49 protein-coding genes (2 of these 49 cut by a window edge) are annotated in these 57,671 nt (G+C 70.8%); 31 read left to right on the plus strand and 18 right to left on the minus strand.

Annotated features, from left to right (window positions below):
- The 4 genes from araA to DEI96_RS13775 all read right to left on the minus strand — a co-directional run.
- Positions 1-333, minus strand: partial view of an L-arabinose isomerase gene (gene araA / locus DEI96_RS13760; RefSeq protein WP_111022063.1) — the start only. Its footprint begins 1,209 nt before the window's first position; 333 of the gene's 1,542 nt are visible here — the first part of the coding sequence; its start codon is at positions 331-333; the stop codon falls past the left edge of the window.
- A complete protein-coding gene (locus DEI96_RS13765) occupies positions 330-1,040 on the minus strand; it encodes an L-ribulose-5-phosphate 4-epimerase (RefSeq protein ID WP_111022062.1) in 711 nt (236 codons plus the stop codon). Before DEI96_RS13765 ends, araA begins: the two co-directional genes overlap by 4 nt.
- Positions 1,037-2,740, minus strand: coding sequence for a xylulokinase (locus DEI96_RS13770; protein WP_111022061.1), 1,704 nt, complete (start codon positions 2,738-2,740; stop codon positions 1,037-1,039). Before DEI96_RS13770 ends, DEI96_RS13765 begins: the two co-directional genes overlap by 4 nt.
- Before the next feature lie 823 nt (positions 2,741-3,563).
- A complete protein-coding gene (locus DEI96_RS13775) occupies positions 3,564-4,562 on the minus strand; it encodes a LacI family DNA-binding transcriptional regulator (protein WP_111023493.1) in 999 nt (332 codons plus the stop codon).
- Between the two features lie 164 nt (positions 4,563-4,726).
- On the opposite strand from DEI96_RS13775, the gene DEI96_RS13780 reads away from it, so the two are divergent.
- The 4 genes from DEI96_RS13780 (at position 4,727) to DEI96_RS13795 (ending at position 10,068) form a co-directional block, all read left to right on the plus strand.
- Positions 4,727-6,742: a glycoside hydrolase family 127 protein gene (locus DEI96_RS13780; RefSeq protein WP_111023496.1), complete on the plus strand. Its 2,016-nt coding sequence runs from the start codon at positions 4,727-4,729 to the stop codon at positions 6,740-6,742.
- On the plus strand, positions 6,739-8,055 hold the full coding sequence (locus tag DEI96_RS13785; RefSeq protein ID WP_258372832.1) for an ABC transporter substrate-binding protein: 1,317 nt from the start codon (positions 6,739-6,741) through the stop codon (positions 8,053-8,055). The genes DEI96_RS13780 and DEI96_RS13785 overlap by 4 nt, the downstream gene beginning before the upstream one ends.
- An 86-nt stretch (positions 8,056-8,141) precedes the next feature.
- Positions 8,142-9,110 (plus strand): carbohydrate ABC transporter permease, encoded by a 969-nt coding sequence (locus tag DEI96_RS13790; protein WP_111023502.1) that lies wholly within the window; start codon positions 8,142-8,144, stop codon positions 9,108-9,110.
- A 4-nt stretch (positions 9,111-9,114) separates the two neighbouring features.
- Positions 9,115-10,068 (plus strand): carbohydrate ABC transporter permease, encoded by a 954-nt coding sequence (locus DEI96_RS13795; protein ID WP_111023505.1) that lies wholly within the window; start codon positions 9,115-9,117, stop codon positions 10,066-10,068.
- Between the two features lie 165 nt (positions 10,069-10,233).
- Here DEI96_RS13795 and DEI96_RS13800 read toward each other — a convergent pair whose 3' ends face one another.
- Complete coding sequence (locus DEI96_RS13800; protein WP_111023508.1) at positions 10,234-11,283, minus strand: LacI family DNA-binding transcriptional regulator; 1,050 nt, start codon at positions 11,281-11,283, stop codon at positions 10,234-10,236.
- Positions 11,284-11,462: 179 nt separating this feature from the next.
- Between DEI96_RS13800 and chvE the strand changes: the two genes are divergently transcribed.
- The 3 genes from chvE to mmsB all read left to right on the plus strand — a co-directional run bounded on the left by chvE (position 11,463) and on the right by mmsB (position 15,414).
- Positions 11,463-12,590, plus strand: coding sequence for a multiple monosaccharide ABC transporter substrate-binding protein (chvE, locus tag DEI96_RS13805; RefSeq protein ID WP_027466162.1), 1,128 nt, complete (start codon positions 11,463-11,465; stop codon positions 12,588-12,590).
- A 102-nt stretch (positions 12,591-12,692) separates the two neighbouring features.
- Positions 12,693-14,246, plus strand: a complete 1,554-nt coding sequence (gene mmsA, locus DEI96_RS13810) for a multiple monosaccharide ABC transporter ATP-binding protein (protein ID WP_111023511.1) — start codon at positions 12,693-12,695, stop codon at positions 14,244-14,246.
- A complete protein-coding gene (gene mmsB / locus DEI96_RS13815; protein ID WP_027466160.1) occupies positions 14,233-15,414 on the plus strand; it encodes a multiple monosaccharide ABC transporter permease in 1,182 nt (393 codons plus the stop codon). Before mmsA ends, mmsB begins: the two co-directional genes overlap by 14 nt.
- 128 nt (positions 15,415-15,542) lie before the next feature.
- Here the strand turns inward: mmsB and DEI96_RS13820 are convergent, their stop codons facing one another.
- Positions 15,543-16,883, minus strand: coding sequence for an alpha-amylase family protein (locus DEI96_RS13820; RefSeq protein WP_220039122.1), 1,341 nt, complete (start codon positions 16,881-16,883; stop codon positions 15,543-15,545).
- Between the two features lie 81 nt (positions 16,884-16,964).
- On the opposite strand from DEI96_RS13820, the gene DEI96_RS13825 reads away from it, so the two are divergent.
- A complete protein-coding gene (locus tag DEI96_RS13825; protein ID WP_111023514.1) occupies positions 16,965-17,363 on the plus strand; it encodes a DUF3253 domain-containing protein in 399 nt (132 codons plus the stop codon).
- Between the two features lie 37 nt (positions 17,364-17,400).
- The gene (locus tag DEI96_RS13830) at positions 17,401-18,501 is read left to right on the plus strand and encodes an SDR family oxidoreductase (RefSeq protein ID WP_111023517.1); all 1,101 of its coding nucleotides are present in this window, start codon (positions 17,401-17,403) and stop codon (positions 18,499-18,501) included.
- A gap of 15 nt (positions 18,502-18,516) precedes the next feature.
- Here DEI96_RS13830 and DEI96_RS13835 read toward each other — a convergent pair whose 3' ends face one another.
- Positions 18,517-19,590: a spore photoproduct lyase family protein gene (locus DEI96_RS13835; protein WP_111023520.1), complete on the minus strand. Its 1,074-nt coding sequence runs from the start codon at positions 19,588-19,590 to the stop codon at positions 18,517-18,519.
- Between the two features lie 44 nt (positions 19,591-19,634).
- Here DEI96_RS13835 and DEI96_RS13840 point away from each other — a divergent pair, with 44 nt between their 5' ends.
- Positions 19,635-19,940, plus strand: coding sequence for a biopolymer transporter Tol (locus tag DEI96_RS13840; protein WP_111023523.1), 306 nt, complete (start codon positions 19,635-19,637; stop codon positions 19,938-19,940).
- Between the two features lie 115 nt (positions 19,941-20,055).
- On the opposite strand, the gene DEI96_RS13845 is transcribed toward DEI96_RS13840, so the two are convergent.
- The 4 genes from DEI96_RS13845 to DEI96_RS13860 form a co-directional block, all read right to left on the minus strand.
- Positions 20,056-21,885, minus strand: coding sequence for a glycoside hydrolase family 35 protein (locus DEI96_RS13845; protein WP_111023526.1), 1,830 nt, complete (start codon positions 21,883-21,885; stop codon positions 20,056-20,058).
- Positions 21,886-21,989: 104 nt separating this feature from the next.
- Entirely contained in the window at positions 21,990-23,324 is a 1,335-nt protein-coding gene (locus DEI96_RS13850; RefSeq protein ID WP_181242986.1) for an ABC transporter substrate-binding protein, read from the minus strand.
- 98 nt (positions 23,325-23,422) lie between these two features.
- Positions 23,423-24,394 (minus strand): carbohydrate ABC transporter permease, encoded by a 972-nt coding sequence (locus DEI96_RS13855; protein WP_209049394.1) that lies wholly within the window; start codon positions 24,392-24,394, stop codon positions 23,423-23,425.
- Positions 24,391-25,335 (minus strand): carbohydrate ABC transporter permease, encoded by a 945-nt coding sequence (locus DEI96_RS13860; protein WP_111023529.1) that lies wholly within the window; start codon positions 25,333-25,335, stop codon positions 24,391-24,393. Before DEI96_RS13860 ends, DEI96_RS13855 begins: the two co-directional genes overlap by 4 nt.
- Before the next feature lie 196 nt (positions 25,336-25,531).
- Between DEI96_RS13860 and DEI96_RS13865 the strand changes: the two genes are divergently transcribed.
- The gene (locus tag DEI96_RS13865) at positions 25,532-26,557 is read left to right on the plus strand and encodes a LacI family DNA-binding transcriptional regulator (RefSeq protein ID WP_035808788.1); all 1,026 of its coding nucleotides are present in this window, start codon (positions 25,532-25,534) and stop codon (positions 26,555-26,557) included.
- A 322-nt stretch (positions 26,558-26,879) separates the two neighbouring features.
- Here the strand turns inward: DEI96_RS13865 and arfA are convergent, their stop codons facing one another.
- A complete protein-coding gene (gene arfA, locus DEI96_RS13870) occupies positions 26,880-28,385 on the minus strand; it encodes an arabinosylfuranosidase ArfA (RefSeq protein ID WP_111023532.1) in 1,506 nt (501 codons plus the stop codon).
- Between the two features lie 295 nt (positions 28,386-28,680).
- Here arfA and DEI96_RS13875 point away from each other — a divergent pair, with 295 nt between their 5' ends.
- The 3 genes from DEI96_RS13875 (at position 28,681) to DEI96_RS13885 (ending at position 32,005) form a co-directional block, all read left to right on the plus strand.
- Positions 28,681-30,036 (plus strand): extracellular solute-binding protein, encoded by a 1,356-nt coding sequence (locus DEI96_RS13875; protein WP_111023535.1) that lies wholly within the window; start codon positions 28,681-28,683, stop codon positions 30,034-30,036.
- Positions 30,037-30,120: 84 nt separating this feature from the next.
- Positions 30,121-31,092, plus strand: coding sequence for a carbohydrate ABC transporter permease (locus DEI96_RS13880; protein ID WP_111023538.1), 972 nt, complete (start codon positions 30,121-30,123; stop codon positions 31,090-31,092).
- Between the two features lies 1 nt (position 31,093).
- Complete coding sequence (locus DEI96_RS13885; RefSeq protein WP_027466145.1) at positions 31,094-32,005, plus strand: carbohydrate ABC transporter permease; 912 nt, start codon at positions 31,094-31,096, stop codon at positions 32,003-32,005.
- Positions 32,006-32,616: 611 nt separating this feature from the next.
- Here DEI96_RS13885 and DEI96_RS13890 read toward each other — a convergent pair.
- On the minus strand, positions 32,617-33,447 hold the full coding sequence (locus DEI96_RS13890) for a siderophore-interacting protein (protein WP_111023541.1): 831 nt from the start codon (positions 33,445-33,447) through the stop codon (positions 32,617-32,619).
- 28 nt (positions 33,448-33,475) lie between these two features.
- On the opposite strand from DEI96_RS13890, the gene DEI96_RS13895 reads away from it, so the two are divergent.
- Genes DEI96_RS13895 through DEI96_RS13910 form a run of 4 tightly spaced genes read left to right on the plus strand, consistent with a single transcriptional unit; the run spans position 33,476 to position 37,684 of the window.
- Complete coding sequence (locus tag DEI96_RS13895) at positions 33,476-34,579, plus strand: FecCD family ABC transporter permease (RefSeq protein ID WP_241660429.1); 1,104 nt, start codon at positions 33,476-33,478, stop codon at positions 34,577-34,579.
- On the plus strand, positions 34,576-35,733 hold the full coding sequence (locus tag DEI96_RS13900; protein ID WP_259532266.1) for a FecCD family ABC transporter permease: 1,158 nt from the start codon (positions 34,576-34,578) through the stop codon (positions 35,731-35,733). Before DEI96_RS13895 ends, DEI96_RS13900 begins: the two co-directional genes overlap by 4 nt.
- Entirely contained in the window at positions 35,730-36,653 is a 924-nt protein-coding gene (locus DEI96_RS13905) for an ABC transporter ATP-binding protein (protein ID WP_111023544.1), read from the plus strand. The genes DEI96_RS13900 and DEI96_RS13905 overlap by 4 nt, the downstream gene beginning before the upstream one ends.
- Before the next feature lie 11 nt (positions 36,654-36,664).
- Positions 36,665-37,684 carry an ABC transporter substrate-binding protein gene (locus tag DEI96_RS13910; RefSeq protein WP_111023547.1) on the plus strand — a complete coding sequence of 340 codons (1,020 nt, stop codon included), beginning with the start codon at positions 36,665-36,667 and terminating at the stop codon, positions 37,682-37,684.
- An 81-nt stretch (positions 37,685-37,765) separates the two neighbouring features.
- Here the strand turns inward: DEI96_RS13910 and DEI96_RS13915 are convergent, their stop codons facing one another.
- Positions 37,766-39,820 carry a transglycosylase domain-containing protein gene (locus tag DEI96_RS13915; protein ID WP_258372834.1) on the minus strand — a complete coding sequence of 685 codons (2,055 nt, stop codon included), beginning with the start codon at positions 39,818-39,820 and terminating at the stop codon, positions 37,766-37,768.
- 158 nt (positions 39,821-39,978) lie between these two features.
- Here DEI96_RS13915 and DEI96_RS13920 point away from each other — a divergent pair, with 158 nt between their 5' ends.
- The 3 genes from DEI96_RS13920 (at position 39,979) to DEI96_RS13930 (ending at position 41,108) form a co-directional block, all read left to right on the plus strand.
- The gene (locus DEI96_RS13920; protein ID WP_111023550.1) at positions 39,979-40,215 is read left to right on the plus strand and encodes a hypothetical protein; all 237 of its coding nucleotides are present in this window, start codon (positions 39,979-39,981) and stop codon (positions 40,213-40,215) included.
- A 76-nt stretch (positions 40,216-40,291) separates the two neighbouring features.
- Positions 40,292-40,861, plus strand: a complete 570-nt coding sequence (locus DEI96_RS13925; protein WP_209131409.1) for a GNAT family N-acetyltransferase — start codon at positions 40,292-40,294, stop codon at positions 40,859-40,861.
- A gap of 55 nt (positions 40,862-40,916) precedes the next feature.
- Entirely contained in the window at positions 40,917-41,108 is a 192-nt protein-coding gene (locus DEI96_RS13930; RefSeq protein ID WP_111023553.1) for a hypothetical protein, read from the plus strand.
- A gap of 30 nt (positions 41,109-41,138) precedes the next feature.
- Here the strand turns inward: DEI96_RS13930 and DEI96_RS13935 are convergent, their stop codons facing one another.
- Positions 41,139-41,633 (minus strand): MarR family winged helix-turn-helix transcriptional regulator, encoded by a 495-nt coding sequence (locus DEI96_RS13935; protein ID WP_111023707.1) that lies wholly within the window; start codon positions 41,631-41,633, stop codon positions 41,139-41,141.
- Positions 41,634-41,736: 103 nt separating this feature from the next.
- Here DEI96_RS13935 and DEI96_RS13940 point away from each other — a divergent pair, with 103 nt between their 5' ends.
- A complete protein-coding gene (locus DEI96_RS13940) occupies positions 41,737-42,669 on the plus strand; it encodes an NADP-dependent oxidoreductase (protein ID WP_111023556.1) in 933 nt (310 codons plus the stop codon).
- Positions 42,670-42,725: 56 nt separating this feature from the next.
- On the plus strand, positions 42,726-43,715 hold the full coding sequence (locus tag DEI96_RS13945; protein ID WP_111023558.1) for an alpha/beta hydrolase: 990 nt from the start codon (positions 42,726-42,728) through the stop codon (positions 43,713-43,715).
- A 38-nt stretch (positions 43,716-43,753) separates the two neighbouring features.
- Here the strand turns inward: DEI96_RS13945 and bla are convergent, their stop codons facing one another.
- Complete coding sequence (gene bla / locus DEI96_RS13950; protein WP_111023560.1) at positions 43,754-44,704, minus strand: class A beta-lactamase; 951 nt, start codon at positions 44,702-44,704, stop codon at positions 43,754-43,756.
- Between the two features lie 60 nt (positions 44,705-44,764).
- Between bla and DEI96_RS13955 the strand changes: the two genes are divergently transcribed.
- A complete protein-coding gene (locus DEI96_RS13955; protein ID WP_111023562.1) occupies positions 44,765-45,322 on the plus strand; it encodes a GNAT family N-acetyltransferase in 558 nt (185 codons plus the stop codon).
- A gap of 160 nt (positions 45,323-45,482) precedes the next feature.
- On the opposite strand, the gene DEI96_RS13960 is transcribed toward DEI96_RS13955, so the two are convergent.
- The gene (locus DEI96_RS13960) at positions 45,483-46,964 is read right to left on the minus strand and encodes a mannitol dehydrogenase family protein (protein WP_111023565.1); all 1,482 of its coding nucleotides are present in this window, start codon (positions 46,962-46,964) and stop codon (positions 45,483-45,485) included.
- Positions 46,965-47,125: 161 nt separating this feature from the next.
- Between DEI96_RS13960 and DEI96_RS13965 the strand changes: the two genes are divergently transcribed.
- The 5 genes from DEI96_RS13965 (at position 47,126) to DEI96_RS13985 (ending at position 52,504) form a co-directional block, all read left to right on the plus strand.
- A complete protein-coding gene (locus tag DEI96_RS13965) occupies positions 47,126-47,764 on the plus strand; it encodes a TetR/AcrR family transcriptional regulator (protein ID WP_027466131.1) in 639 nt (212 codons plus the stop codon).
- A gap of 86 nt (positions 47,765-47,850) precedes the next feature.
- Positions 47,851-50,502 (plus strand): MMPL family transporter, encoded by a 2,652-nt coding sequence (locus DEI96_RS13970; protein ID WP_111023567.1) that lies wholly within the window; start codon positions 47,851-47,853, stop codon positions 50,500-50,502.
- Between the two features lie 135 nt (positions 50,503-50,637).
- A complete protein-coding gene (locus tag DEI96_RS13975; protein WP_111023570.1) occupies positions 50,638-51,081 on the plus strand; it encodes a MarR family winged helix-turn-helix transcriptional regulator in 444 nt (147 codons plus the stop codon).
- Between the two features lie 51 nt (positions 51,082-51,132).
- Positions 51,133-51,345, plus strand: coding sequence for a hypothetical protein (locus tag DEI96_RS13980; protein WP_027466129.1), 213 nt, complete (start codon positions 51,133-51,135; stop codon positions 51,343-51,345).
- A 37-nt stretch (positions 51,346-51,382) separates the two neighbouring features.
- Positions 51,383-52,504: an alkene reductase gene (locus DEI96_RS13985; protein WP_110865182.1), complete on the plus strand. Its 1,122-nt coding sequence runs from the start codon at positions 51,383-51,385 to the stop codon at positions 52,502-52,504.
- A gap of 93 nt (positions 52,505-52,597) precedes the next feature.
- Here the strand turns inward: DEI96_RS13985 and DEI96_RS13990 are convergent, their stop codons facing one another.
- Positions 52,598-53,680, minus strand: coding sequence for a hypothetical protein (locus tag DEI96_RS13990; RefSeq protein ID WP_111023573.1), 1,083 nt, complete (start codon positions 53,678-53,680; stop codon positions 52,598-52,600).
- Between the two features lie 81 nt (positions 53,681-53,761).
- On the opposite strand from DEI96_RS13990, the gene DEI96_RS13995 reads away from it, so the two are divergent.
- Together DEI96_RS13995 and DEI96_RS14000 are read left to right on the plus strand one after the other, a co-directional pair.
- The gene (locus DEI96_RS13995) at positions 53,762-55,876 is read left to right on the plus strand and encodes an acyltransferase family protein (protein ID WP_111023576.1); all 2,115 of its coding nucleotides are present in this window, start codon (positions 53,762-53,764) and stop codon (positions 55,874-55,876) included.
- Between the two features lie 171 nt (positions 55,877-56,047).
- Positions 56,048-57,671: the 5' portion of a glycoside hydrolase domain-containing protein gene (locus DEI96_RS14000; protein ID WP_111023579.1), read on the plus strand. Its footprint extends 47 nt past the window's final position; only the first 1,624 of its 1,671 coding nucleotides appear in the window; it begins with the start codon at positions 56,048-56,050; its stop codon lies beyond the right edge, outside the window.

The raw sequence follows: 57,671 nt of genomic DNA on the forward strand, positions 1-57,671 counted from the left end.
GTGCAGCAGCGGCTTGGTCAGCGCCTGCAGGCCGCCGATCCACATCTTGGCCGGGCTGAACGTGTGCATCCACGTGGTGACGCCGATGACCTTGTCGTCGGCGCTCGCCTCGATGAGCGCCCGGCGGATGCCGTCGGCGTCCTTGAGCACGGGCTTCCAGACCAGCTTCACCGGCAGGTGGCCGGCGAGCTCCGCGTGGACGGCCTTGCTCTGCTCCTCGACCTGGCGCAGGGTCTCCTCGCCGTACAGCCCCTGGGAGCCGGTGAGGAACCAGACCTCGTAGCTGTCGAGCGTGGCCTGGGGGTCGACGTGCGTCGCGGTGTCCTGCGTCATCGCATGGCTCCTTCGGGGTTCTGTCCGTAGACGTTCTGGTAGCGATCGAAGAGTCGATCGATGTCTGCTTCGGGGATCGGGACGACCTCGCCGCCCTGCTTCGCGATGTGGACGGTCCGTGCCACGTCCTCGCACATCACGGCCGCCTTGACGGCGTCCTTCGCGTCCTTGCCGATCGTGAAGACGCCGTGGTTCTGCATCAGGACCGCACGGCTGCGGTGGCCGCTCAGGGTGTCGACGATCCCGTGGCCGATCGAGTCGTCGCCGATGATCGCGAACGGGCCGACCGGGATGGGGCCGCCGAACTCGTCCGCCATCGCCGTGATCACGCACGGGATCGCCTCGGCGCGGGCGGCCCAGGCGGTCGCGTACGTCGAGTGGGTGTGCACGACACCGCCGACCTCGGGCATGTTCCGGTACACGTAGGCGTGCGCGGCGGTGTCGCTGGAGGGGCCGTGCTCGTTGCCCCAGCCCTCGGCCGGCACGCCGTCGAGGGTGCAGACGACCTGGTTCTCGGGCGTCAGGTCGTCGCTCGACACCCCGCTCGGCTTGATGACGAACAGGTCCGTGCCGGGCACGCGCTCGGAGACGTTGCCGCCGGTCCAGATCACGAGGCCGTAGCGGACGAGTTCGCCGTGCAGGCGCGCGACGCGCTCCCGCGTCGTCGCCACCGCATGGCGTGTGGTCTCGTCGATCGCGTCCGTCATCGGGTCACTTCCTCTGTCTGGAGGCGCGGGTCGGCGCCGTCGGTCTCTTCGGTCGGTCCTGTGGTCGCGCTGGGCCGGGTCGCCGCCGCGGCGACGTCCTGCACGGGCAGTGCGGCCCGGTAGCGGTCCAGGTACGTCTGGAACCCGGCGACATCTGCCGGCTCGGGTTCGGCCACGTGCACGGCGTCCCCGCCGAACACGGTGTCGGACAGGTAGTCGGCGAGCTGCTGGTCGGTGTGTTCGAGGTAGGCGGCCAGCACCGCGATCCCCCACGCGCCGCCTTCGCCCGCGGTCTCCTCGAGCGCGATCGGCACGCGCAACGCCGCCGCGAGGAGCCGCTGCGGGCTGCCGGGCGTGCGGAAGAGCCCGCCGTGCGCGGTCATCCGGTCCACCTGCACCTGTTCGCCGTGCAGCACGTCCATGCCGATGGCCAGGGTCGCGAACGCGCCGTGCACCTCGGAGCGCACCAGGTTGCCGAGCGTGAAGCGAGCGCCGGGGGTGCGGAGCAGCAGGGGCCGGCCGTCCTCGACGTGGGTGACGGGTTCGCCGGCCAGGTAGTTGAAGGAGAGGAGCCCGCCGGCATCCGGGTCGGTGTCGTCGGCGACTGCCTCGGCGAGCAGGGTGGCGTAGACGTCGTCGATGCCGATCGGCGTCGCGCCGGTCCGGTCGCTCGAGGCCTCGGCGAAGCGTCCGAACACCCGGGCCCAGCTCGCGATCTCGCTCGCGCCGTTGTTGCAGTGCACCATCGCCACGGCGTCGCCGGCCGGGGTGGTGACGACGTCGAGTTCCTCGTGCGCGGTGGTCAGCGGCTGCTCGAGCACGACCATCGCGAAGATGCTCGTGCCGACGCTGACGTTGCCGGTGCGCGGTGCGACGGCGTTCGTCGCGACCATGCCGGTGCCGGCGTCGCCCTCGGGCGGGCAGAGCGGTGCGCCGGGTTCGAGCGTGCTGGTCGGGTCGAGCCAGGCCGCACCCTCGGGGGTCAGCTCACCGGCTTCGGCACCGGCGACGAGGACCTCGGGCAGCAGGGACCGCAGGTCCGGCACGCCGATCAGGTCCTGCGCGGTGGCGAGCATGGCGTGGTCGAAGTCCTTCGCGCCCGGGTCGCCGGGGCCGCTGTCGACGGGGCCGCCCTCGATCGGGAACATGCCGCTCGCGTCGCCGACGCCAAGGACGTTCCGGCCGGTCAGGCGACGGTGCACGTAGCCGGCCAGGGTCGTGACGCCGGCGATCTCGGCCACGTGCGGCTCGTCGTCGAGGACCGCCTGGTACAGGTGCGCGATCGACCACCGCAGGGGGATGTTGAACCCGAGGGCCTCGCTGAGGCGTTCGGCCGCGGGGCCGGTCGAGGTGTTGCGCCAGGTGCGGAACGGCACGAGCAGCTCGCCCGCGGCGTCGAACGCCAGGTAGCCGTGCATCATCGCGCTCACGCCGACCGCCCGGTAGGTCGTCGGGGTCACGCCGTACTGCGCCTCGACGTCGGCCACGAGGGCGGCGTACGCGGCTTGGAGTCCGGTCTCGACGGCCTCGAGCGAGTAGGTCCAGCGGCCGTCGACGTACTCGTTCTCCCACTCGTGGGAACCGGCCGCGATGGGCACGAGGTCCTCGTCCACCAGGCAGGCCTTGATGCGGGTGGAACCGAGTTCGATCCCGAGTGTGGTGCGCCCGTCCACGATCCGCTGTCGGCGGTCGTCACCCATGTGTTCCTCCAGAACCTCGTCGTCCTCAGTGAGCGCTCACATCCTGGCACGTGAGCGCTCACTCGTGCAACGCCGCGGCGCGCCGCCGGTCCGCCCGTCCCGCCAGCGGTCGAGACACCCCGCTCAGTTCCCCCGAACGGTCACGAACCGTCGTCCGGCGCGCCCGTAGCCGACGGCTCCTGACCACTCGACGCCCCACGCGCGACGGGTCGTGACCGCGCGACGAACGACGGCGACGACGACGTGCGACCACCGCAGTCCCACCCCCGCGCAAGTCCTGACCACCGGCCGCTCCGCACCCGCGCAAGTCCCGACCCCTCGCCACCCCGCACCCGCGCACGTCCCGACCACCGGCCACCCCGCACCCGCGCACGTCCCGACCACCGGCCACCCCGCACCCGCGCACGTCCCGACCACCCGCCACCCCACACCCGCGCACGTCCCGACCGCCCGCCGCCCCCCACCCGCGAACGCCGATCCTCCGCACCACGACACCCCCGAACCGCTACACCCCGAACGGCGGCGCTCGGGACGGTCACGACACCCCGCTGCCTCCCCACCGCGCGGTCACGAACTGTCGACTGGAGCTGCGCCGAGCGACGAGTCGTGACCGCTCGACCACGGCGGACGGGGTGTTGTGACCGCTCGACCACGAGCACCAGCACCAGCACCGCCGAGGTCGCACGACACGCCGCAACCGGTCCGCCGAGGTCGCACGAACTGCCGCCCGACGGCACGACGCGCGGCAGTTCGCGCGACCTCGCAAGCCCCGAACCCCGAGCCCCGAGCCCCGAGCCCCGAGCCCCGACCGCCGAACCGCGCCCTACGCGCCGACGGTGCTCTCGCGGATGACGAGCGACGGGGTCACGGCCGCGGACGACGCCGTCCCGCCGTCGATCAGGGCGAGGAGCGCCTGCCCCGCGACGCGTCCGAGCTCCTCGAGCCGCAGGTCCACGGTGGTCAGCGGCGGCCTGGAGGCGAGCGCCATCACGTCCCAGTCGTCGAACCCCGTGACCGCGACGTCTCCGGGCACCGAACGCCCGAGTTCCCGCAGCCGGTCACACACGCCCCGGGCGATCTGGTCGCTGCCGCAGACGATCGCGTCGACGTCGGGCGACTCCCGAGCCAACACGTCCACGGCCTGCCGCCCCCAGCGCTCCGACCACTCGCCGTACAGCGGGTCGGTGACCAGGTGCGACCCGAGGACCGACGAGGCACCGGCCACCCGTCGTGCCGCGGACCGGTGCCGTGCCGGCCCCGTCACGATCGCGACCCGCTGCCGCCCGAGCGAGCGCACGTGCGAAGCGACGAGTGCCGACCCGGCGGCGTCGTCGAGGGTGACCGACACGTCGGCGTCGTCGGTCGAGGGTGTGAAGGCGTAGACGACCGGGATCGACACGTCGATCGGGGCTCGGGCGTCGGCGGAACGACCCGTCACGATGATGCCGTCGACGCCGCGGGCCGCCAGGGAGCGCAGGTAGTGGGCCTCGCGGACGTGGTCGTCGCGGGTGTCGCACAGCAGCACGGCCATCCGCCCGGCGGACAGGGCGTCCTCGGCACCGAGCAGCACCGGGATCGAGAACCGTCCGAACGAGTCGGTGGTGATCATGCCGACGGTGTAGGTCCGCCCCGACGACAGCGCACGGGCCCGGGCATCGCCGACGAACCCGAGCTTCTCGGCGGCTTCCTTCACCCGCAGCCGGGTGGCGTCCCGCAGCTGCCCGGTGCCGTTCAGCGCCTTCGATGCGGTGCCGATCGACACCCCGGCGAGCGCCGCCACGTCGGTGATCCGGATCGGCTGTCCGGTGCGTTCGAGCGTCACGGCAACCACCTTTCCGACGACCAGGACGTGCCGATGACCTTACACAAAACCGCCGGAATGCTCTTGCGCGGCGTGCGCCCGGTGTCGTAGCGTCCACCGCAGAAACCGTTTTCCGGATGGCCAGCTCCATCCGCACGGTGCCAGTCACATCGCAAGGAGGCGACATGACCACCACGCTCGCGACCGATCGCGGCGCGCACACCGCGACCCCGGTCCTCCCGACCACCGACGCACGCCTGACGCTCCGGCCGCTGCCGACCGGCGACGCCCGGATCACCGGCGGCTTCTGGGGGCTCCGCCAGGAGCGCAACGGCCGCGACGCCGTCCGCAGCGGCTACCAGCAGCTCGAGACGGCCGGCAACTTCCGCAACCTCCGCATCGCCGCGGGACTCGAGGAGGGCGAGGCCGTCGGCCCGATCTTCATGGACTCCGACGTGACGAAGTGGCTCGAGGCCGTGGCCTGGGAGTACGGCCGCGCCCCCGCCGAGGACCTGCTCGACCTGCAGCGCGAGGTCACGGCGCTGTACGCCCGGGCACAGGCCGACGACGGGTACCTGGACTCCGTGCAGCAGGTCCGCGGCAAGGGTGAGCGGTACACGGACCTCAAGTGGAGCCACGAGATGTACTGCGCCGGGCACCTGTACCAGGCGGCCGTGGCCCAGCACCGTGCGACGGGCGACACCGGGCTGCTCGACGTCGCGATCAAGAACGCCGACCACCTGGTCCGCACGTTCGGCGACGGCACCGCACCGGACGGCACGCCGAAGACGCGCGACGTCGACGGCCACCCCGTCGTCGAGATGGGCCTGGTCGAGCTGTACCGCGAGACCGGCAACCGTGACTACCTCGACCTGGCGCACTGGTTCGTCGACGCCCGCGGGCACGGCATCATCGAGCGCGCCGGCGGCGAGCCGACGTACTTCTCCGACCGGGTGCCGAGCCGGCAGGCCACGACCGTCGAGGGCCACGCCGTGCGCGCCGTGTACCTGGCGGCGGGCGCCGTGGACGTCGCGATCGAGACCGGGGACACCGAGCTCCTCGCCGCGAGCGAGACGCAGTTCGCGGACATGATGGCGACGAAGGCCTTCATCACCGGCGGACTCGGGGCGCGCTGGGACTGGGAGGCGTTCGGCGACCCGTACGAGCTGCCGACCGACCGCGGCTACGCCGAGACCTGCGCGGCCATCGGCGGGGTGCAGTGGGCCTGGCGGCTGCTGCTCGCCACCGGCAAGCCCGTGTACGCCGACGCGATCGAGCGTCTGCTGTACAACGCGTTCCTCGCCGGGGTGAGCCTGGCCGGCACCGAGTACTTCTACGTGAACCCGCTGCAGCAGCGCGACCACGCCCACCAGGACGAGAACCGCTCCCCCGCCCACGGGCGCCGCGGCTGGTTCGACTGCGCCTGCTGCCCGCCGAACATCATGCGCACCTTCGCGAGCCTCGACGGCTACCTGGCGACCGCGACCGACGGCGGGCTGCAGGTCCACCAGTACGCCACCGCCGACCTCGGTCCGGTGCGGGTCGAGACCGACTACCCGCACGAGGGCCGCGTCCGCGTCACGGTCACCGAGGACGGCCCGCTCGCCCTGGGCCTGCGGATCCCGGCCTGGTCGGACACCACGACCGTCACGGGTCCGGACGGGTCCGCGAACCCTGCGGCGGGCACGCTGCACGTCGTCGACCGCGAGTGGTCGGCGGGCGACACGGTCGAGCTCGTCTTCGACACGACGCCGCACCGCTACGTCGCGGACGCCCGCATCGACGCCGCCCGCGGGCAGGTCGCGATCGAGCGCGGCCCGCTCGTGTACGCGGTCGAGCAGGCGGACCAGCAGGGCTTCACGGTCGACGACCTGACGGTCGACGCGGACGCGCCGATCACCGAGGAGCGCCGCGACGACCTGCTCGACGGCGTCGTCACGCTGCGGATCCCGGGGCACGCCCCGGCCGAGCACGTGCAGCCGGCCTGGCCGTACCAGCGGCTGGACGCGACCCGGTCTGGAGGCGCGGATCACGCCGGAGACGCGACCGACGTCGACGACGTGGCCGGTCCGCAGGGCGTCACCACGGGCCTCCAGGCTGGTCACGACGGCCGCGACGTCACCGCGACCGCCGTCCCGTACTACGCGTGGGCCAACCGGGGAGCCGCGCCGATGCGCGTCTGGCTCCCGCTGGCGCGGTGACCGGCGTGGACCGCCGAGCGTTCCTCGTCGGCGGCGTCGCCGGCGGGGCCGCCCTCGCCCTGGCCGGGTGCTCCGGCACCCTGCCGAAGGTCGTCGCGAAGCCCGCGAGCTTCGGGAAGAACGCGACCGGCACCGTGCAGGTGTGGTGCCGGTCGGCGACCCAGGCCGGCCTGACGTCGGCCGTCGCCGGGTTCAACAAGGCGAACCCGGCGCTGCAGGTCCAGCTGACGCCCGTGCCGGACGCGCAGTACGTGACCAAGCTCGCGACCGCGATCCGCGGGGGTGAGCCACCGGACGTCGTGGACATCGACGACATCAACTCGCAGCTGTTCATCTTCCGCGAGGCGTTCGCCGACCTGACCGACGTCGTCAAGAGCCTGGACTACTTCGACGCGATCTCACCCGGGCACCTGCGCCTGCTCGAGTACCGCGACCGGTACTACGGCCTGCCCTACCTGGCCGACAACTCGCAGCTGTTCGTGAACACCGAGCTGTTCGAGCGTGCGGGCCTCGACGTCGAGGAGTCGACGAAGGACCTGTCCACGCTGCTCGACGCGGCGAAGGCCATCCGGAAGCTCGACGAAGACGTGTACGGCTGGTCGATCTCCGGCAACGCCGCGGGCATCATCGGCTTCGTCACGCAGCCGCACGTCTGGGCGACCGGGGTCGACATGATGACCGGCGAGGTGGGGTCCCAGCGGGCGAACATCACCGGCAACGAGGCCCTCGAACGCATGCTCGAGTTCTACCGGCAGCTGTGGAAGGACGGCGTGCTGTCGAAGGCGACGTACTCCGACGCCGGCACCACGTGGGGTGCCGACTTCCGGGCCGGCAGGGTGGGGATCTTCCCGACCTCGTACGGGGCGACCGTGCCCGCGGCCACCAAGGCGATGCGGGCGAAGATGCAGACGGTGCTCATCCCGTCGTGGGACGGCCAGCGGTCGTTCTTCGACGGCGGCGACAACATGTGCATCCCGAACGGGGCGGCGAACCCGTCCGGTGGGTGGGCGTTCATGCAGTACGCGAACGGCCTCCAGCAGCAGCAGGCGCTGCCGGACGGCGGGTACTTCCCGACGCGGTCCGACGCCGCCACCCCGGAGTACCGCAAGCGGTTCCCACTGGCGTACGGGCCGCTCGACGCCATCGAGAAGGGCTACGCACCGCAGACGCTGGCGTACAACCTGCTCAACAACCAGCCGTCGTCGCCGTACTTCGCGATGTTCCGCGAGGCCGTGTTCGGGTCGGGGAGCGCTGCCGCCATGCGGACGGCGCAGTCCGACTACCAGCGGATCCTCGACCAGGTCCAGGCCTGAGCCGGCCTGCCTGTCTTCTCGCTCGTCTCGCTCGTCTCGCTCGTCTCGCTCGTCTCGCTCTTGTTGATGCACAGAGAGGTGCACGCATGTCGACCATCTCCACCCGGCGCCCCGCCGGCCGGACCGGCCCGGGCCGTCCCACCGTGGGCCGCGGCCCGGGGCGCGGCGGCGCCGTCCGGACCCGCAACTCGCTCACCCACCCGCCGCGCACCGGCGCCGTCCTCGTCGCCCCGGCGATCCTGTTCGTCGCCGTCTTCGTGCTCGTCCCGCTCGTGTTCGCGCTCTACATCTCGTTCACGAACTGGCCCCTGATCGGCCCGTACCGGTTCATCGGGCTGCAGAACTACCTGACGCTGTTCCAGGACCCGACGTTCGTGCACGCGATCGGCTACACGCTGCTGTACACGGCCATCGTGACCCTGCCGATCCTGGCGCTCGGGTACTTCCTCGCCGTGCTCGTCCGCGCACGCCGCCGGGGCAGCACGATCCTGCGGACGGTGTTCTTCCTGCCGTACGTGGTCGGGCTGACGACGCTCTCGTTCATGCTCGTGCTCGAGGCGCAGCCGAACTCCGGGGCCGTCAACATGGTGCTCCGCTGGCTCGGGATCACCGACGGCAGCACCGCGTGGCTCGTGAACGGTCCGCTGGCGACGCTGCTCATCTGCGTGCTCGTGGTCTGGGCGGTCTCGGGGCTGACCATGGTGCTGCTCATGTCGGCGATGCAGGGCGTCCCCGACGAGGTCTACGAGTCGGCGCAGCTCGAGGGGGCGTCCTGGTGGCAGACCGAACGCCTCATCACGTTCCCGATGATCCGCTCCACCGTCGCACTGAGCGTCATCATCTCGGTGATCGGGTCGCTGCTGGCGTTCAACCAGTTCTACATCCTGACCCAGGGCGGGCCGGGCACCGAGACCACCACGATCGTGAACGCGATCTACAACCGCGGGTTCGTGAACCTGCAGCTCGGGGCAGCGACCGCCCAGTCGATCGCCCTCGTCGTGGTGATCGCCGCCGTGACGGTGTTCCAGTTCTGGGCACTGCGAGAGAAGGACTGACGCCATGAGCACCACGACCTCCCGTGCGGCCCTCTCGGCGCCGGACCTGTCCACCAGGACCCTGACCACCACGGGCGACGGGCGACGTCGGCGCCACCAGCAGGGCAGCGTCCAGCACCCCCGCGACACCACCGTGAAGCGCACCCTGTACGCGATCGCCGGCATCGGTTCGGCGCTCGTGTTCGGCGTCCCGCTCTTCTGGTCGATCCTGCGGGCGTTCCAGTCCGAGGCCGTCATCACGCAGGCCCCCGACCCGGCGACGTTCTTCCAGCTCGGGTGGCAGAACTTCGCCGCCGTGTTCGCCTCGTCGTCGCACCTGCTCACCGGCGTCGTGAACTCGCTCATCGTGTCGATCGCCACGGCGGTGCTGACCGCGGTGATCGCGACGATGGCCGGCTACGGCTTCGCCCGCTTCCGGTTCCGGGGCGCCGGGCTCGTGTTCGGCCTGGTGCTGCTGACGATGATGGTGCCGTTCCAGGCCATCCTCACGCCGCTGTACCTCGAGATGAACGCCATGGGGCTGACGAACTCGCTGCTCGGACTCGTGCTGTTCTACACGACCGTGAACCTGCCGTTCGGGGTGTTCGTGATGCGGAACGCGTTCGAGTCGATCCCCACCGAGCTCGAGGACTCGGCGTTCGTCGACGGGGCCTCGCGCTTCCGGGTCGTCGTGTCGGTGCTCCGCCCGCTGCTCCTGCCCGGGGCGGCGACCGCCGCGCTCTACGCGTTCCTGGCGTCGTGGACGGAGTTCCTCGGAGCCCTGACGTTCCTGACGAAGGACTCGCTGTACACGCTGCCGGTCGCGCTGCTCAACCTGCAGACCGGGGCGTACGGGCAGGTGTCGTACGGCAACCTCGTCGCCGGGTCGGTGGTGGCGATGATCCCGTGCATCGCGCTGTACGTCGGGTTGCAACGGTTCTACGTCGCCGGGCTGTCGTCCGGGGCGTTGAAGGGCTGACGGTCGGGTCAGCTCGCCGGCGGCGCCCCTCGCACCGTGCGAGGGGTGCCGCCGGTGTGGTGCGAGGTTGCGTACTCCGTGCGGGGCGCAGGGGCTCGCACCGAGTACGGAACCTCGCACCACGCCGAGCGCGCGGTGCCAGACCTCGCACGGTGCGAGGGGGCGCTACGTGCTGCGCCGCACCACCAGCTCGGGCGCGAGCAGCGTCTCGTCGCGGGGCTCCCCCTCGACCAGGGCCCGCACGGTGTCGAGCACCCGCTCCCCCATCGCCCGGAAGTCCTGCCGCACGGTGGTCAGCGGCGGCGTGAAGTGCGCGGCCTCGGGGACGTCGTCGAACCCCACGACCGCGATGTCGTCGGGGACCCGCAGCCCCTCGTCGGCGAAGGCGTGCAGCACCCCGAGCGCCATCTGGTCGTTGCCCGCGAAGACGGCGTCGACCGTCCCCACGTCGATGCGCCGGGCGGCCGCGAAGCCGCTCGCCGGGGTCCAGTCGCCCTCGAGCACGACCGGTTCGAGTCCGGCGTCCTGCATGATCCGCACGTAGGTGGCGCGACGCACCTCGGACTCCTGGGACACGTGCGGTCCGGCGATGTGCACGATCCGGCGGTGTCCGCGGTCGAACAGGTGCTGCATGACGAGCGAGGTGCCGGCCGCCTGGTCGATGGCGACGGCGGCGACGCTCGGCGCGACCGGGGTCCGGACGGCGTCGCGCTGCACGGCGTTCGACACCACGACGGGCACCGTGACCGGCACGGTGAGCGAGGCGAGGGCGTCGAGCACCCGGTTGTCGGCGGCGACCAGCACGATCGCGGCGACGTCCTGCGCCAGCAGCGTGGTGAGCGCCCCGGACAGGTCGGACGGCCGCGGTTCCTCGGGCAGTGTCGACAGCAGCACGTGGTACCCGGCGGAGCGGGCGGCCCGTTCGAAGCCGATCGAGGTGCTCGACGGGCCGTACAGCGCGTCGCCGGCGGTGATGATGCCGAGCGCCTTGCTCCGCCCACCGGCGAGCGCCCGGGCGGCGGCACGGGGCCGGTACCCGAGCTCGGTGACGGCGTCGGTGACCTGCGTCCGGAACTGCTCGCGGACGGTCGGGTCGCCGTTGATCACGCGGGAGACGGTCTGGTGGGACACGCCGGCGCGTTCGGCGACGTCGAAGATCGTCGGGGCCTTCCGGCGCTTGCCGCCCCTGCCCTCGGGGGCGGTCGTGGTGCTCACGCGCCAACCGTACCGCTCGGTCCGGTCGCCGCGGCAAGATCACGAAACGGCGGTGTTGAGTTGACACCCCGTCACGGAACCCACAAGATGTGAGCGCTCACACGAGCGCATCCCACGGGGCACAGCAGCCCCGGCACCCGACCGCGTCGAGGACGACGCGAAGGAACAGAGGTACTTCGATGATGAAGCGCAGGATCATCGCGGGCGTCGCAGCCGTCGGCATCGCGATCTCGCTGGCCGCTTGCTCGGCCGGCGGCCGTGCGTCCACCGATGGTGGCGGCAGCGGCGACAACAAGGGCGCCCTCGTCGGCGTCGCCATGCCCACCAAGGTCTCCGAGCGGTGGATCAAGGACGGCAACGCCGTCAAGAGCGACCTCGAGAAGGCCGGCTACAAGGTCGACCTCGAGTACGGCGACAACAAGGTCCAGCAGCAGGCCCAGCAGGTCAGCAACATGATCACCAAGGGCGCGAAGGTCCTGATCATCGCGTCGATCGACGGTGGCGCGCTCTCCGACCAGCTCGACGCCGCCGCCAAGGCCGGCATCAAGGTGATCTCGTACGACCGCCTGCTCACGGGCAACAAGAACGTCGACTACTACGTGTCCTTCGACAACGAGAAGGTCGGCGTCGACCAGGCGAACAGCCTGCTCACCGGCCTGGGTGTGCTCGACGCGGACGGCAAGAAGACCGGCGAGAAGGGCCCCTTCAACATCGAGGTCTTCGCCGGCTCGCTCGACGACAACAACGCCGGGTTCTTCTTCAACGGCGCCATGAAGACGCTCAAGCCGTACCTCGAGGACGGCACGCTGAAGATCCAGTCCGGCCAGGACCAGCTGTCCCAGGCCGCGACGCAGCAGTGGGACCCGGCCACGGCCAAGGCCCGCATGCAGAACCTGATCGCGAAGTCCTACTCGGGCGGCACCACGCTCGACGGCGTGCTCTCGCCGTACGACGGCATCTCGATCGGCATCATCTCGGCGCTCCAGGGCGCCGGGTACGGCACGAGCGACCGTCCGCTCCCGACGGTCACGGGCCAGGACGCCGAGGCAGCCTCGGTCAAGTCGATCATCGCCGGCCAGCAGTACTCGACGATCTACAAGGACACGCGCAAGCTCGCCAAGCAGTCCGTCACCATGGCCGAGGACCTGCTCACCGGCAAGAAGCCCGAGGTCAACGACACGAAGAGCTACGACAACAAGGTCAAGGTCGTCCCGACCTTCCTGTTCCAGCCGACGGTCGTCACGAAGGACAACTACAAGGAAGTCCTCGTGGACTCCGGGTACTACACCGAAGCCGACCTGAAGTAGTCAGGCCCATCTCACGGACCGGAGGCGCGGTGCCAGCCCGCACCGCGCCTCCAGTCCGTCTCCACCAGCGCGCGCACGCGCGCACGACGGAAAGGCGTCCACATGGCGGACACCATCCTCGAGATGCGGGACATCACCAAGACGTTCCCCGGCGTCAAGGCCCTGCAGGGTGTCTCGATCGAGGTCGAGCGCGGCCAGGTCCACGCGATCTGCGGCGAGAACGGCGCGGGCAAGTCGACGCTCATGAAGGTGCTGTCGGGTGTCTACCCGGCCGGCTCCTTCGACGGCGAGATCCTGCTCGACGGCGAACCCGTGCGGTTCGCGAACATCAACGACTCCGAGGCTGCGGGCGTCGTCATCATCCACCAGGAGCTGGCGCTCAGCCCCTTCCTGTCGATCGCCGAGAACATCTTCCTCGGCAACGAGCAGTCCAAGGGCGGCTTCATCGACTGGAACAAGACGAACCTGACGGCCGCCGAGCTGCTGGGGCGCGTCGGGCTGAAGGACAACCCCGTCACCAAGGTCGTCGACCTCGGTGTCGGCAAGCAGCAGCTCGTCGAGATCGCGAAGGCGCTCTCGAAGGAGGTGAAGCTCCTCATCCTCGACGAGCCCACCGCCGCGCTGAACGACGACGACTCCGCGCACCTGCTCGAGCTCATCCGCTCGCTGCAGGCCGAAGGCATGACGGCGATCATCATCAGCCACAAGCTCAACGAGATCAAGGCGATCGCGGACAAGGTCACGATCATCCGCGACGGCAAGACCATCGAGACGCTCGACATGCGGGCCGACGACGTGTCCGAGGACCGGATCATCCGCGGGATGGTCGGCCGTGACCTGTCGAACCGGTACCCCGAGCGCGAGAACCCCGTCATCGGCGAGGAACTGCTGCGGATCGAGGACTGGACCGTCCACCACCAGCTCGACTCGTCGCGCGAGATCATCCACCAGGCCAACCTCAACGTCCGCGCCGGCGAGGTCGTCGGCATCGCCGGGCTGATGGGCGCCGGCCGCACGGAACTCGCGATGAGCGTCTTCGGCCAGTCCTACGGCACCGGCATCAGCGGCACCGTCTACAAGCGCGGCACCCCGATCAAGACGCACACCGTCTCGCAGGCGATCGACAACGGCATCGCCTACGTCACCGAGGACCGTAAGCGCTACGGCCTGAACCTGATCGACGACATCAAGCGGAACATCTCCGGGTCGGCGCTCGGCAAGCTCGCCAACTGGGGTTTCGTGAACTCCTCGGAGGAGACCACCGTCGCGACCCAGTTCCTCAAGAGCCTCAACATCAAGGCGCCGAACGTCGACGTCGTGACCGGGAAGCTCTCCGGCGGGAACCAGCAGAAGGTCGTCCTGTCGAAGTGGATGTACGCCGACCCCGACGTGCTCATCCTCGACGAGCCCACCCGCGGCATCGACGTCGGCGCGAAGTACGAGATCTACACGATCATCAACCAGCTCGCCGACCAGGGGAAGGCGGTCATCGTGATCTCCTCCGAGCTCCCCGAACTGCTCGGCATCTGCGACCGCATCTACACCCTCTCCGAGGGCACCATCACGGCCGACGTCCCGCGCGCCGAGGCGACGCCCGAGGTCCTCATGCAGTACATGACCCAGGAACGGGAGACCCCTGTCAATGAACGCGCTTAAGTCCGCCGTCGGCTACCTCACCGGGCAGCTCCGACAGATCGGCCTGTTCATCGCGCTGATCGTCATCGTCATCTTCTTCCAGGTGACCACGAACGGCATCACGCTGGCCCCGATCAACGTCTCGAACCTGATCGTCCAGAACAGCTACATCCTCATCCTGGCCATCGGCATGGTCATGGTCATCATCGCCGGACACATCGACCTGTCGGTCGGCTCGGTGGTCGCCTTCACCGGTGCCATGGCCGGCGTGATGATCACGCAGTGGAACATCCCGTGGCCGATCGCGGTCGTGCTCTGCCTGGTGGTCGGTGCGCTCGTCGGTGCCTGGCAGGGCTTCTGGATCGCGTACTTCGGGATCCCGGCGTTCATCGTGACGCTGGCGGGCATGCTCGCGTTCCGCGGCGCGGCCCAGATCGTCCTGCAGAACCAGCAGATCTCGCCGTTCCCCGCCGGCTTCCGCTCGCTCGGCTCCGGCTTCCTGCCGTCCTTCGGCACCACCGGGTACGAGCCGCTCACGATGATCCTCGGCTTCGCCGCCGCGGCCGTCATGGTGATCGCGGCGTTCCGCGGACGCATCACGCGGCGCAAGTACCAGCTCGAGAGCGAGCCGTTCGCCTGGTTCATCGTGAAGACGGCGTTCGGCGCCGTGCTCGTGATCTACGTGGCGCTCCTGCTCGCCAGCTACAACGGCACCCCGATCGTGCTCGTCGTGCTCGGCGCCCTCGTGGTGATCTACTCGGTCGTCATGCGGAGCGCGGTGTTCGGCCGCCACATCTACGCGATCGGTGGCAACGCCCTGGCCGCGCAGCTGTCGGGTGTGAAGACGAAGCGCGTCACGTTCCTGCTCTTCGTCAACATGGGTGTCATCTCGGCCCTGGCGGGTGTGGTCTTCACCGGCCAGCTCAACCTGGCGGCGCCGGGCGCGGGCAACGGCTTCGAGCTCGACGCCATCGCCGCCGTCTTCATCGGTGGCGCGGCCGTCACCGGCGGCATCGGCACCGTGCCGGGAGCCATCGTCGGCGGTCTGATCATCGGCCTGCTGAACAACGGCATGTCGATCCTCGGTGTCGGCACCGAGTTCCAGTCCCTGATCAAGGGTCTGGTGCTGCTCGCCGCCGTCGCGTTCGACGTGTTCAACAAGCGCCGGGCGGCGTCCGCGCGCAAGTAGCGTTGTTCGCTCGTTCGCGCGTGCGCGCGTTCGCGCGTTCTCGTGTTCGCGTTCGCGTTCGCGCGTTCGCTTGTTCGCTTGGTGAGCAGAAACGGTCGGGTCCTCGATGGGGACCCGACCGTTTCTGCTCACGAACGCGACAGGACGGCCCAACCCCCGGCCGGGAGGCGCAGGGTCCAGTCCCCGAGATCGGCCCCGCCCGCCTCGACCTGCGTCGCGTCGGCCACGGGCACCTCGACGGGATCGTCCGACAGGTTCAGGGCGGTCACCACGGCGGCGTCCGCCGTCGCGGTCCGCAGCACCACGGCGGTGTTGGTCAGGTGCACGACGTCGGTGTGCGCGCGGTGCAGCCACGGGTTCCGGCGACGCAGGGCGATGAGCGCCTCGTGCGCGTGGGTCAGGTCCGTCGGCTCCGGCACCTCGGCCGGGAACTCCGGGCGGACCGCGTCGTCGCCGCCCTCGCGTTCCTCCTTCACCCCGGTCCAGCCGTACTCGTCGCCCGCGTAGACCACGGGGGTCCCCGCCACCGTGAACAGCACCGCGGCGGCGTGCCCGGCGAACCGCTCCCCCACCGCGCTCGCGATCCGGGTGACGTCGTGGTTGCCGACGAACGTCGTCGGGGCGAAGGTGGCCAGCAGCGCGTCGTGCCGCTCGATCGCGTGCGCGAGCTCGTGGCCGTTGCGGTCCGCGATGCCGTGCCAGATCCCCTGCCACAGCTCGTACTGGGTCAGCGAGTCCATCGTCGAGTCGCGTGCGATCGCCGCCGCGTCGCCGTGGATCACCTCGCCGCTGAACCAGGCGTCCGGGAACCGCTCCCGCACCCGCGGCAGCACCCTCGCCCAGAACGCCGGCGGCACCGCGTACGCCGCGTCGAGCCGCCAACCGTCGACGCCGCGGGCCAGCCAGTGCGTCATCACCTCCACCACGAGGTCCTCGGTGGCACGGCTGTCGTGGTCGAGCGCGACGAGGATGTCGTGGCCCTCGAACAGTCCGACGGGCACGGGCTGCCCCGGCTGCCACCCCGACCAGTCGATGGCGAACAGGTCGGCGGTCGGCGCCTCCGGGCCCTGGTCCGACAACGCACGCAACGCCGGGTGCTCACGGCCGACGTGGTTGAACACCCCGTCCAGCAGCACCCGCACGCCCCGCTCGTGCGCCGCGGCGACCAGGGCGTCGAAGTCGGCATCGTCGCCCAGGCGCGGGTCGATGCGGAAGTGGTCGACCGTGTCGTACCCGTGGGTCGAGCTCGCGAACACCGGGCCGAGCAACAGGCCGTTCAGACCGAGGTCGACGACGTGGTCGAGCCAGCCAATCAGGCGGTCGAGGCGGTGTTCGAGCGGACGCTCCCCCACCGGTGACGCGGGGCGGACCTCGGCGCCGACGAAGCCGAGCGGGTAGACGTGCCACCACATCACGTGCTGGACCCAGGCCGGCTCGGACGGACGGGCGGGGGCGGTGTCGGGATTCACTGCTCCGATGCTGCCAGGCGCACCTGGACCGTGCGCGTGGTGGCTGTGGACCGCCCTGCCGAGCAGGACGAGGATGGGGCCATGGGACGGGCGATCAGGACGGAAGCCGATGCGTCGGCATCGGAGTCGGCACACGCCGAACGGACCTGCGCCTCGTGCGGGCGACGGATGCCGTCCTCGGCGGCGCCGGAGGCGAAGTGGTGTTCGGCAGCCTGCCGCCGACACGGGCTCGACGACACCGACCGGGCCCTCGAGCAGCGCATCGACGAACTGCTCGCGGCACGGGCACGGACCTCGAGCATCTGCCCGTCCGAGGTTGCACGATCACTCGACCCGGACGACTGGCGGCCGCTGATGGAGCCCGCGCGTCGAGCCGCCCGGCGCATGGTCGCGCGCGGCGAGGTCGAGATCACCCAGGGCGGGTCCGTCGTCGACCCGTCGACCGCCAAGGGCCCGATCCGCATCCGCCGTCCGCGGTGAGGGAACATGTGTCGTCCAACGTCGGTTGCATCGAAGGATGACTGCAACCGGATCGACCGAACAGACCTCTGCCCGCCGCGAAGCCCTGGTCGTCGGAGCCAGTGGCATCACCGGTTCCGCCCTGGTGCGCCACCTGCTCGACCTGGGCTGGGACGTGACGGCGCTCTCCCGCCGACCGCTCGCTGAACAGGGCGTCCGGACCGTCGCGGCCGACCTGCGCGACCCCGAGAGCCTGGCGGCCGCACTCGCCGACGAGCACCCGACCCACGTCTTCTTCACCGCCTGGCAGCGGCAGGACACCGAGGCGGAGAACATCCGCGTGAACGGCGGCATGGTCCGCGACCTGCTCGCGGCGCTGTCGCACGCTCCGCTCGAGCACGTCGCCCTGGTCACCGGCCTGAAGCACTACCTCGGCCCGTTCGAGGCGTACGCCGCGGGCGAGATGCCCGACACCCCCTTCCACGAGGAGGAACCGCGCCTCGACACCCCGAACTTCTACTACGCGCAGGAGGACGAGCTCTTCGCCGCTGCCGAACGCCAGGGGTTCACCTGGTCCGTGCACCGCTCGCACACCGTGATCGGGCACGCGGTCGGCAACGCCATGAACATGGGCCTCACACTCGCCGTGCAGGCCACGCTGGCGAAGGAACTCGACCTGGACTTCGTGTTCCCGGGCAGCGAGGCACAGTGGAACGGCCTGACCGACATGACCGACGCCGGCATCCTCGCGGAGCACATGGTGTGGGCCTCGACGTCACCCGAGGGTGCAGACGAGCCGTTCAACATCGTCAACGGTGACGTCTTCCGGTGGCGCTGGATGTGGCCGCGCCTGGCCGCGCACCTCGGTGTCGACCCCGCGCGCGTCGTGGGCTACGAGGACGCTCCGCGACCGCTCGAGGAGCAGATGGCGCCGTACGAGTCCGAGTGGGCCGGCATCGCCGAGCGCCACGGTCTCGCCGAGGCCGACATCACCCGGCTCGCCTCGTGGTGGCACACCGACGCCGACCTCGGTCGTGCGATGGAGGTCGTCACCGACATGGGGAAGAGCCGCGACGCCGGGTTCAGGGCGTTCCGGCGGACCGAGCAGGCCTTCGCGGACCTGTTCGCCCGGTACCGGGCCGACCGCCTCATCCCCTGATCGGTCCGGGGCCGGTCAGAAGGCGTACCGGATCCGGCAGGACGGCAGGTGCTCGGCCACGAGTTCGCGGAAGCGCTCGACGAGCTGCCCCTTCATGCCGGACCGGTAGCGCACGTTCACGGCACCGTTCTGGGACACCTTCTGCTCCTGCAGGTCCGGACGCCACAGCAGGTCTTCGGCCTTGGGGTGCCACCCGAGGTTGACCTCGTGCAGGGGCTGGTTGTGGGTCAGGAAGATCACCTCGGCAGCGAGCTGCGCCTTGGCGGCCGGGGACAGCACGTCGTCGACCTGCCGGAGCAGCTCGGCCCAGTCCGACTCCCACGTCGGCGTGAGGATGACCGGCGAGAAGTTCAGGTGGACCTCGTAGCCGGCGTCGACGAAGTCGTTCACCGCGGCGATCCGCTCGGCGATCGGGCTCGTACGGATGTCGGTGATCTTCGCGGTCTCGTGCGGCATCAGCGAGAAGCGGATCCGGGTCCGGCCCATCGGGTCCCAGTCGAGCAGGTCGCGGTTGACGTACTTCGTGGCGAACGAGGCCTTGGCCGTCGGGGTCATCCGGAACAGGTCGCAGAGGTCGCGGACGTTGTCGCCGATCATCGCGTCGACCGAGCAGTCGCTGTTCTCGCCGATGTCGTAGACCCAGGACTCCGGGTCGCACTGGTTCGGTTCGGTCTTCGGCCCCTGCTTGGCGATGTTCCGCGCCACGTGCTTGGTGATCTGATCGATGTTCGCGAACACCGTCACGGGGTTGCTGTAGCCCTTGCGCCGCGGCACGTAGCAGTAGGCGCACGCCATCGCGCAGCCGTTCGCGGTGGACGGTGCGATGAAGTCGGCGGAGCGACCGTTCGGCCGGGTCACCAACGACTTCTTCACGCCGAGCACGAGCGCCTCGGTCTTGATCCGCACCCAGCGCTGGACGTTCCGTTCGTCGCCGTGCACCTCGGGGATGTTCCAGTGCGACTCGACCGGGACGATCTCGGCGTCCGGCCAGCGCCCGACGATCTCCTGCCCGCGCTGCAGTTCGAGCGCGGCCGGCTCGGCGTAGATGCGTCGGACGTCGAGCATCGGGCGGACGCGTTCGTGGCTCATCGGCTCCTGTCTACCCGGCACCACCGACGGTGCAGACTCGGACCATGACCGCCGAACCCGACGACCACTTCTTCGTCGTGGACGGCCGACGCTGGCGCCGCACCGACCCCGCCCTGCCCGAGGAGCTCGCCGCCGCACTCCGCTCCCACCTTGGGCGCGGGCGCAACGCCGTGAAGACCGCGAAGCGCGCGGGCGACGACGAGGCCCTGGCGGCGGCACGGCACCGGAACGGCCTGGTCAAGCACGGCCTGGGCGAACGCGGCCCCGAGTGGTGGACCCGCCCCGAGGCCGACCGGATCGCCGATGCAGAGCGCGCCCTCGCCGACCTGGACGCCCTCGACCGCGACTGATCCTTCCCATGACGCCCGCCATGGACAGCGGAATCGGGCGTACCTGGTCGAAACGTCCGACCAGGGACGCCCGATTCGACCAGGGACGCCCGATTCGACCAGGCCGCGCGCCCGACTAGGCCTCGGTGTGACCCAGGTCGGGCTGGACGAGCAGGCACGCGGTGCGGGACGCGGCGGCGTGCAGCTCGAGCACGACGAGCTCGTTGCGACCCTGGCGCAGGACCGGGCCGGGGATCGCCAGGGTCCGCTGCGGGCCTCGCGACCAGTACCGACCGAGGCAGAACCCGTTGACCCAGGCGACACCCTTCCGGAACCCGTCGAGCGACAGGTACCGGTCGTCCACGGTGTCGAGGTCGAACGAGCCAGCTGCGAACGTCGGCCCGGCGAGCACCTCGGTGCCGGTCGGAGCGACCTCGGACAGCGCGGTCACGGCGGCCGGCGCGATGGGGTCGAGGGCGAGCGGCGACGCCGTCCAACGGGCCACCGGGACGCCGTCGATCGAGACACCCCCGATCAGGCCCTTCGGCTCACCGATGCGGACGCCGTAGTCGACGCGGCCCTGGTCCTCGACGAGGAGCTCGAGCGTGCCGGTCACCGGCGGCAGGGTGATGGCGCGGTCGTGGTGCTCGCGCTCCAGGACCCCGACGACGACACCGTCGGCCGACACGATCGCACGGTCGCGCACCTCGGTGCCGACGGTCAGCACCCCTCCGGTGGGCAGGTCGACCTCGGCGCGGTAGGCGACGAAGCCGCTCGCGGCTCCGAGGGCGTCGAAGGTCGGCGGCTCGTCGTGCGCGGACCACGTCGTGAGCGTGGGCAGCAGGGAACGGAGCGACGCGACGCGGTCCAGACGGACGGCGAGGTCCGTGGCGGGGGTGATCCGGGCCTCCAGGCCGTCGCCGGACGCGGCCACGGGACCGAGTCGACCCGATCCACCCGGCTCCATCGTCGCGGGCAGCGGCGGGACGGGCGCGTAGCGCGCGATCACCGCGCGGAAGGCGTGGAACTTCTCGGTCGGCCGACCGGCCTCGTCGAGCGGGGCGTCGTAGTCGTACGACGTCGCGATCGGGCGGTAGACGCCCTTGTCGTTCGCGCCGTTCGTGAAGCCGAAGTTGGTGCCGCCGTGGAACATGTAGATGTTCACCGAGCCGCCGGCGGCGAGCAGGACGTCCAGGTCCTCGGCGCTGGCGGCCGCCGGCGTGGTGTGGTGGTGCTCGCCCCAGCTGTCGAACCAGCCGTCCCAGAACTCCGAGCACATCAGGGGCCCGGTGGGCTGGGCCTGCCGCAGGCGCTCGAGGCGGGCGGCGGAACGGGAGCCGAACGAACCGGTCTTGTGCAGCGAGGGCAGGGAGCCGTCCTCGAGCATCGTGCCCATCGGCTGGTCGACGCTCGTGAAGGGGACGGTCAGCCCGATGTCGCGGTGCATCTGCTCGAGTGCGCGCAGGTACTCGGGGTCGGAGCCGTAGGCGCCGTACTCGTTCTCGACCTGCACCAGGACGATGGGCCCGCCCTGGTCGATCTGCCGCGGGACCAGCACGGGGGCCAGCTGCTGCAGGTACGTCTCGACCGCCGCGAGGAAGCCGGGCTCGTTGCGCCGGACGCCCACGGAGCCGTCCGCGAACAACCAGTACGGCAGACCGCCGTTCGTCCACTCGGCACAGATGTAGGGGCCGGGGCGGACGATGGCGTACATGCCCTCGGCGGCGACGAGGTCGAGGAAGCGGCCGAGGTCCAGGCCACCCGACAGGTCGAACACCCCGGGCGACGGCGCGTGCGCGTTCCAGGCGACGTAGGTCTCGATGGTGTTGAGGCCCATCAGCTTCGCCTTGCGGATCCGGTCGGCCCACAGGTCGGGGTGCACGCGGAAGTAGTGGATCGCGCCGGACAGGACCCGGTGCGGCTCGCCGTCGAGCAGGAAGTCGGTGTCGCCGATGGCGAAGCGCATGGTGTCATTCTCTCGTTGCCGGCCCGGCCGGGCGTGGAGCGGGGCCGGGCGTGGAGCGGGGCCGTGCGGACGTGTCCGCACGGCCCCGCGGGGATGCTGTCGAACTACTTCGACGAGACCGTGAAGCCCTGGTCCTTGCCGTACTTGGCGAGGGCCTTCTGCCAGGCCTCGAGGCCGGCGTCGAGCGAGGTGCCGTTCTCGTACGCCTGACCGACGGTGTCGGCGTAGACGCTGTTCGCGTACACCTGGTAGGGCAGGTAGGTGAAGTCGTTGTCCGAGGACTTCGACGCGTCGACGAGCACCTTGTTGATCTGCTGGCCGCCGAAGTACTCCGGCTTCTCGTCGAGGAACGCCGACGAGTCGAGGTCAGCGGTGGTCGACGGGAAGCCGCCGGACTCCATGAAGACCTTCGTGGACTCCTTCGAGGAGTTCAGCCACTTGAGGAAGCCCGCGGCGAGGGCCGGGTTCTTCGACTGCTTCATGACGACCTGGGCGCTGCCTCCGTTGTTCGCGGTCTGGGCGGTGCCACCGTCGTAGGTCGGCATCGGGGCGACGCGCCAGTCGCCCGAGGCCTGGGCGACGCCGGACTCCAGGTTGCCGGGCATCCAGGCGCCGGTGATCATCGTGGCGATCTCACCGTTGCCGAGCTGCTTGTACCAGTCGTCAGTCCAGCCGACCGTCTTCGACAGCAGGCCCTGCTCGACGAGCTCGTTCCAGGTGCTCGTCCACTTCTTGGTGCCCTCGTCCTGCAGGTTGATGGTCACCTTGTCACCGTCGGTGGTGAAGGGGGTGCCACCGGCCTGGGCGATCATGCTCGTGGTGAAGCCGGCGTCGCCGGAGTCCGCCGCGATGTAGGCCTTCGGGTCCGCCTCGTGCAGCTTCTTGGCCGCCGTGACGTACTCGTCCCACGTCTTCGGCACGGCGATGTCGTGCTTGTCGAAGACCTTCTTGTTGTAGAACAGCGCCATGGGGCCGGAGTCCTGCGGCAGGCCGTAGACCTTGCCGTCGATGGACACCGAGCTCCAGGTGCTCTTCGCGAAGTCCTTCTCGAGCGAGTCGAAGCCGTAGCTCGACAGGTCGAGCAGCGACTCGGACAGCGCGAACTGCGGCAGGGCGTAGTACTCCACCTGGGCGACGTCGGGGGCGCCCGAGCCGGCCTTGATCGTGTTCTGCAGCTTCGTGTACTGGTCGGCACCGGTGCCGGCGTTGACGAGCTTGACCTTCACCTTGGGGTACTGCTTCTCGAACGCGGCGACCTGGGCCTTCGCCGACGGGGTCCACGACCAGTAGGTCAGGGTGCCACCGTCCTGCAGGGCCTTGTCGATGTCGTCGGCCGATCCGCCGGAGCCGGAGCCACCGGAGGCGCACGCGGCGAGGGCGATCGCGGCGGTGACGCCGATGGCGAGGGCGCTGAGCCCGCGCCGGAGACGCTTGTTCATGGGAGTGCCTTTCACTTCTTCGTGGAGGGGGTGGTGCTGCTGTGTGCCGGACCGGGCGGCGCGTGGCGGGGTCGCCGTGCGCCTGGTGTCCGAGGGGGTCAGGCCTTGACCGACCCGGCCGCGAGGCCGGACTGCCAGAAGCGCTGGAGGAAGAGGAACGCGACCACGATCGGGATGATCGTGAGGAGCGATCCCGTGACGACGAGGTTGTAGATCGGCTGCGCGCCGGACCCGGTGGCCTGCGCGTTCCACTGGTTCAGGCCGACCGTCAGCGGGTACCACTTCGGGTCGCTCAGCATGATGAGCGGCAGGAAGTAGTTGTTCCAGGTGGCGACGACCGCGAACAGCAGGACGGTGACGACACCGGGCGCGAGCAGGCGGAGCGCGATCGTGAAGAAGATCCGGAACTCACCGGCGCCGTCCATGCGGGCGGCCTCGAGCAGTTCGGCCGGGATCGCGTCCACCGCGTAGGTCCAGATCAGGTACATGCCGAACGGGCTGATCAGCGAGGGCAGGATGATCGCCCACGGGGTGTTGGTCAGGCCGACCTGCGAGAACAGCAGGAAGGTCGGGACCGCCAGGGCCGTGCCGGGGACCGCGATGGCGCCGAGGACGACGGCGAAGACCGCGCGGCGACCGGGGAACTGGAACTTCGCCATGCCGTAGCCCGCGACGGTGGCGAGCAGGGTGGCCCCGCCGGCACCGACGACGACGTAGAGCAGCGTGTTGCCGAACCACTGCAGGAAGATGCCGTCGTTGTACGTCACCGTGTCGACGATGTTCTGCCAGAGGTTGAAGTCCCCGCCGAACCACAGACCGAACGTGGAGAGCAGCGACGCCTGCGTCTTCGTGCTGTTCACGAGCAGGTAGAACAGCGGCGCGAACGAGTACACGACGAAGACCACCATGACCGCGGTCAGCAGGCCGGAACGCTTCGGCTTGCGTCCGCCTTCCGCGGTGCGGAGCTGCCTGGAGGCGCGGATCGAGCGGGTGCGCGGCGCACGTTGCGTCGTGGTCGCCTCGGTCACCGTGGCCGCTGCGGGCCCGGCGGGGTGCTGGATGGTGCTCATCGGTTCTCCTCGCGGGTGCCGCGGACCTGGACGACGTAGGCGATCACCGCGGTGATCACGCCCATCACGATCGCGACCGTGGCGGAGTAGTTGAACTGCTGACCGCTGAAGGACAGCGAGTAGGCGTACATGTTCGGGGTGAAGGCGCTGCCGATGACGTTCGGGGCGAGCGTCTTGAGCAGGTTCGGCTCGTTGAAGAGCTGGAAGCTGCCGATGATCGAGAAGATCGTGGCGATGACCATCGGGCCGCGGAGCGCCGGGAGCTTGATCGAGAGGACCGTGCGCATCGGGCCGGCACCGTCGAGCTCGGCCGCCTCGTACAGCTCACCGGGGACGGTGCGGAGTGCGGCGTAGAAGATCAGCATGTTGTAGCCGAGGAACTCCCACGTGACCACGTTGCCGATCGACGTCAGGACCCAGCTCGGGCTGAACGGCTGCAGCAGGTCGATGCCGAGCGCGTCGTTCGCGGCGCCCGTCAGACCGAACTGGTTGCCGTAGATGAAGCCCCAGATCAGGGCCGCGACGACCCCGGGGACGGCATAGGGCAGGAACACCGCGATGCGGAAGAAGCTCGTCCCCCACAGTCGGGCGCTGTCCAGGGCAAGGGCGGCGACGAGCGCGAGGCCGAGCATGATCGGCACCTGGACGACCAGGAAGATCGCGACCCGGCCGAACCCGGACCAGAACTTGGCGTCCTGGAAGAGCTGCACGTAGTTGGCGAACCAGACGAACTGGTTGCCGCCGATGAGCTGGTCGCGGAACAGGCTGAGCCAGAGCGCGTAGCCGATCGGCACGATGAGCATCAGGACCAGGACGACGACGAACGGGCCGACGAACAGCCATCCGGTGAACCGTCCCCGCGGCTTGGGGCGGCGGCCGGCCGGGCGCTCGGCGGTGGGGCGCGGTGCTGCCTCACCGGGGCGCGCTGCGAGCGTGCTCATGTGACTCCTTCGTCTGCTGCGTTCGGGTGGTCGATGTCGGCGCCTCGGCCCGGGCCGGATCAGGGTGTCCGGGCGGTCACCGATGTTGACGTCAACATCGAACGACGCGACGATAGCATGGCAACGTCAACATGCGCTAGCGTCCGGGGAGGCCGACCGCTCGGCCCCTCGATCCGGAAGGAGCGCCAGCGTGACGATGGAGTCCCCCGCCGGCACCCGCCGCGCCCCCTCGATGGCCGCAGTGGCCGACGCCGCCGGGGTGTCGATGCAGACGGTCTCGCGCGTCGCCCGGGGCTTCGACAACGTCAGCCCGGAGACCCGCGATCGCGTCCAGCGCGCGATGGAGTCCCTGGGCTACCGACCCAACCGCGCCGCCCGCGCCCTGCGCTCCGGCCGCTTCCGCACCATCGGCGTGATCATGTTCACGCTCGCGTCCTTCGGCAACATGCGCACGCTCGAGGCGATCGCCGACGCCGCCGGGGTCGCCGACTTCACGATCACCCTGCTGCCGATGGCCTCGCGCACCGAGGCCGGCGTGCGCTCCGCGTTCTCGCGCCTGCACGAACAGGCCGTCGACGGCGTCGTGATCATCATCGAGTCGCACATCATCGACACCGCCGAGGTCGTGCTGCCCGACGGCGTGCCGATGGTCATCATCGACTCCACGGGCAGCACCGACCACCCCGCGATCGACACCGACCAGGCCGACGGCGCCCGACAGGCCACGCAGCACCTGCTCGACCTCGGGCACGAGACCGTCTGGCACGTCGCCGGGCCGGAGTCGTCGTACTCGGCAGCCCGTCGCCTCGCCGCGTGGCAGGACACCCTGACGCGCGCCGGTCGGCCGGTCCCCCCGGTGTTCCGCGGCGGCTGGACGACCGAGCACGGCTACGAGGCCGGGCTCGAGATCGCTGCACGCCCGGAGATCACCGCGGTGTTCGCCGCGAACGACCAGACCGCCCTCGGTGTCCTCCGCGCCGCACACGAGTCCGGTCGCCCGGTGCCGTCGTCGCTCAGCGTGGTGGGGTTCGACGACTCCCCCGAGTCCGACTCGTTCTGGCCGCCACTGACCACCGTGCACCAGTCCTTCGACGAGGTCGGCCGCCGAGCGGTCGCGAACCTGCTCGCCCAGATCGACGGCGAGCGGGTCAGCGTCGCGGCGGACCTGGTGCCGGTGCGGCTCGTCGAGCGCGCGAGCACGGCGGCGCCGCCGGCGCGCTGACGCGGCGGGGCGCGGCGCGGGTTTTCGCGCTCACCGACACATCACGCGCGCACGGCCCCGTGAACTGTCGCCCAGCCCGTGAACTCGCGCGCGGGCCGGACGGGAGGCCCGGTGCCAGGCCGCCACGCGCCTCCCGGCCGCCGCCGCGCATGTTTCGGGCCCAGCGACAGTCCACGCGCCCGTCGCCCCGTGAGATGTCGCCCAGCACGTGAACTCGCGCCGCCCACCGCGCCCCCACAACGAGCAGAGGACGTCGGGCGCGAGCGCCCGACGTCCTCTGTGCTCACTCGACGCCCGCCGTGGCGTGCGCCGAGGCGCCTTGTCAGCCGATCGAGACGGCGGTCCAGGAGACCGGCGGGAGCTCGATCGTGACGGTGTCGCCCTCGCGACGGACCGACTCGTTCGTACGGAGCTCCACGCGCGAGGTGTTCTCCAGGTCGTTCACGGCGTGCAGGTCGTCGTCCCAGACACCCTCGGCGTGGACGTCACCCGTCGCACCGATGCCGGCCAGGTCGATCGTCACCGTGGTCGGCTCGGACGGGTGGCGGTTGATCAGGAAGACCGCGGCCTTGCCGTCCTCGGACACGGTGGCGGCGGAGTCCACGACCGGGACCTCGCCGTGCTTGCCGCCGTCGACCGTGTCACCAGAGGCCTTGACCTGCAGCGAGGTGCCCTGCGCCAGGCGCGAGGTGACCGAGAACGGGAAGAACGTCGTCTGGCGCCAGGCCGGGCCGCCGGGCTCGGTCATGATCGGGCCGATCACGTTGACGAGCTGGGCGAGCGAGGCCGAGGCGACGCGGTCGGCGTGGCGGAGCAGCGAGATGAGCAGGCCACCCACGACGACGGCGTCGGCGACGGTGTAGACGTCCTCGAGCAGACGCGGGGCGACGGGCCACTCGTCGAGCGTGAAGGTCTTGGCCTTCGCTTCCCACTTCTTGATCGACCAGACGTTCCACTCGTCGAACGAGATGTCGATGCGCTTGTCGGACTTCTTCTGCGCCTGGACGTGGTCGGCGGCCGTGGTGACCGTCTTGATGAAGTGGTCCATGTTGGCGCCCGAGGCGAGGAACGACGGCAGGTCGTCGTCCTCCTCGTAGTAGGCGTGCGCGGAGATGTAGTCGACGTCGTCGTAGGTGTGCTCGAGGACGGTGCGCTCCCACTCGCCGAACGTCGGCATCGACGCCCCGGAGGAACCGCAGGCGACGAGCTCGAGGTCGGGCTGGATCTGCCGCATGGCCTTGGCGGTCATGGCGGCGAGCTTGCCGTAGTCGTCGGCGTTCTTGTGGCCGAGCTGCCACGGGCCGTCCATCTCGTTGCCGAGGCACCACATCTTGATGGCGAAGGGTTCCTGGCGACCGTTCGAACGACGGTATTCGGACAGTGCGGTCCCGGCGTCGATGTTCGCGTACTCGAGGAGCTCGATGGCCTCCTGCGTGCCGCGGGTGCCGAGGTTCACGGCGAGCATGAGCTCCGAGCCGACCTGGTCGAGCCAGTGCTGGAACTCGTGCAGGCCGACCTCGTTGGTCTCGGTCGAGTGCCAGGCGAGGTCGAGGCGGCGGGGGCGCTGCTCGACGGGGCCGACGCCGTCCTCCCACTTGTACCCAGAGACGAAGTTGCCACCGGGGTAGCGGATGGCGGAGACGCCGAGTTCCTTGACGAGTTCGACGACGTCCTTGCGGAAGCCGTGCTCGTCGGCGGTCTCGTGGGTGGGCTCGTGGATGCCGTCGTAGACGTGGCGGCCGAGGTGCTCGACGAACCCGCCGAACAGGCGACGTCGCACCGGCCCCACGGTGAACGCGGCGTCGAGGACGAGGTGTGTGCGGGGCATGGATCTCCTTCGATCGTGGCAGTGCGGTTCGTGCGGGGAGCGGGTGGGGCCACGGACGGGAACCGAAGCGGGCCGTCACGAAAGTGAGCGCTCACCTGACGGAAACGCTACCGGGTTCCACGCCGTCGCGAAAGGGGTGGCGGATGCCGGGAGCGAGCGCTAATGTGAGCGCTCACGGAGCACCGGAAGGTCGTTCCGTGTCCGGAGCAGCAGTGCTCCGGGTCCGGAGCAGCGATGCTCCGGCGGGAGCACCGACCCTGTTCCCGAGCCCGGCCCATCCCGATGGAGTGATGCCATGCCGATCCCACCCGCAACACCCGCGTCGCGCCTCTCGCGCCGGGGCTTCCTCGCCGCTGGCGCAGCGGCCGCGACGGTCCTGCCGCTCGCCGCCTGCTCGAGCCCCCTCGCCGCCGGCCTCGCCGGCAGCGCACTCAACCCCGAGACCCTCGTCTTCTGGAACCTGTTCGGCGGTGGCGACGGCGTCCGCATGCAGGCCATGGAGGACGGCTACGCGAAGCAGCACGGCGGCTCGAGCGCGCTGCAGGGCACCACGTTCGCGTGGGGCAACCCGTACTACTCGAAGCTGACACTGGCGACCGTCGGGAACAAGCCGCCGGACGTCGCGGTCGCGCACCTGACCCGCGCGAAGCCGCTCTGGGACGGTGACCTGCTCGACCCGATCACGTCCGACGACCTGGCGAGCGTCGGCCTGAGCGCCGCCGACTTCAACCAGAAGGCCTGGGCGGCGCAGAAGACCGACGGCAACAACATCGCGGTCCCGCTCGACACCCACCCCTTCGTCCTCTTCTACAACGTCGACGTCTGCAAGAAGGCCGGCCTGATCGACGGCGACGGCAACCTCGTCGACCTCAACGGCATGGACAACTTCGAGAAGGCCCTCGCCGCGGTCGCCAAGGTCACCGGCGGCACAGCGCTCAACGTCGCGAACGTGGTGCCGGAGACGGCCACCCCGTGGCGCTTCTTCTGGACGATGTACAACCAGCTGAAGGACGCCACCCCGTTCATCAGCGACGGCGGATCGAAGCTCACCGTCAACGAGGACGCCTACAACGAGGTCACGAGCCGCACCCAGAAGTGGGTGAAGGAGGGCTGGCTGAACAAGGCCCTCGACTACGCCACCGCGCAATCGCTCATGTTCGACGGCAAGGCCGGCTTCTTCATGCAGGGCGAATGGGAGATCAGCACCGCGCAGTCGATCAAGGGCCTGAACTTCGGCATGGCGCCGATCCCCCAGCTCTACGACAAGCCGGCGACCCAGGCGGATTCGCACACGTTCGTCCTGCCGAAGAAGGACCGCACGCCGGAGCAGCGCAAGCAGCACATGCTCTTCATCAAGCAGATGCTCGAGCAGAGCCTGACTTGGGCCGAGGGCGGGCACGTGCCGGCCTACATCCCGACGTTCGACAGCGCCGCGTACAAGAAGCTCACGCCGCAGTCGAACTACGCGGCCGCAGCCGAGACCGCCGTGTTCGACGACGCCGCCTGGTACGGCGGGTCGGGTTCGACGTTCGAGGGCACGGTGGGCGCCCAGCTCGCCCTCGTGCAGCAGGGCAGCTCGTCCCCCGCGCAGGCCCTCAGCGCCATCAAGTCGCAGCTCGCGACGTACCTCAACACCCCGAGCCCCCTGTGACCCGGTACGCAACAGCCCGGCCGGACCACGCCGGGCAGACGACCCCCGCGATCGCCGTGAACACCGCGCGAAAGGCACGATGACGTGACCACAGCACCTGTCCTCGACCGGCCGACCGACGCGGCCACCGCGCCGCGTCTCCGCCGGAACCGCACCTACGGCTCCAGCGTGAACCGCGGCCAGGGCCGCAGCGGCTGGCTGTTCCTCGCCCCGTTCGGCCTGTTCTACGTGGCCTTCCTGCTCGGCCCGACGGTCTGGATGATCGTCACGAGCTTCTTCAACACCTCGACCGTCCGCACCGGGCTCGGCAGCTTCGCCGGGTTCGCGAACTACGCCGAGATGCTCGGGCGCAGCGACTTCTGGTCGTCGCTCTGGCACACGCTGCAGTTCACGCTGTACACGACCCCGCCGCTCGTCATCCTGGCGTTCGTGTTCGCCGTGCTGACGAACCGGATGAACCGCGGGCAGTGGTTCTTCCGTCTGGCGTTCTTCCTGCCGTTCATCCTGCCGTCGGCGACGATCTCGCTGATCTGGGTGTTCATCTTCACGCCGAGCACCGGTCTGTGGGCGAGCCTGCAGTCGGCGATCGGCATGACGCCCGGCTCCGGCATGCTGTCGAGCCCGAACACGGCCATGATCGGTGTCGCGATCGCCACCGTGTGGTGGACCCTCGGCTTCAACTTCGTGCTCTACCTGGCCGGTCTGCAGGAGATCCCGCGCGAACTGTACGAAGCAGCCGCCGTCGACGGTGCGTCGAACTGGCAGCAGATCAAGTCGATCACGCTCCCCCTGCTCGGCCGCACGACGACGCTGGTCGTCCTGCTGCAGATCATCGCGAGCCTGAAGATCTTCGACCAGGTCTACCTGATGACGAACGGCGGGCCGGGCATCTCGACCCAGGTCTCCCTGCAGCTCATCACGGGCGTCGGCTTCACCGACAACCGGCTCGGTGCCGCATCGGCCGCGTCGGTCCTCCTGTTCATCGTGATCGTGGCGATCGCGGTCATCCGGCAGCTCGTCGAGCGCGCTGCCGCCAAGCGAGAGATCGGGGCCTGACATGACCGCCACCGAGAGCATCACCACCGGGCGCAAGCTCCGCACCGGCGTCTCGTCCGCCGCTCCGACGAGCGCCGCGAAGATCGGCGTCAGCGGTCGTGGCTTCACGATCGCGTCGGGGATCGTCCTGACGATCTTCGCGATCATCTGGCTCATCCCCAGCGTGTTCGCGCTGAAGACGTCGCTGTCCGACAACGGCGTCGCCGCACTCGGCGCGAACGCGATCCTGTCGAACTGGAACCCGACGCTGCACTCGTACTCGTCGCTGTTCCAGGCCGGCGACATCTGGAACTGGTACCTCGCCAGCGCCATCACGAGCGTCGTCACGGCGGCACTCACCGTGCTGTTCGCGTCGATGGCGGCGTTCGCGCTGTCGCGACTGGTGTTCCGCGGCCGCAACATCGCGTTCCTGCTCATCATCCTCGGGATCATGATCCCCACCCAGGTGCTGATCATCCCGATCTTCCAGGAGCTCAACGCGGTCGGCCTGCTCAACACCTACTGGTCGGTGATCTTCCCGCAGGTGCCCGCCGTGATCGCGGTGTTCATCTTCAAGCAGTTCTTCGACGGCATCCCGAAGGAGCTGGAAGAGGCGGCGCGCATCGACGGCGCCGGCATCTGGAAGGTCTACTGGTCGGTCATCCTGCCGCTGTCGCGTCCCGTGATCGCGGCCGTGACGATCCTGACCTTCGTCGGGGTGTGGAACAACCTGCTGCTGCCGCTGTTCGTGCTGTCCAACCCGGACCTCATGACGATCCCGGTCGGGCTCGCCACGGTCCAGGGCAGCTTCGGGCAGCGCTACGCCGACATCCAGGCCGGTGCGATCCTCGCGGCGCTGCCGCTGATCATCCTCTACCTGATCTTCCAGCGGCAGATCGTGGAGGGTGTGACGGGCTCGGGCCTCAAGGGCTGACGCGACCCCACCACGGACGGGAGGCCCGGTGCCAGCTGGCACCGGGCCTCCCGTCCGTGCGTTGGTCGCGTCGCGTGCGCGGCGCGGCTGGCGCTTTCGGGCGTACCTGGCGGAACCGGGCGTACCCGGTCGGAAGTTCCTTGGTGGTATGCCCGAAAGCACCAGGCATCGCGCGCGCCAGGGGAAGAATCGGGCGCACCTGGCAGAACCGGGCGTACCTGGCGAGACCGGGCGTACCCGGTCGGAAGTTCTGTGTCAGTACGCCCGAAAGCACCAGGCATCGCGCGCGCAAGGGGAAGAACCGGGCGCACCTGGCAGAACCGGGCGTACCTAGGGGGAACGGGCGCACCTGGCAGAACCGGGCATACCCGGTCGGAAGTTCCGTGGTGGTACGCCCGAAAGCACCAGGCATCGCGCACGCCAAAGGAAGGACCGGGCGCACCTGGCCGAACCGGGCATACCTGGCGGAACCGGGCATACCCGGTCGGAAGTTCTGTGGTGGTACGCCCGAAAGGACCAGGCATCGCGCGCGCAAGGGGAAGGATCGGGCGTACCTGGCGGGAACGGGCGTACCTGGCGGGAACGGGCATACCTGCCAGGCAGCGCGCGGGTCAGGCGGGGACGGAGACCTTCGTCTCGTGCTTCCAGAACCCGGAGAACGTGATGCGCGACTTCGGCAGGCCCGCACGGTGCAGGTGGCGGCGGCCCTCGGTGGCGAGTCGCGACTCCCCCACGACGAACGCGTACCCCTGGTCGTCGGTCGGCACGTGCCGCTGCAGTTCGGCGAGGGCACCGCTGCCGGGGACCGCACCCGGCTGCCGGACGATCCAGGTCACCTGCACGCCGGTGGGGGCGTCGAGGTCGCGGATGTCGGCGGGGGTCGGGACCTCTTGGATGATGCGGCCGACGGTGTCGCGCGGCAACGAGGCGGCGATGCCGACGACGCCGGGCAGGCCGGTCTCCTCGGCAGCGACGACGACCTCGCTGGTGCCGGCCGGGACGTCGAAGATGCAGCCCTGGTCGAGCATCGCGAGCTCCTCGCCGGGGCGTGCGGCGCAGGCCCAGATCGCGGCACGGCCCTCGAGCTGACCGCGGTGGTCCAGGTGCACGACGAAGTCGATGTCGAGCTCGGCGGTGCCGTCGGCGAGCAGCCGGTACGCGGCGACGGTGTAGTTCGCGCAGTGGGGGCGGATGTCCTCGGGGATGCCGAGGAACGTCGGCCACCACTTCTTGCCGTCCAGGTCGGGCATGCGGAAGGCGTCCTGGTCCGGGCGTCGGACGAACAGGCGGAACCAGTGGTCGAAACCGAGGTAGCCGAACTCGTGCAGGTCGTCCCCGGTGACGGTGACGCGCTGCATCGAGGGGGTCACCCGCTGGGTCCGGAGGACACGGGCGCGGAAGAGCCGGGGGTTCGTCGGCAGGAGCCGCGGGGTCTTCGCCATGAGGCAAGGCTAACCTAAGATGACTTCCGTGCCAGCCCCCAATCCCGTTCTGGCTTCCGGTCCGGAGGCCCCCGAACCCGTCGCGTCCAGCGCCCGAGACGGCGACGCGTCCCGCGCCCTCGGTGTGCACCGGACCGCGATGCGGCGACGGACCGCGGTCATCATCGGCCTCGTCGTCGCCCTGGTGCTCGTCGCCGTGGCGAGCATGCTGCTCGGCAGCAACCGCATCGGTGTCGCCGAGGTGTGGGCGGGGCTCACCCGCTCCGGGTCGAGCACCGACGAGGCGATCGTGTGGGGCTCCCGCATCCCGCGCACGCTCATCGGTGCTGCGGTCGGGGCAGCCCTCGGCATCGCCGGACTCCTCATGCAAGGACACACCCGCAACCCACTCGCCGACCCCGGCCTGTTCGGGGTCTCGTCGGGTGCGGGGCTCGCGGTGGTGCTCGGCGTCTACGTGTTCGGGGTGACGAGCACGAGCGCGACCGTGTGGTTCGCCCTGGTCGGGGCCCTGGTCGCGAGCGTCGTCGTCTTCTCGGTGACCATCGCCGGCAGCGGCACCGCCAGTCCGGTGCCACTCGCCCTCGCCGGGGCCGCGGTCTCGGCGCTGCTCGCCGCCCTGACCTCCTTCGTCGTGCTGACCGACCAGGCCTCGCTCGACGCGTACCGGCTCTGGGTCGTCGGGTCCCTCGCCGCACGACAGCTCGACATCCTCGGGGCGGTGTGGCCGTTCCTGGCCGCCGGGCTCGTGCTCGCGGTGCTGAACGTCCGCGCCCTCGACGCCCTCGGGCTCGGGTCCGAGCTGGCGAAGGGGCTCGGCGAGAACGTGCTCGTCGCCCGGCTCGTCGGCCTGGGCGGGATCACGCTGCTCGCCGCCGGGGCGACCGCTGCGGCCGGCCCGATCGGCTTCGTCGGCCTGACCGTGCCGCACGTCGCCCGTGCACTCGTCGGCACCGGACACCGCTGGACCCTGCCGGTCTCCGGTCTGGTCGGCGCCGCCCTCGTGCTGCTCGCCGACGTCATCGGTCGCCTGATCGGCGGGTTCTCCGAGGTCGAGGTCGGCATCGTGCTCGCCGTCATCGGTGGCCCCGTGTTCGTCGCCGTGGCCCGTCGCCGATCGCTGGTGTCGCTGTGAGCGGGGCAGCGGTGCGCAGCACCGGCAGCACGCCCGGCAGCGCGCCCAGCAGCACGCCCGAGACCACCACGCCGGGCACGCCCGCCCCGGCTGCACGAACCCCCGGCCGCGCCGGCATCCGCATCGGCCCGGTCGGCCTCGCCTGGCGCCCCCGGGTGTTCTGGTACACGGTCGGGTCGCTCGCCACCGTCCTGGTGCTCATCGTCCTGGGCACGGCGGTCGGATCGACGTGGATCGCTCCCGGGGTCGTCATCCGGTCCCTGCTCGGCCTGGAGTCCGGGCCGGACGCCTTCATCATCACCACCCTGCGGCTACCCCGTGTGCTCACCGGCGCACTCGTCGGCCTGACGCTCGGGGTCGCCGGCGCGCTCACCCAGACCTTCACCCGCAACCCCCTCGGCACCCCGGACATCATCGGTGTCACCGCGGGCGCCAGCGTCGGTGCGGTCGCGGCGATCGTCCTCGGCGGCGGGACGTACTCCGTGTCGTCCCTGGTGCTCGGCGGCGGGATCCCGGTGGCCGCGACGATCGGCGCCCTGGTCGCTGCGGTCCTGGTGTACGGCCTGGGCTGGCGCGGCGGCGTGCAGAGCTACCGGCTCGTGCTGGTCGGCATCGGGGTGAGCGCGACCCTCGACGCGGTGACGAGCTACCTGCTCGTCCGCGCGAAGATCACCGTCGCCACCGCGGCGTCGCAGTGGCTCGTCGGCAGCCTGTCGAGCACCTCGTGGGAGAGCGTCTGGCCGCTGCTCGTGGTGGCCGTCGTCGCGGTGCCGATCGCGCTCGCGACGAGTGCCGCGCTCGGCATCGGGCAGCTCGGCGACGAGGTCGCGACGGGCGTCGGACTCGGCGTCCAGCGGCACCGGCTGCTCGTCATCGCGCTCGCGGTCGTGCTGACCGCCGCCGCCGTGGCAGCCGCGGGACCGGTCGGCTTCGTCGCGTTCGTCGTCCCGCAGGTCGGGCTCCGGCTCGCCGGCACGAACCGGCCGCCGCTGCTGCTCGCCGGTGCCCTCGGCGCCGTGCTCGTGCTCGCCGCCGACCTGCTGTCCCGCTCGGCGTTCCCGTGGCAGGTGCCGGTCGGCATCATCACCACCGTGATCGGGGCGCCGTACCTGATCTGGCTCCTCGTCCGTCACCGCAAGGAGATGTCCCGATGACAGCACCACACCAGCACCAGCACGACACCCCCGTCCTCGAAGCCACGGGCCTCTCCGTCGGCTACGACCGGCACCCCGTGCTGCGCGACCTGGACCTGCAGATCGAACGCGGCACCGTCACGACGTTCCTCGGCGCGAACGGCTGCGGCAAGTCGACCCTGCTCAAGGCGTTCGGCCGCGTGCTCAAGCCACAGGCCGGCGAGGTCCTGCTCGACGGCACCCCGATCCGCAGGGAGCCGAACCGCCAGGTCGCCCGCAAGCTCGCGATCCTGCCGCAGTCCCCCGTCGCCCCCGCGGGCACCAGCGTGCTCGACCTGGTGATGCGCGGCCGGAACCCGCACCAGTCGTGGGCGAAGCCGTGGACCGCCGAGGACGCCGCCGTCGCCGAAGAGGCCATCGCCGCCACCGGTCTGACCGAGGTCGCGCACCGCGACGTCACGAGCCTGTCCGGTGGGCAGCGCCAGCGCGCCTGGATCGCCATGGTCGTCGCGCAGCAGGCCCAGACGCTCCTGCTCGACGAGCCGACCACCTACCTCGACCTCGCGCACCAGCTCGAGGTCCTGCGGCTGGTCCGGCGACTGAACCGCGAGCAGGGGTCGACGATCGTGATGGTGCTGCACGACCTGTCGCTCGCGGCGCGGTACTCCGACCGGCTCGTGGTGCTGCACGACGGCGGGGTCGTGGCCGACGGCACACCCCACGATGTCCTCACCCCGGCCCTGCTCGAGCACGCGTTCGGCCTGCACGCCCGGGTGTTCCCCGACCCGGTGACCGGTGCACCGATGATCGTGCCCGAGGCGGACGAGCACGACCCCGTCCCGAGCGCCCCGACCGAGCACACAGTCCCGGGCGCCCGGACGGAGCACACGGTCCCGACGAAAACCGAAGACGTGCTGGCGAGTACCGCGAACTTAGGTTAGCCTCTCCTAACGTGAAGACCTCCCGACGTGGCCACCTGCGCGCCGCCCTCCTGACCTCCGTGACCGTCTCGGCACTCCTCCTGACCGGCTGCTCGAGCACCGGCAACTCGAACGACTCCGACTCCGACGGCGGCACCGCCGCGTCGAAGGCATGGTCGTACGAGGACGCCACGGGCGCCACCGTGAAGGTCGACCACACGCCGAAGCGCGTCGTCGTGCTGAACGACATCGCCCTGTCGTTCATCGAGTACGGCCTGAAGCCCGTCGGCACCTTCGGGCAGCTGACGATGGCGAAGGACGCCCGGTTCAAGGGGCTCGACACCGACGGCATCACGCAGCTCGGCACGGCCTACGGCGACATCGACCTCGAGCAGCTCGCCGCGCTCAAGCCCGACCTCGTCGTCACCTCGGTCTACCCGACCGACGCCAAGGGCACGCTCGACACGAAGCAGCCCGGCTACGGCTTCAAGGACAAGGCGCAGGAGAAGCAGATCGAGGCCATCGCGCCGGTCGTCCAGGTGAAGTGGGGCGGCAAGGGCGAGGACGTCATCGAGAAGATCGCCGAACTGTCCGAGTCCCTCGGCGCGAAGGAGTCGACGGTCGACGCCGCTGAGGAGCGCTTCGACACCGCGGCCGACGAGCTCGAGAAGGTCTCGAAGGAGCAGGACCTGTCGGTCGTCTCGATGTACGCCGACGGTGACGGCGCGTACGTCACCCGCCCGACCGACGAGCCGTCGCTGCAGATGTACGCGTCGTACGGGGTCGACTTCGTCAACCCGAAGCCCGAGGGCTTCTACTGGGGCATCTACTCGTGGGAGAACGCCGGCCAGATCACCGGTGACGTGCTGCTGCTGTCGCAGCAGGGCTACCAGGTCGCCGACCTCGAGAAGCAGCCGACCTTCGCCGACAACGCCGCGCTCGAAGCGGGCCAGGTCCACAGCTGGACGTTCCCGGCCCTCGACTACGCGTCGCAGGCCGACTACATGACCAAGCTCGCGGGCTGGCTCGAGGACAGCAAGAAGCTGTCGTAGGACGCAACCGAGAACCGGCCTGGAGGCGCGGTGCCAGCTGGCACCGCGCCTCCAGGCCGTTGGTGGTTGCGTTCCGGGCCGTCAGCCGACCGGCAGCGCCGCGTTCACCGCCGTCTGCGCGTCGCGCCAGACGGCCGCGCGCGACCCCGCGTAGGTGCCGCCCTGCCCGTTGGAGAACGACCGCAGGTTGTGCTTCGCGCCGTCCGTGTTGCCCTGCCAGTAGGCGGTGACGGCACGCGAGGTCCCGCCCACCAGCCACACCTGGTCGGCCGCGTCCGTGGTGCCGGTCTTGCCGAACAGGGTCGCGCCGTCGGGGGTCTGCCCACCGCTCGCCGTCCCGCCGCGGAACGCGCCCTGCATGACGTCGAACGCGGTGGCCGCGGTCTGCGGCGACACCGCCTGCGTGCACGTGCGGGGTTGTCCGCCGAGTTCCTCGCCGTCGGGGGCGACGACCTGGTCGATCACCACGGGTGCACAGAACCGCCCGCCGTTCGCGATGCCCGCGTAGGCCGACGCCATCGTGAGCGGGGCGATGCTCTCGGTGCCGAGCAGGGACCCCGGATTCCAGGGCAGCTCGCCACCGGTCGCCAGGTGCACCCCCAGCCGCTCGGCCACGTCGCGGATGTCGCACAGGTCGAGCTGTTCGGCCATCGACTGGTACGCCGCGTTCACGGACTGCGCCGTCGCCGACCGGACCGAGTACGGCCCGCGCTGCCCGGGTGAGTCGTTCTTCGGCTGCCAGAACGCCGAGGCGGGTCCACCGCACGCGGTCCACTCGCTGTGCGGGTGCGGTGTGCCGTTGACGACAGTGTCCGGGCTGCGGCCGGCCTCGATCCACGCCAGCAGGGTGAACATCTTGTAGGTCGACCCGGTCTGGAACCCGGTCGAGCTGCCGTCCGCCTGGTCGGTGGCGTAGTTCAGCGAGGTCGCGGTGCGGGGCGCGTCGGACGACCGGTCGTGGTCCGTGTTCTGCGCCATCGTCAGCACACGGCCCGTCCCGGCCTCGACCGTGTTGAACGTGGCCCCCAGCGCCAGCCGCGTCTCGGTCTTCGGGTCGTACTGGTCGAGCAGCCGCTTCTGTTCCGCGTTCAGGTCGAGGTCGAGCGTGGTCTGGATCCGGTACCCGCCGGTGCGCCAGGCGTCCGCCCGCTGCTGCTTCGTCGCGCCGAGCTGCGGGAGCCGCTGGGCGATGGTCTCCGCGTGGTCACAGAAGAACTCCGCGCCCACCTCGACCGCCTCGCACCCCTGCTGCGGGGCCGTCAGGTGGACGTAGTCGGCGACACGGGACAGCCGAGCCGTGCGGTACTCCTCGGTCGACAGGTGCCCCTGCTCGTGCATCGACCGCAGGATCACGTTCCGCCGGGCGGCGTTGTCGCGGTGGTGGTCCGGCGTCGACAGGTCCCGTCGCTCCGGCCACTGCACGATCGCGATGAGGGACGCCGCCTCGGCCGGGGTCAGGTCGGTCGCCGACTTGCCGTAGTAGTGCTGCGCCGCCGACTGCACCCCGTAGGTCTGGTCGCCGAAGTAGGCGATGTTCAGGTACGCCGCCAGGATCTGCTGCTTCGTGTACTGCTTCGCCAGGCTGATCGCGAGCTTCATCTCGGCGAGCTTGCGCTGCGGTGTCCGCCGGGTCGCGTCCTCGTACGCGGCCTCGCGCTCCTCGGCGGTGGGCAGTTCGCTCGCCTGCTGGATCTTGATGTTCCGCACGAGCTGCATCGTCAGGGTCGAACCACCCGACCCGCCCTCGGTCCCGGACGTGGCGACGCTCACGAGCGACCGGACGACGGACGTCGCGTCGACACCGCCGGTCTCGTAGAACCGCTTGTCCTCGCCGTCCACCGCGGCGTGCTCCAGGTGGTCGCTGATCTGGTCGAGCGTGAGCTCCTGCCGGTCCTGGTCCCACACGTTCGCCAGGCGCACCGGCTCGCCGCCGCGGTACGCCCAGATCTGGTTCCGCTGCGGCAGCTGCCCGATCTCGATGTCCTCCGGCAACGTCTCGAACACCCCGATCGCCGAGGTCGTGCCGACGCCGGCGACCGCGATCACCGGAGTCACCCCGACGCTCACCAGCAGCCCGGCGAGCACACTGCCACCCACGAAGCCGAGCGCGGCTCCCCCTGCACGTCGCATCGTCATGTCGTCCGTTCCCCCTCGGTCGCACCAGCATCGGCGCGGTCCGGAGAGGCTCGCAGTCCTGCTCGGGCGGTCGCCGTGACTTCCCCGCGGAACACCGTCGTGTCCGCTGGGAAAGTGCCGGTGCGATCCGCTCCTCACCGCCGCGCTACGATCCGGGCATGACCCCGATCGCGCCACGTGTGCTGCACATCCTCTGCACGGCATTCCTCGTCGTGGCGTTCCTGGCCTCGTTCGTCGGTGGGTACGCGAACGCGAACGACTCCGGCGAGGGCGGCGCGGACATCGGTGCCGGGGCGCTGATGTTCTTCGGTGCACTCGCCGGCGCGGTCGGCATCGGGCTCGGCATCGCGGCGCTCGTCTCCGGCCTCGTCGCCGCCCGGCGCAGCGCAGCCTGACCACCGGTCGCGCGCCGTTCCGAACACCACGGTCTCGGTGGTGGCGGGATCGCCACGACCGGAGGATCATCGGCCCATGGAGTACTCGACGGCGATGCTCACCGAGGAGACGTGGCCCGACTTCGCGGCGCTCGTGACCCGCAGCAACGGCGTGTGGGGCGGGTGCTGGTGCATCGGGTTCCACCCGGACGGCCCACGCGGGACGCCCGACCCGACGACGTCGCACCAGGAGGCGAAGCACCGCCACGTGCGGAACGGCACGAACCACCAGGTGCTCGTCTACGCCGACGGCACGGCGGTCGGCTGGTGCCAGTTCGGGCGGCCGGTCGAGCTGCCGACGATCCTGAACCCCGGCGCGTACGCCCGCGACGCCTCGACGCCGCCGGACTGGCGGATCGGCTGCGTGTTCGTGGAGTCCCGGCACCGCGGCCAGGGGGTCGCACGCGCCGCGGTCACGACCGCACTCGACCAGATCCGGCGGGCGGGCGGCGGGACCGTCGAGGCCTACCCGGAGCAGACGGTCGAGCGGAAGCCGCAGCGCGGTGCCTACCTGCACACCGGGCCGGAAGAACTGTTCACGCAGTTCGGGTTCGTGCGCGACCGCCGCATCGCCAAGTGGCGGTGGGTGATGCGCACGACGGTGTGACCGGCGTCCCCGCTCGACGCCGCGCTGCCAGCCCGGCGCGCGTACCGTGGGAACCGTGACACGCACCGCTCCGGTACGACCGCACCGCCTCGCCCTCATCGGCGCCGCCGTGGCCCTGGTGATCGGGGTCGGACTGCTCTTCACCCCCTGGGACGGGCCGGTCATCGTGCTCGCCTGGGCGCTCATCGTCGCCGCGGTCGTCCTCGGCGCCATCACGCTGTTCCTGGTGCGGGCCCCCCGCAGCTAGGCCGCGCACACCCGCCGGCGCGACCGTCGGTCAGCCGCGCCGCCGCGCGCCCGCGGAGCGTGGCGGGTTCGCGCGCAGGTGCTCCGCCGCTCCCCCGAGGATCCGTGCGAGGTCGTCGACGTCCGCGTCCGACATCGACGCGAACAGCAGGGTGTGCAGCGCCTCGATGTGTCCGGGGAAGACCGCGGCGAGGACGTCACGACCGGCCCGGGTGATCGTCACGACCGTGCTGCGTTCGTCGTCCGGCGAGGGACCGCGGGTGACCAGCCCGCGCTGCTCGAGCAGTTGCGCCTGGTAGGTCAGTCCGCTCCGGCTGTACACGACCCCGTCGGCGAGGTCGGTCATGCGCTGCTGCCCGCCCGGGGCGTCACCGAGCCGGGCGAGCAGCTGGAACTGCACGTAGCTCAGGCCGCCCACGTCGCGCAGCTGCCGCTCGACCGCGTGCCGCAGCAGGCTGCTCACCTCGGTGAAGGCGAAGTACGCCCCGAGCTGGGTCGGTGTCAGGGAGTTCGGCGCGTCGGTCACGGGATCCATCCTACCTGTTGCTTCGAGTTCGAAGCAGTGCTAGCGTCCTCGTCAGTTGCTTCGAACTCGAAGCACATGAGCAACACCGACGAAGGGCACGATCATGCAGGCAGTACGGTTCCACGAGGTCGGCGGTCCTGAGGTGCTCCGCACCGAGGACGTCGAGCAGCCCACCCCGGGCGCCGGGCAGGTGCGACTGCGCGTCGCCGCCTCGGCGTTCAACGCGGCGGACAACGGGATGCGGGGCGGGTTCCTGCCGATCCCGGTCCAGCTGCCGCACGTCCCCGGCTACGACGTGTCCGGCACCGTCGACGCGCTCGGCGACGGTGTCGAGGGGATCGCGATCGGGGACGCCGTCGTCGCGTTCCTGCCGATGGAACTCGACGGCGGGGCGGCCGAGTACGTCATCGCCCCGGCGGAAGCGGTGGTCGCCGCACCGACGAGCATCCCGCTGGCCGACGCGGCGGCGCTGCCCTCCGTGGCACTCACCGCGTGGCAGGCGCTGTTCGACGACGGGCGGCTCGAGGCAGGCCAGCGTGTGCTGGTCATGGGTGCCGGCGGCGTGGTGGGCAAGTACGCGATCCAGCTCGCCGTCCGCGCCGGGGTCCACGTCATCGCGACGGCGAGCCCGCGCAGCATCGAGGCCGTCCGGGCAGCCGGTGCCCACGAGGTCATCGACCACACCACGACCGACGTCCGCGCCGCCGTGACCGAGCCGGTCGACGTGCTCCTCAACCTCGCCCCGATCGACCCGCAGGACTTCGCGGCACTCGTCGACGTCGTGCGCGACGGCGGCGCGGTCGTCAGCACCACGGCGTTCATGGCCACGCCGGACGACGAGTCCCGCGGGGTCCGGGCGGCGACGGTGTTCGTCCTGCGCAACCGCGAACGCCTGGCGGAGCTGGTGTCCCTGGTCGACGCCGGGGCGCTCACGGTCGAGGTCACCCGGCGCATCCCGCTGACCGAACTGCCGTCCCTGCACGCCGAGGCGGCCGCCGGACGGATCAGCGGCAAGGTCGTGGTCCTGGTCGGGTGACGGCCGCACACCCCCGCGCCAGCACCACCCGCAGCAGCGCCGGATACGCTCGGCGCATGACGGACCAGGGGTGGCACGAGGACGTGCTCGGAGCACCGTACGAGCGGCTCGAACTGCCGCTCAGTACCGACTCGGAGGGGCCCGTCGTCGCCACCCTGGTCCGCCGCCGGCACACCCCGACGGACCTGCTGCTGCACGGTCGCGGGCCCCTGCACGGGGTCGACGTGCTCTACGTGCACGGCTGGTCGGACTACTTCTTCCAGGTCGAGCTCGCCGAACGCCTCGAACGGCTCGGCGCCCGGTTCCATGCGCTGGACCTGCGGAAGTACGGTCGGAGCCTGCGTCCGTACCAGACCCCGGGCATGGTCGACGACCTGGCGGTGTACGACGAGGACATCGCCGCAGCGCTCGACGCGATCTCGGCCGAGCACCCCGGCTCGGACCGCCGCCGACTCGTCCCGATGGGCCACTCCACGGGCGGCCTGACCCTGTCGCTCTGGGCAGCCCGGCACCCGGAGCTCGTGCACGGCCTCGTGCTGAACAGTCCGTGGCTCGAGTTCCAGGCCACCGCGGTCGGCCGGGCCATCGTCGCACCGGTCATCAAGCTCGGTGCCCGTCGGAACCCCCTCGCGCCGATGCCCGCCGTCGACCCGGGCTTCTACACCCGCACCGTCTCGGCCGAAGGCGAGGGGTCGTGGACCTACGAGCAGCAGTGGCGGCCGGAGCGTGGCTTCCCGCTGCACCCCGGGTGGCTCGCGGCGGTGTTCGACGGCCAGGCACAGGTCGAGAAGGGCCTCGGCATCGGTGTCCCGACCCTGGTGATGCTGAGCGACAAGAGCATGCTCCAGCCGCGGTGGGATCCCGGGATGGCGCGGGCCGACGTCGCCCTGAACGTCGACACGGTGGCGCACCGCTCGCTCTCCCTCGGCGAGGAGGTCACGGTCCGCCGACTCGCCGGCGCCCTGCACGACGTGGTGCTGTCCGCGCCGGAGGTGCGGGAACGGGCGTACGACACCATCGGGCGCTGGGCGAGCACACTCCGATAGCCCCGCGACGCCCAGCGACGCTCCGCGACGCGTGCCACTCAGTCGGACAGCCCGGCGACCGCGGCACGGGTCGCCGCGGCGACGAGCGCGTCCGACGGCTCCGCACCGGGATCGGCCCGGCTCGTCATCACCACGAGCACGACGGGGTCGCGCCCTGGCGGCGTCATGACCGCGATGTCGTTCCGGACCCCGTAGGACGCCGTGCCGGTCTTGTCGGCGACCCGCCACGACGGGTCCACCCCGGCACGGATCGTCGCGTCCCCGGTCGTGTTGCCGAGCATCGCCTCGCGGAGCACCCGACGGTCGGCGGCGTCGAGCGCGTCCCCGAGCAGCACGGTCCGGAGGTCCGCCGCGAACCGCTCCGGCGTCGTCGTGTCCCGTCGGTCACCCGGGACCGCCTGGTTCAGGTCGGGTTCGACCCGGTCGACGCTCGTCGTCCGGTCCCCGATGCCGCGCAGCCACCGCTCGACGGCGCCCGGCCCGCCGAGCCGTCCCACCAGCAGGTTCGCCGCGGTGTTGTCGCTGGAGCGGAGCGCGGCGTCGACGAGCTCGCGCACCGTCATCCCGGTGTCGACGTGCTCGCTCGTCACGGGCGCGTACTCGAGCAGGTCGCCGCGGTCGTAGTGCACCACGGTCGCCAGGTCGGCGTCGGAGGAGGCGTCGAGGACCGCCGCCGCGATGAACACCTTGACCGTCGACGCGAACGCGAACCGCTCCCCCGCACGGTGCGCGATCGTCCGACCGCTCCCGGTGTCGATCGCGACGACCCCGAGCCGTGCGTCGTACCGTCGTTCCAGCGCCCCGAAGGCCCGAGCGGTGGCCGGGTCGGTCGCCGGATCGGTCGACGGCGCCACCGAAGCCGACCCAGACGCAGAAGCCGACGCTGACGCTGACGTGGACGACGTCGGCCCGGTCGTGTCACCACCCGGCGCACCGGAGCACCCCACCAGCCCGACCAGCACCAACGCCGTCAGAGCAGCGGCCGTCATCCCCGTCCCACCTCGCACGCCCCGAGCCTGCCCGACGACCGTGCAACTACCCTGAGCGGCATGCCAGCTCCCGCCGTCCGCCTCACGCGCCTGGACCCCACCGGCACCGACCGCCAGGAGCTGCTCGCGTTCCTGACGTCCGAGGAGTTCCCGTTCCACGTCCGACGGCGCATCAGCGCGGCCGACGCGGCGAGCGCCGTCGACTCCGGCGCCTACCGCGACGACGAGCACGACACCTCCTGGCTCGACCACGACGACCTCGGGCGCATCGGACTGGTCCGCCTCGAGGACCTGGCGGACCCCGTCCCCCTGTTCGACCTGCGCCTGGCCGGTCGGTTCCGGGGCCGCGGCCTCGGGGTCCCCGCCCTGCGTGCGGTGACCGACCACGTGTTCACGACGATGCCCGCGATCACGCGCTTCGAGGGCCAGACCCGCGAGGACAACACCGCCATGCGCCGGGTCTTCGTCCGTGCCGGGTGGGTGCAGGAGGCCCACTACCGCGAGGCGTGGCCCGTCGACGGCGGCCAGGCCGTCGGGTCGGTCGGTTACGGCGTGCTGCGCCGCGACTGGGAAACGGGCGAGACCACTCCGGTGCCGTGGGACGACGTCGCGCGGTGAGCGGCTGACGGTTCTGGTTCACGATCCTCGGGGTTCGCGAACCGGAACCGTCATCGCGCGGATACGAACCGTCGTCCCGCGCCTGTCACGTGGCCAGCAGGCGGACGGGAGGCCCGTGGCGGCGCCGCCACGGGCCTCCCGTCCGTCGGTCGGTCGCGTCTCAGGACCGTGACAGGCGCTCCACGGTGGCGTGCGCGCCGTCCGCGATGAGCCCGTCCAGGGCGTCGCGGTACGCGGCGACGAACCGTTCGTCGTCGACCAGGTCGCCGAAGACCTGGCGGTTCGCGATGAAGGCGAGGCGGTCGTCGCGCTGGGTGAGGGCGATGCGGTGCAGGGGTTCGGCGAGCCGGTCGACGATCTCGATGGGTTCACCGGACTCGTCGGTGCCCTCGTCGTAGCGGGCCCAGGACGCGACGATGCCGGCGGACAGCGTGACGGGTCGACCGGCGGCCAGGTTCTCGCGCACGACGGGGAGCAGCCACTTCGGGATCCGGTCGCTCGACTCGGCGCAGAGCCGGGCGAGGGTGTCGCGCACCTCGGGGTTCTGGAAGCGCTCGATCAGGGTCGACTTGTAGTCATCGAGGTCGATGCCGGGCACCGGGTGCAGTGTCGGCGTGCCCTCTTCGTCCATGTAGCGGCGCAGGAAGGTCGCGATCGCCGGGTCCTGGGTGGCCTCGTGCGCGTAGCGGTACCCGGACAGGTAGCCGAAGTAGCAGAGCCCCTGGTGGCTGGCGTTGAGGAGCCGGAGCTTCATGAGTTCGTACGGCTCGACGTCGTCGACGAGCTGGACGTCGGCGTCCTCGTAAGGTGGGCGGCCGGCGGGGTGGTCGTCCTCGAGCACCCACTGGAAGAACGGTTCGGCGACGACGGGCCAGGCGTCGTCGATGCCGAGCTCGTCGCGGACCCAGGCGCGGTCCTCGTCGGCGGTGACCGGGGTGATGCGGTCGACCATCGAGTTCGGGAACGCCACGTGCTCGTCCATCCAGTCCGCGAAGGCCGGGTCCTGCAGCCGGGCGTAGGCGGTGAACATCGACCGTGCGACGTGCCCGTTGCCCTGGATGTTGTCGCAGGACATCACGGTGAACGGCTCGAGGCCGCGGTCCCGTCGGCGGCGCAGTGCCTCGACCACCAGGCCGAACACCGTGCGGGGCGGGCCGTCGCCGCGCAGGTCAGCCGCGACGCCGGGCTCGTCGGCGACGAACTCGCCGGTGACGTGGTCGAAGTTGTAGCCGCCCTCGGTGATGGTCAGGCTGACGATCCTGGTGTCCGGGTGCGCCATCTTCTCGACGACGGCGTCGGGGTCGTCGACCGCGAGCAGGTACTCGACGATGCTGCCGACGACGCGTGACTCACGGGTGCCGTCCGGGTGCTTGAGGACGAGCGTGTACAGGCCGCCCTGCTCGGCCATCGCGGTCGCCATCCGACGGTCCTGCTCGAGCACGCCGACGCCGCAGATGCCGTACTCGCGGGCCTCGCCTCGCTGCAGGAGCCGGTCGACCACCATCGCCTGGTGCGCGCGGTGGAACCCGCCGACGCCGAAGTGGACGATGCCGGCGGCGATGCCGTCGCGGTCGTAGGTGGGCACGGCGACACCGCTCGCGGCGATCTCGTCGAGGGTCTCCGGGGACAGGCGGACGGGCATCGGTACTCCTTCGTACGGTGGCGGTTCGTCCCGCCAGTCTGGCACCCGGCACCTCCGACTGAACAGCGGTGCAGCACAGACGTTCTGCACCGGGGGACGAACCTGGGGATGCACTCAACCTCATTGCACCGAGTGCATCGATGCACCTAGTGTTCCATCTCGTGACCATCGCGACCGACCGCCGTGCTGCCCTCAAGGCGAAGCACCGTGCGGCGATCCTGCAGGCCGCTCGCGACCTGATCGACGAGCGCGGCGGCCGCGACTTCAGCGTGGACGACCTCGCCGCCCGGGCCGACATCGCCCGGCGCACCGTGTTCAACCACTTCGCCTCGCTCGACGAGGTCCTGCTGGCCGTGTGCGAGCAGGAGCTGTCCGTCATCATCGACCGGTTCCTCGCCGACATGGCCCGGACACCGGTGGGCGACGGCAGCCGGGCGTCGATGTTCGACGAGCTCGAGTCCGCCGCCCGCGGTGCCGACCTGGCTCCGGCGATCGCCAGCATGTACCGGATCCTCGGCGACCCCGGCAAGGACGACCCGAAGGCCGCGGTCCTGACCCAGACTGCGTTCTCGCGGGTGACCGAACGGCTCCGGCACGAGGTCGCCCGGCGCTACCCGGCCGCCGACCCCCTCGACGCCGCGCTGCTCGTCGAGTCGCTGATGAGCGGCATCGTCGTCATCGCGGAGCACTGGCTGGCGACGTCCGGCCCCGAGCTCGACCAGCCGGCGCTCGACGCGTGGGACGACCTGCTCGCACGACTCGTGCACAGCGTCCGCAGCGGCTACATGGCCGACGACTGACCCCGCCACACCTCCTCATCCCCCAGGGGTCCACCGGCGCACCCCGCACCACCAGCACCTGACACGAAAGGACCGCAGGCAACCGCATGGCCGGTCTCCTCTACCGTCTCGGACGGTTCTCCGCACGACGCCACTGGCTCGTGATCATCACCTGGGTCGTGATCATGGCCGTCGCGGGCGTCACGTACACGCTCTTCGCCGGCACCATCTCGTCGTCGATCACGATCCCGAACACCAAGACCAGTCAGGTGCAGGACCAGCTCGCCGACAAGTTCCCGTCGGCGAACGGCGGCAACGGCACGATCGTCTTCGAGACGAAGGACGGCAAGGCGTTCTCGTCGTCGCAGCAGTCCGAGATCGACGACTTCCTGACCAGCCTCGAGAAGCTCGACGGCGTGAAGGGCACGACGAGCGGCTTCGACACCCAGGACCAGCTCGACGACCAGCGGCAGAAGATCGTCGACGGCCGTGACCAGATCGAGTCCGGTCGCGCGAAGATCGAGACCGGCCAGGACCAGCTCGACGCCCAGAAGGCGCAGCTCGAGTCCGGCAAGCAGAAGATCGAGGACGCCCAGGCGCAGCTCGACGCGCAGAAGGCCCAGGCGCAGGCAGCCGGTGGCGCAGCCGTCCCCGCCGCACAGGCGCAGGCAGCGGCCGCCCAGCTCCAGCAGGCGCAGGCGCAGATCGACGCCCAGCAGGCCCAGATCGACGCCGGTGAGCAGCAGATCGCCGACGCCCAGAAGACGATCGACACGAACAAGCAGAAGCTCGACGACAACGAGCAGGAGCTCGAACAGGGCTCGGACCTGCTCGACCTGTCGAAGGACATCCGCTTCGTGTCGGACAACGGCAGCGCCGCGATCGGCACCGTGCAGTTCACGACGTCGACCTACGAGGTCCCCGCGGACACGAAGACCGCCATCGCGGACGACGCCGAGTCGGCCGACATCCAGGGCGTCAACGTGTACGTGTCGAACGACATCGCACAGGGTGTGCCGTCGATCCTCGGCCCGGGTGAGATCGGCGGTGTCATCATCGCCGCGATCGTGCTGCTCCTGATGCTCCGCACGGTCATCGGTGCCGCGGTCCCGCTCGTCAGCGCCGTGCTCGGCGTCGGTGTCGCCTCGCTCACCGCCCTGTCGTTCTCGAGCGTCGTCGAGTTCATCTCGGTCACGCCGGTCCTGGGGGTGATGCTGGGCCTGGCGGTCGGCATCGACTACTCGCTGTTCATCCTGAACCGGCACCGGACCCAGCTGAAGCAGGGCATGCAGGTGCACGAGTCCATCGGGCTCGCGAACGGCACGTCGGGCAACGCCGTGGTGTTCGCCGGTGCGACGGTCATCGTCGCGCTGCTCGCGCTGAACATCACCGGCATCCCGTTCCTCGGCCTGATGGGCACGGTCGGCGCGGTCGCGGTGCTCTTCGCGATCCTCATCGCGACGTCCTTCACCCCGGCCCTGCTGTCGCTCATCGGCATGCGGATCCTGCGGAAGAAGGAGCGCGCGAAGATCGGCAACACCGACTCCACGCGGATCCCGAACAAGCCGATGTCGAGCTGGCGCGCGGTCATCACGCTCGTCCTCGGCGTCGCGGTGCTCGGCACCATCGCCCTGCCCGCGACCCAGATGCGCCTCGGCCTGCCGAGCGGTTCGTCCGAGGCCGTCGAGTCGAGCCAGTACAAGGCCTACAAGACGCTCGAGAAGGAGTTCGGCGCCGGTCAGAACGGCCCGCTGCTCGTCGTGGCGACCCTGCCGGAGTCGATCAGCAAGAGCGACGTCACCGCGACCGAGGTCACCATCGGCCAGGCGATCGCGAAGAACGACGACGTCAAGGCCGTCCTGCCCATCGGCGCCTCGAAGGACCGCGACATCGTCGCGTTCCAGGTGAAGCCCGCTGGCGGCCCGGACAGCGTCTCGACCGAGAACGTCGTGAAGGACCTGCGCGAGCAGACCGTCTCCACCGACGACGGCAAGGTCACCCTCGGCGTCGCCGGCAACGCGTCGGCGAACATCGACGTGTCCGAGAAGCTCTCGAACGTGCTGCCGCTCTACCTCGTGGTGGTCGTCGGGCTGTCGCTGATCATCCTGATCATCGTGTTCCGGTCGTTCCTCGTGCCGATCACCGCCACCGCCGGGTTCATCCTGTCCGTGCTGGCGTCCTTCGGTGGCCTGACCGCGATCTACCAGTTCGGCTGGCTCGGCTCGGTCTTCGGTGTGCACGACCCGGCACCGATCCTGAGCTTCCTGCCCATCATCGAGATCGGCATCCTGTTCGGTCTGGCGATGGACTACCAGCTGTTCCTGGTGTCCGGCATGCGTGAGGCCTACGCCCACGGCGCGAGCGCGAAGGTGGCCGTCCAGCGCGGTCTGCACGCGGGTCGCGCGGTGGTCACGGCCGCGGCGATCATCATGATCTCCGTGTTCGCGGGCTTCATCTTCTCGGACTCGTCCACCATCAAGCCGATCGGCTTCGGGCTGGCGTTCGGTGTGCTGATCGACGCTTTCGTCGTCCGCATGCTGCTCATCCCGTCGGCGATGCACCTCCTCGGCAAGAGCGCCTGGTGGTTCCCGAAGTGGCTCGACCGCATCGTGCCGGACGTCGACGTGGAGGGCGCGAAGCTCGAGCGCACCCACCCGGTCGCCGGCCACGAGGACACGCACACCGGCACCCACGCGCTCCCCGTGGAGCCGGACGCGAACGCGCACGACTCGGGCCACCCGCCCGCGCACCGCGCGTAGTCGACGCACCAGCGCAATTACCCTGGAGGCCCGGTGCCGGTCCACGAGACCGGCACCGGGCCTCCAGGCTGTTGCGCCCACCGCCCCGGGGTCGCGACCGCACCACTTCGTGCACGAACGAAGTACCCTGAGGGCATGACCCAGACCGCATCGGACCCGCTCGCGCTCGACCGGCAGCTCTGCTTCGCACTCGCGGCGACGAGCCGCAGCGTCATCGGGCTGTACCGCGACCTGCTCGAGCCGATGGGCCTGACCCACCCGCAGTACCTCGTGATGCTCGCCCTGTGGGAGCGTGACCCGCGGTCGGTGCGCGAGATCGCCGGGGAGCTGCGACTCGACTCCGCCACGCTGAGCCCGCTGCTCAAGCGACTGGAGGCCTCCGGCTACGTCCGCCGCACCCGCAGCGCCGCCGACGAACGCCAACTCGAGGTGTCCCTGACGACCGCCGGGCGCGCCCTGCGCGACCGAGCACAGGCGGTGCCGCTCGCCGTCGCCGACCGGCTCGGGTGGCCACTCGCCCGACTCGAGTCCCTGAAGGACGAGCTGACCGAGCTGCTGGAGCGCGTCGACCAGGTGTGATCCGCGGCCATCAGTGCCATAATGGTTCGTGCACGAACGAAAGGATGCACCGTGGGACGCTTCGGCCAGTGGTACGAACGGTGGAACACGACGCTCATCAACAAGATGGGCCCCTCGCAGATCGGCGCCGGTCGCCCCGAGGGCATCGACGACCGGACGATCGACCGGGGCTGCCCCCTGTGCGGCAAGCCCCTCTCGCAGCACCAGGTGATCCGGCCCGAGGGCCAGGTGCGCTCGTCGACGCTCGTGTGCCCGCGCGACTGACCGCACTGCCTGAAGAAGTGCTCCGAGGCGGAATTGCATGGGACAACTCGTCGTTCGCCCTGACGTGAAGCTCTTCGAACCCGCCTCCATCGGCGCCCTGTCCCTGTCGAACCGCGTCGTCATGGCCCCGCTCACGCGCACCCGCGCCGGCGAGCACGGCGTCCCGAACGACCTGCTCGTCGAGCACTACCGGCAGCGCGCCGGACTCGGCATGATCATCACCGAGGGCACCTGGCCCGTGCAGGAGGGCCGCTCGTACCCCGGGCAGCCCGGCATCGAGACCGACGACCAGATCGCCGGCTGGCGCCGCGTGACCGACGCCGTGCACGCCGCCGGCGGCACGATCGTCATGCAGCTCATGCACGGGGGCCGCGTCTCGCACACCGACATCTCGCAGACCCCGCGCATCGTCGCCCCGTCCGCCATCGCCGCCCCCGGGCAGACGCACCTGGCCGACGGCTCGAAGGCCGACATGCCCGTTCCGCACGAGCTGACCACCGCCGAGGTGCAGGAGGCCGTGCAGGGCTTCGTGCAGGCCGCCCGCAACGCGATCGCCGCCGGACTCGACGGTGTCGAGGTCCACGGCGCCAACGGTTACCTGGTGCACGAGTTCATGTCGCCGGTGTCGAACACCCGCACCGACCAGTACGGCGGCTCCCCCGAGAACCGCGCACGCTTCGCGATCGAGGTCACCACGGCCATCGCCGAGGCCATCGGCGCCGACCGCACCGGCATCCGCCTGTCGCCCGAGCACGGGATCCAGGGCGTCATCGAGGACGACGCCGCCGACGTGCGCGCCACCTACACCGCCGTCGCCGAGGGCCTCGCGCCGCTCGGCCTCGCCTTCGTCGACGTCCTGCACGCCGAGCCGACCGGTGACCTGGTGCAGCACGTCCGCCGTACCGCGGGCGCGCCGTTCATCGTGAACTCGGGCTTCTCGTCGCTCACCACCCGCGACGAGGCCATCGCGATCGTCGACGGCGACCACGCCGACGCCGTCGCCGTGGGCCGCGCCGCGATCGCCAACCCGGACCTCGCGCACCGTTGGGAGCACGACGCCGAGCTCAACGAGCCGCGTCCGGAGCTCTTCTACGGCGCGACCGCCGAGGGCTACACCGACTACCCGTCGCTGGCCGAGGCGCGCGCGACCGTCGCGTAGTCGACGCACCACCTGAGGAAGGGGAGGCCCGTGGCGACACCGCCACGGGCCTCCCGTCCGTACCGGGGCCACGTCGCAGGCGTGCGCCGACGGTCAGTGGTCGAGGACCGAGAGCGAACCGACCACCGCGACGGCCAACGGTCCGCTGTAGGACACGCAGACGACGCCCATCCACACGGCCCCCGCCCACGTCGCTCGCAGACGGCTCTTCCGCCGGTCGCGGAGCACCAGGCGACGCCCCGCGGCGGCGATCGCGTCGGCGTGCCCGTCCTCGAGCAACGAACGGTCGTCCTGGTACCGGGAGGCGGCGCGCACGACACGGGGCACGACCTCGCCCAGGACTGCCTCGACCTGCATCCACGGCGCAGGGCGCGACCAGTCCGCGGTCCCCGGCGCCGAGAAGACCAGCCGGTCGTCGACCATCTCGACGTTCCAGCCGGCCGCGTGGTCGACGAGCGCCGCCATCACGTCAGGGGTGAGGACGTACAGCGCGTCCCGGCCGTAGTCCTCCGGCGCCCACACCCGGAAGTGCCGGTCGAAGTCGCCCTCCAGGGACATCCGCTGCCGGTGGCGGAGCACCACCGGCAGGTCGCTGCGACGACCGTCGTTCGCCGTGGCGTCGAGGAGCAGGTGCGGCAACGTGCCGGGCAGCCGGACGGTCAGGTACGTCCAGTCCCGCGAGACCATCCAGCGCCGCAGGACGCAGCCGAACTCGACGTCCGGGACGCCGTCGACGTGCACGGGGGCGGCGCCGAACCGGGGGTGGACGCGGATGCCGGAGTAGCGCAGGGTGATCATCGAGTCGAGCGGCTTCGGACGGACCGGACGCGCCGGGTACCCACTGGCCTCCCCCGTCAGCACCGCCCGAACCTCGTCCGGACGCAGGGTCCGAGGTCGTTCGCCCCGGACCAGGAGCACGACGAGCCCGACCACACCGGCGACGAGCACCACGAACCAGGCCACCCAGTGGACGACGTCGCCGACACCCGCACCGTTGTGGACGAGCCCGGTGCCCCAGACCACGAGCGCGGACGCGAGCCACGCGAGCGGGACCTCGATCGCCAGGAGCAGCGCGTTCCACCACCGCGGAGCCTGTCGCGGGCGGCGCATCCGCGGTCGTCGCGCCGTCTCCGCCGCGAACTCGTCGTCGGACGCGGTCAACCAGCGCAGGTCCATCGGCCCCCCTCTGGAGAAGGATCGTAGCGTCCGCGTCGAGAACGCCCGGCGGAGCCGTCCACGTCTCCTAGGATCGACGCAGTGAGTACAGCAACGCCGGGCGAGCGGGGCCCCGCGCACCGAGCGCGCGACACCACGCGGTGGGACATCCAGGGCCTCCGCGCGTTCGCCGTCCTCGCGGTCGTCGTCTACCACCTGTGGCCGGGCGCCCTGCACGGTGGGTTCGTCGGTGTCGACGTCTTCTTCGTGATCTCCGGCTTCCTGATCACCGGGCTGCTGCTGCGGGAACAGCTCGCGACGGGCACGATCCGGCTCGGACGGTTCTGGTCGCGCCGGGCCAAACGCCTGCTGCCGGCCGCGTTCCTCACCATCGTCGTCACCGGCGTCGCGGTGCTCGTGGCCGTGCCGAGCGCGCTGTGGGGGCAGTACGGGCGTGAGCTGATCGCCTCGACGGTGTACCTGCAGAACTGGGAGCTCGCGGCGAACGCCGTCGACTACCTGGCGTCGGCCGACGCCCCGTCACCGTTCCAGCACTTCTGGTCGCTGTCGGTCGAGGAGCAGTTCTACATCCTCCTGCCGCTCCTGCTGCTCGGCGTCGGGGCGCTCGCGCGCCGGCGGTTCACGCCGCTGGCGACCGCGCGGCTGCTGCTCGGCAGCGTCGTCGTGCTGTCGCTCGTGTGGAGCATCGTGCAGACCGCCACCGACCCCGGCGTCGCCTACTTCTCCACCGGCACCCGCGCGTGGGAGTTCGCACTCGGCGGTCTCGTCGCCACCGTGCACCTGCCCGAGGTCCGCACCGAGGTCGCCCGACGGGTCCGCCTGGTCGCCACCGGCATCGGCGTCGTGGCCCTCGCACTGTCCCTCGTCGTGATCACCCCGGAGACGGCGTTCCCCGGGATCGCGGCGCTGCTGCCGGTCGCCGGTGCGGCACTCGTGCTGCTGTTCGGTGCGGGGACCGAGTTCGAGGACGTCGGGGCACTGCGGCCCGTCGCCTTCTTCGGTCGGATCTCGTACGCGCTCTACCTCTGGCACTGGCCGCTCGTCGTCATCCTGCCGATCATGCTCGGCCGTCCGCTCGACTGGGCGACGAGCTCGGCGGTGCTGCTCGTCGCGATCGGTCTGGCCACCGTGACGACGATCTGGTTCGAGGAACCCGTCCGGTTCTCGACGTGGCTGCGGGACCTGCAGCCCCGGGGCGTCGTCTCGCTCGCCGTCATCTGCAGCTTCACCGTCGTCACGCTCGGGGCAGCCACCCTGACCGCCGTCTACGTGCAGGAGGTCAACGCGACCACGGTCACGAAGCAGGTCACCGCGGAGCAGGAGGACGACGACGAGTCCTGCTTCGGTGCCGCCGCGCGCATCGGGTTCGCGGACCCCTGCGTCGACCCCGAGCTCGCCGACGTCCGTGTGCCCGCTCCGGCCGTGGCCAAGGACGACGACGACAACCGCGCCGAGTGCTGGAGCGGCACGTTCCGGCCCTGCGTCCTCGGCAAGGCCACCGGCTGGTCGAAGCACCTCATCGTCATCGGCGACTCGCACAGCAACGCACTGCTCGGCGCGTACGAGAAGATCGCCGACGACAACGGCTGGCGGATCGACCTGGCCGGCGCCGGCGGGTGTTACCTCACCACCGCGCAGCAGGACTCACTGAGCCCCTCGTCGATGCGGGGCTGCAACTCGTGGAAGCACGCCGCCATCGACTACGTCCGCGAGCACCGCGACGCCGACGCGCTGGTCGTCACCCACTCCACCACGCAGATGCCGGTCAGCCTGCCGCCCGGACCGGCCCGCGACAAGGCCACCCGCAACGGCCTGGTCGACGCGTGGGAGCAGGCCGCCGGCGACGAGCTGCCCGTCATCGCCGTCCGTGACAACCCGGTGCCACGCCCCGACGTCGTCGCCTGCCTGAGCACGATGTCCGGGCCGACGACGGACGCCTGCGACCGGTCGCGCGCCGAAGCACTCGGCACGACGGACTCGTCGGTCGAGGCCGTCGCCGCGTTCCGGGCAGCCGGGGGCAGGGCAGCGTCGATCGACCTGAGCCGCTACTACTGCACCGACACCACGTGCCCCGCGGTCGTCGGGGGCGTCCTGGTCTACCGGGACAGCACGCACATCACGGCGACGTGGGCGTCCTCGCTCGAGCCGTACCTGGAGCGTGCGCTGCGGGACCGGTTGGCGGCGTTCGCGCGCTGAGCCGGGCGGCCCGAACCGGGGGACTGAGCGCTTCATCAGACGATCGTCTGCCGAATTGCAGGACCGTCCCAAGTTGAGGGACGAAGTTGCTCGGACCATGCCGCGGCCATCAGCATCGCACAACGCGATCGACGGCCAGCGGACGCTCGAGGCAACTGAAGGGGCACCCCCGTGCACATCTCGCGCCGAACTGCGCTCATCGGCATCACCGCCACCGTCCCGCTCGTCACGACCGCGCTCGCGGCCCCGGCCGACGCCGCCACCCCGTCCGGCGCGGCCGGCTCCACCGGGTCGACCGGTTCCTCCGGCTCGTCAAGCTCCGCCGACTCGGGCGTGCTGGCCGTGCAGCGCTGGCTCAACACGACCTTCGGGCACCTGCACGGATGGGTGCACGTGGACGAGGACGGGCTGACCGGCAGCGGCACCGTGCTCGGGATCGTGCAGGCCACCCAGTCGCTGCTCGGCATCTCCCCCGTCGTCGCGACGTTCGGGCCGACGACCCGTCGGAAGCTCGAACAGCACGGCGACGTCGGGGCCGAGACGGGCGACGACGCCGCGACCTGGCGCCGGCTGGTCCAGGCCGGACTGGTCTGCAAGGGCGCATCGACCGTGACGCTCACCGGTGAGTACGACGCGGCCACCGTTGCGGCCGTGCAGGCGCTCCGGTCCGACCTGGGTGCCGAGCCCGGCGCGCTCCCGCTGTCGGCCCACCTGTTCGGCGCGCTCCTGACCGTCGACCCGGTGCGCCTCGCCTCCGGCGGGTCCCGAGCGGTGCGCGCGGTGCAGCAGTACCTCAACCGCACCTACGCCGAGGCGACCGGCGGCGCGTACGGCAGCACGAGCGGACTCGTCGACACGAGCACGTACTCGGCGGCGATCCGCGCGGTGCAGGTCGCGGTGGGCGTCACGGTCGACGGTGCCTGGGGCCCGGGGACGGCTGCCGCGCTCCGTGCCGCGGGACCGAGCGTCGTCGGGGTCGGAGCCACCGGCCCCTGGGTGCTGCTCGTCAAGGCGCTCCTGGTGCTGAACGGCGAGCGCGTCGTGTTCAGCAGTGCCTACTCGGCGGCGGACGCCGCGGTGGTCCGTGCGTTCCAGCAGTTCCAGGCGTTCCCGCCGGCCGAGCAGACCGGGACGTGCGACGCCGGCACCTGGGCAGCCCTGGCGGCGAGCACGGGCGACCCGGACCGCGCGACGACGGGCGCCGACACCGCGGTGCGCCTCGACGATGCCCGCGCGGCCGCCGTCCGGGCGTCCGGTGCGACCAGCGTCGGCCGGTACCTCACGAACCACCAGCGTTCCGGGGCACTCGACAAGGCTCTGACCCCCGAGGAACTCCGCGTGATGGCGAGCGCCGGGCTCGGGCTGTGGCCGATCTTCGAGGAGGGCGGGTTCGCTGCCTCGTGGTTCACGGAGGAACAGGGCGTCCGCGACGCCCACCGCGCCCACGACGCGGCCCGGAAGCTCGGGATCCCGAAGCAGACCACCGTCTACTTCGCCGCCGACTTTGACGCGACCTCGGCACAGGACGAGTCGCTCGTGGTGCCGTACTTCCGTGGCGTCGCCGCCGGCCTGCGGGACCGGGGGAACCTGTACAAGGCGGGCGTCTACGGCTCCCGCGCCACGTGCACCGCCGTGAGCAGCGCCGGACTCGCGCACTTCTCGTTCGTCGCCGGGATGTCGCCGGCCTGGGCGGGCAACCAGCTCGAGCCACTGCCGGGCAACTGGTCGCTCAACCAGATCCAGAACCGCACGGTCGGGTCGGGCAACGGGTCCACCGAGATCGACGCCGTGGTGG

Source organism: Curtobacterium sp. MCLR17_031 (assembly GCF_003234775.2).
GTDB lineage: Bacteria > Actinomycetota > Actinomycetes > Actinomycetales > Microbacteriaceae > Curtobacterium > Curtobacterium flaccumfaciens.

Bases quoted from the DNA above. Each gene is read 5' to 3' on its own strand.
- DEI96_RS13765 (WP_111022062.1), bottom strand. From the start codon at position 1,040: ATGACGGACGCGATCGACGAGACCACACGCCATGCGGTGGCGACGACG.
- DEI96_RS13770 (WP_111022061.1), bottom strand. From the start codon at position 2,740: ATGGGTGACGACCGCCGACAGCGGATCGTGGACGGGCGCACCACACTC.
- DEI96_RS13780 (WP_111023496.1), top strand. From the start codon at position 4,727: ATGACCACCACGCTCGCGACCGATCGCGGCGCGCACACCGCGACCCCG.
- DEI96_RS13790 (WP_111023502.1), top strand. From the start codon at position 8,142: ATGTCGACCATCTCCACCCGGCGCCCCGCCGGCCGGACCGGCCCGGGC.
- DEI96_RS13795 (WP_111023505.1), top strand. From the start codon at position 9,115: ATGAGCACCACGACCTCCCGTGCGGCCCTCTCGGCGCCGGACCTGTCC.
- chvE (WP_027466162.1), top strand. From the start codon at position 11,463: ATGATGAAGCGCAGGATCATCGCGGGCGTCGCAGCCGTCGGCATCGCG.
- mmsA (WP_111023511.1), top strand. From the start codon at position 12,693: ATGGCGGACACCATCCTCGAGATGCGGGACATCACCAAGACGTTCCCC.
- mmsB (WP_027466160.1), top strand. From the start codon at position 14,233: ATGAACGCGCTTAAGTCCGCCGTCGGCTACCTCACCGGGCAGCTCCGA.
- DEI96_RS13825 (WP_111023514.1), top strand. From the start codon at position 16,965: ATGGGACGGGCGATCAGGACGGAAGCCGATGCGTCGGCATCGGAGTCG.
- DEI96_RS13830 (WP_111023517.1), top strand. From the start codon at position 17,401: ATGACTGCAACCGGATCGACCGAACAGACCTCTGCCCGCCGCGAAGCC.
- DEI96_RS13835 (WP_111023520.1), bottom strand. From the start codon at position 19,590: ATGAGCCACGAACGCGTCCGCCCGATGCTCGACGTCCGACGCATCTAC.
- DEI96_RS13840 (WP_111023523.1), top strand. From the start codon at position 19,635: ATGACCGCCGAACCCGACGACCACTTCTTCGTCGTGGACGGCCGACGC.
- DEI96_RS13845 (WP_111023526.1), bottom strand. From the start codon at position 21,885: ATGCGCTTCGCCATCGGCGACACCGACTTCCTGCTCGACGGCGAGCCG.
- DEI96_RS13850 (WP_181242986.1), bottom strand. From the start codon at position 23,324: ATGAACAAGCGTCTCCGGCGCGGGCTCAGCGCCCTCGCCATCGGCGTC.
- DEI96_RS13855 (WP_209049394.1), bottom strand. From the start codon at position 24,394: ATGAGCACCATCCAGCACCCCGCCGGGCCCGCAGCGGCCACGGTGACC.
- DEI96_RS13860 (WP_111023529.1), bottom strand. From the start codon at position 25,335: ATGAGCACGCTCGCAGCGCGCCCCGGTGAGGCAGCACCGCGCCCCACC.
- DEI96_RS13865 (WP_035808788.1), top strand. From the start codon at position 25,532: ATGGAGTCCCCCGCCGGCACCCGCCGCGCCCCCTCGATGGCCGCAGTG.
- arfA (WP_111023532.1), bottom strand. From the start codon at position 28,385: ATGCCCCGCACACACCTCGTCCTCGACGCCGCGTTCACCGTGGGGCCG.
- DEI96_RS13875 (WP_111023535.1), top strand. From the start codon at position 28,681: ATGCCGATCCCACCCGCAACACCCGCGTCGCGCCTCTCGCGCCGGGGC.
- DEI96_RS13885 (WP_027466145.1), top strand. From the start codon at position 31,094: ATGACCGCCACCGAGAGCATCACCACCGGGCGCAAGCTCCGCACCGGC.
- DEI96_RS13890 (WP_111023541.1), bottom strand. From the start codon at position 33,447: ATGGCGAAGACCCCGCGGCTCCTGCCGACGAACCCCCGGCTCTTCCGC.
- DEI96_RS13905 (WP_111023544.1), top strand. From the start codon at position 35,730: ATGACAGCACCACACCAGCACCAGCACGACACCCCCGTCCTCGAAGCC.
- DEI96_RS13915 (WP_258372834.1), bottom strand. From the start codon at position 39,820: ATGACGATGCGACGTGCAGGGGGAGCCGCGCTCGGCTTCGTGGGTGGC.
- DEI96_RS13920 (WP_111023550.1), top strand. From the start codon at position 39,979: ATGACCCCGATCGCGCCACGTGTGCTGCACATCCTCTGCACGGCATTC.
- DEI96_RS13925 (WP_209131409.1), top strand. From the start codon at position 40,292: ATGGAGTACTCGACGGCGATGCTCACCGAGGAGACGTGGCCCGACTTC.
- DEI96_RS13940 (WP_111023556.1), top strand. From the start codon at position 41,737: ATGCAGGCAGTACGGTTCCACGAGGTCGGCGGTCCTGAGGTGCTCCGC.
- DEI96_RS13945 (WP_111023558.1), top strand. From the start codon at position 42,726: ATGACGGACCAGGGGTGGCACGAGGACGTGCTCGGAGCACCGTACGAG.
- bla (WP_111023560.1), bottom strand. From the start codon at position 44,704: ATGACGGCCGCTGCTCTGACGGCGTTGGTGCTGGTCGGGCTGGTGGGG.
- DEI96_RS13955 (WP_111023562.1), top strand. From the start codon at position 44,765: ATGCCAGCTCCCGCCGTCCGCCTCACGCGCCTGGACCCCACCGGCACC.
- DEI96_RS13960 (WP_111023565.1), bottom strand. From the start codon at position 46,964: ATGCCCGTCCGCCTGTCCCCGGAGACCCTCGACGAGATCGCCGCGAGC.
- DEI96_RS13970 (WP_111023567.1), top strand. From the start codon at position 47,851: ATGGCCGGTCTCCTCTACCGTCTCGGACGGTTCTCCGCACGACGCCAC.
- DEI96_RS13975 (WP_111023570.1), top strand. From the start codon at position 50,638: ATGACCCAGACCGCATCGGACCCGCTCGCGCTCGACCGGCAGCTCTGC.
- DEI96_RS13985 (WP_110865182.1), top strand. From the start codon at position 51,383: ATGGGACAACTCGTCGTTCGCCCTGACGTGAAGCTCTTCGAACCCGCC.
- DEI96_RS13990 (WP_111023573.1), bottom strand. From the start codon at position 53,680: ATGGACCTGCGCTGGTTGACCGCGTCCGACGACGAGTTCGCGGCGGAG.